Annotated in this window: 44 protein-coding genes, 1 tRNA gene and 1 pseudogene; 39 read left to right on the top strand and 7 right to left on the bottom strand. The window is 43.3% G+C overall.

What is annotated here, in order from left to right:
- Positions 1 to 27: 27 nt before the first annotated feature.
- The 3 genes from SSIN_RS01535 to SSIN_RS01525 all read right to left on the bottom strand — a co-directional run bounded on the left by SSIN_RS01535 (position 28) and on the right by SSIN_RS01525 (position 2,551).
- Positions 28 to 1,335 carry an aminotransferase-like domain-containing protein gene (locus SSIN_RS01535; RefSeq protein WP_037614962.1) on the bottom strand — a complete coding sequence of 436 codons (1,308 nt, stop codon included), beginning with the start codon at positions 1,333 to 1,335 and terminating at the stop codon, positions 28 to 30.
- Between the two features lie 140 nt (positions 1,336 to 1,475).
- The gene (locus SSIN_RS01530) at positions 1,476 to 1,988 is read right to left on the bottom strand and encodes a transcription repressor NadR (RefSeq protein ID WP_037614960.1); all 513 of its coding nucleotides are present in this window, start codon (positions 1,986 to 1,988) and stop codon (positions 1,476 to 1,478) included.
- A 38-nt stretch (positions 1,989 to 2,026) separates the two neighbouring features.
- Positions 2,027 to 2,551, bottom strand: a complete 525-nt coding sequence (locus SSIN_RS01525; protein ID WP_037614959.1) for an ECF transporter S component — start codon at positions 2,549 to 2,551, stop codon at positions 2,027 to 2,029.
- A gap of 209 nt (positions 2,552 to 2,760) precedes the next feature.
- Between SSIN_RS01525 and SSIN_RS01520 the strand changes: the two genes are divergently transcribed.
- From SSIN_RS01520 to carB, 8 genes are all read left to right on the top strand, one after another.
- A complete protein-coding gene (locus tag SSIN_RS01520; RefSeq protein ID WP_005590197.1) occupies positions 2,761 to 3,099 on the top strand; it encodes a zinc ribbon domain-containing protein YjdM in 339 nt (112 codons plus the stop codon).
- An 8-nt stretch (positions 3,100 to 3,107) separates the two neighbouring features.
- Positions 3,108 to 3,737 carry a Pr6Pr family membrane protein gene (locus SSIN_RS01515; RefSeq protein ID WP_037614957.1) on the top strand — a complete coding sequence of 210 codons (630 nt, stop codon included), beginning with the start codon at positions 3,108 to 3,110 and terminating at the stop codon, positions 3,735 to 3,737.
- A 134-nt stretch (positions 3,738 to 3,871) separates the two neighbouring features.
- The gene (locus SSIN_RS01510) at positions 3,872 to 6,475 is read left to right on the top strand and encodes a pneumococcal-type histidine triad protein (RefSeq protein ID WP_037614955.1); all 2,604 of its coding nucleotides are present in this window, start codon (positions 3,872 to 3,874) and stop codon (positions 6,473 to 6,475) included.
- A gap of 231 nt (positions 6,476 to 6,706) precedes the next feature.
- Positions 6,707 to 7,234, top strand: coding sequence for a bifunctional pyr operon transcriptional regulator/uracil phosphoribosyltransferase PyrR (gene pyrR, locus SSIN_RS01505; protein WP_037614953.1), 528 nt, complete (start codon positions 6,707 to 6,709; stop codon positions 7,232 to 7,234).
- Positions 7,231 to 8,511 (top strand): uracil-xanthine permease family protein, encoded by a 1,281-nt coding sequence (locus tag SSIN_RS01500; RefSeq protein WP_037614951.1) that lies wholly within the window; start codon positions 7,231 to 7,233, stop codon positions 8,509 to 8,511. The genes pyrR and SSIN_RS01500 overlap by 4 nt, the downstream gene beginning before the upstream one ends.
- 56 nt (positions 8,512 to 8,567) lie before the next feature.
- Positions 8,568 to 9,485: an aspartate carbamoyltransferase catalytic subunit gene (locus SSIN_RS01495; RefSeq protein WP_037614949.1), complete on the top strand. Its 918-nt coding sequence runs from the start codon at positions 8,568 to 8,570 to the stop codon at positions 9,483 to 9,485.
- A gap of 153 nt (positions 9,486 to 9,638) precedes the next feature.
- Positions 9,639 to 10,730, top strand: coding sequence for a carbamoyl phosphate synthase small subunit (locus tag SSIN_RS01490; protein WP_037614947.1), 1,092 nt, complete (start codon positions 9,639 to 9,641; stop codon positions 10,728 to 10,730).
- A gap of 88 nt (positions 10,731 to 10,818) precedes the next feature.
- A complete protein-coding gene (gene carB, locus SSIN_RS01485; RefSeq protein WP_037614945.1) occupies positions 10,819 to 13,998 on the top strand; it encodes a carbamoyl-phosphate synthase large subunit in 3,180 nt (1,059 codons plus the stop codon).
- 398 nt (positions 13,999 to 14,396) lie between these two features.
- Here carB and SSIN_RS01480 read toward each other — a convergent pair whose 3' ends face one another.
- The gene (locus SSIN_RS01480; protein WP_037614943.1) at positions 14,397 to 14,705 is read right to left on the bottom strand and encodes a hypothetical protein; all 309 of its coding nucleotides are present in this window, start codon (positions 14,703 to 14,705) and stop codon (positions 14,397 to 14,399) included.
- 122 nt (positions 14,706 to 14,827) lie between these two features.
- Here SSIN_RS01480 and ylqF point away from each other — a divergent pair, with 122 nt between their 5' ends.
- The 22 genes and pseudogenes from ylqF (at position 14,828) to SSIN_RS01370 (ending at position 37,765) form a co-directional block, all read left to right on the top strand.
- Positions 14,828 to 15,679 carry a ribosome biogenesis GTPase YlqF gene (gene ylqF / locus SSIN_RS01475; protein WP_037614941.1) on the top strand — a complete coding sequence of 284 codons (852 nt, stop codon included), beginning with the start codon at positions 14,828 to 14,830 and terminating at the stop codon, positions 15,677 to 15,679.
- Positions 15,666 to 16,433, top strand: a complete 768-nt coding sequence (locus SSIN_RS01470) for a ribonuclease HII (RefSeq protein WP_037614939.1) — start codon at positions 15,666 to 15,668, stop codon at positions 16,431 to 16,433. The genes ylqF and SSIN_RS01470 overlap by 14 nt, the downstream gene beginning before the upstream one ends.
- 23 nt (positions 16,434 to 16,456) lie before the next feature.
- Positions 16,457 to 17,272, top strand: coding sequence for a PRD domain-containing protein (locus tag SSIN_RS01465; protein WP_037614937.1), 816 nt, complete (start codon positions 16,457 to 16,459; stop codon positions 17,270 to 17,272).
- 2 nt (positions 17,273 to 17,274) lie between these two features.
- Entirely contained in the window at positions 17,275 to 17,847 is a 573-nt protein-coding gene (locus SSIN_RS01460) for a sugar O-acetyltransferase (RefSeq protein WP_037614935.1), read from the top strand.
- A gap of 234 nt (positions 17,848 to 18,081) precedes the next feature.
- Positions 18,082 to 18,924 carry a DNA-processing protein DprA gene (gene dprA / locus SSIN_RS01455; RefSeq protein WP_037614933.1) on the top strand — a complete coding sequence of 281 codons (843 nt, stop codon included), beginning with the start codon at positions 18,082 to 18,084 and terminating at the stop codon, positions 18,922 to 18,924.
- Between the two features lie 85 nt (positions 18,925 to 19,009).
- A complete protein-coding gene (topA, locus tag SSIN_RS01450; RefSeq protein WP_156956264.1) occupies positions 19,010 to 21,103 on the top strand; it encodes a type I DNA topoisomerase in 2,094 nt (697 codons plus the stop codon).
- 41 nt (positions 21,104 to 21,144) lie between these two features.
- Entirely contained in the window at positions 21,145 to 21,639 is a 495-nt protein-coding gene (locus SSIN_RS01445; protein WP_037614929.1) for a hypothetical protein, read from the top strand.
- Between the two features lie 93 nt (positions 21,640 to 21,732).
- Entirely contained in the window at positions 21,733 to 23,067 is a 1,335-nt protein-coding gene (trmFO, locus tag SSIN_RS01440) for a methylenetetrahydrofolate--tRNA-(uracil(54)-C(5))-methyltransferase (FADH(2)-oxidizing) TrmFO (RefSeq protein WP_037614926.1), read from the top strand.
- A 106-nt stretch (positions 23,068 to 23,173) separates the two neighbouring features.
- Complete coding sequence (locus SSIN_RS01435) at positions 23,174 to 23,998, top strand: alpha/beta hydrolase (RefSeq protein ID WP_037614924.1); 825 nt, start codon at positions 23,174 to 23,176, stop codon at positions 23,996 to 23,998.
- Positions 23,999 to 24,024: 26 nt separating this feature from the next.
- Entirely contained in the window at positions 24,025 to 24,765 is a 741-nt protein-coding gene (locus SSIN_RS01430) for an esterase family protein (protein ID WP_037614922.1), read from the top strand.
- Positions 24,766 to 24,792: 27 nt separating this feature from the next.
- Positions 24,793 to 25,971 (top strand): ATP-grasp domain-containing protein, encoded by a 1,179-nt coding sequence (locus tag SSIN_RS01425; protein ID WP_037614920.1) that lies wholly within the window; start codon positions 24,793 to 24,795, stop codon positions 25,969 to 25,971.
- A gap of 184 nt (positions 25,972 to 26,155) precedes the next feature.
- On the top strand, positions 26,156 to 26,560 hold the full coding sequence (locus SSIN_RS01420) for a Rho GTPase-activating protein (protein ID WP_037614917.1): 405 nt from the start codon (positions 26,156 to 26,158) through the stop codon (positions 26,558 to 26,560).
- A gap of 220 nt (positions 26,561 to 26,780) precedes the next feature.
- On the top strand, positions 26,781 to 27,749 hold the full coding sequence (locus SSIN_RS01415; RefSeq protein WP_037614915.1) for a thiamine pyrophosphate-dependent dehydrogenase E1 component subunit alpha: 969 nt from the start codon (positions 26,781 to 26,783) through the stop codon (positions 27,747 to 27,749).
- A gap of 18 nt (positions 27,750 to 27,767) precedes the next feature.
- A complete protein-coding gene (locus SSIN_RS01410) occupies positions 27,768 to 28,760 on the top strand; it encodes an alpha-ketoacid dehydrogenase subunit beta (protein WP_037614913.1) in 993 nt (330 codons plus the stop codon).
- Positions 28,761 to 28,887: 127 nt separating this feature from the next.
- A complete protein-coding gene (locus tag SSIN_RS01405) occupies positions 28,888 to 29,931 on the top strand; it encodes a dihydrolipoamide acetyltransferase (protein ID WP_037614910.1) in 1,044 nt (347 codons plus the stop codon).
- Positions 29,932 to 30,003: 72 nt separating this feature from the next.
- Entirely contained in the window at positions 30,004 to 31,707 is a 1,704-nt protein-coding gene (gene lpdA, locus SSIN_RS01400; RefSeq protein WP_037614908.1) for a dihydrolipoyl dehydrogenase, read from the top strand.
- A gap of 14 nt (positions 31,708 to 31,721) precedes the next feature.
- Positions 31,722 to 32,618: pseudogene (lplA, locus tag SSIN_RS01395) on the top strand (lipoate--protein ligase); the annotation flags it as partial.
- Positions 32,619 to 32,860: 242 nt separating this feature from the next.
- Positions 32,861 to 33,766 (top strand): UDP-N-acetylmuramate dehydrogenase, encoded by a 906-nt coding sequence (murB, locus tag SSIN_RS01390; RefSeq protein WP_037614903.1) that lies wholly within the window; start codon positions 32,861 to 32,863, stop codon positions 33,764 to 33,766.
- 217 nt (positions 33,767 to 33,983) lie between these two features.
- Positions 33,984 to 35,141: an ABC transporter ATP-binding protein gene (locus tag SSIN_RS01385; protein WP_037614900.1), complete on the top strand. Its 1,158-nt coding sequence runs from the start codon at positions 33,984 to 33,986 to the stop codon at positions 35,139 to 35,141.
- Complete coding sequence (locus SSIN_RS01380) at positions 35,122 to 35,928, top strand: ABC transporter permease (RefSeq protein ID WP_037614898.1); 807 nt, start codon at positions 35,122 to 35,124, stop codon at positions 35,926 to 35,928. The genes SSIN_RS01385 and SSIN_RS01380 overlap by 20 nt, the downstream gene beginning before the upstream one ends.
- Positions 35,925 to 36,698 (top strand): ABC transporter permease, encoded by a 774-nt coding sequence (locus SSIN_RS01375; protein WP_005590157.1) that lies wholly within the window; start codon positions 35,925 to 35,927, stop codon positions 36,696 to 36,698. The genes SSIN_RS01380 and SSIN_RS01375 overlap by 4 nt, the downstream gene beginning before the upstream one ends.
- Positions 36,695 to 37,765, top strand: coding sequence for an ABC transporter substrate-binding protein (locus SSIN_RS01370; protein ID WP_037614895.1), 1,071 nt, complete (start codon positions 36,695 to 36,697; stop codon positions 37,763 to 37,765). The genes SSIN_RS01375 and SSIN_RS01370 overlap by 4 nt, the downstream gene beginning before the upstream one ends.
- Positions 37,766 to 37,820: 55 nt before the next feature.
- Here SSIN_RS01370 and SSIN_RS01365 read toward each other — a convergent pair whose 3' ends face one another.
- The gene (locus SSIN_RS01365; protein WP_037614893.1) at positions 37,821 to 38,252 is read right to left on the bottom strand and encodes a DUF6556 family protein; all 432 of its coding nucleotides are present in this window, start codon (positions 38,250 to 38,252) and stop codon (positions 37,821 to 37,823) included.
- Between the two features lie 229 nt (positions 38,253 to 38,481).
- Positions 38,482 to 41,109, bottom strand: coding sequence for a pyruvate, phosphate dikinase (gene ppdK / locus SSIN_RS01360; protein WP_037614890.1), 2,628 nt, complete (start codon positions 41,107 to 41,109; stop codon positions 38,482 to 38,484).
- 246 nt (positions 41,110 to 41,355) lie between these two features.
- Here ppdK and SSIN_RS01355 point away from each other — a divergent pair, with 246 nt between their 5' ends.
- The 6 genes from SSIN_RS01355 to SSIN_RS01330 all read left to right on the top strand — a co-directional run bounded on the left by SSIN_RS01355 (position 41,356) and on the right by SSIN_RS01330 (position 46,457).
- A complete protein-coding gene (locus SSIN_RS01355) occupies positions 41,356 to 41,985 on the top strand; it encodes a CBS domain-containing protein (protein WP_037614888.1) in 630 nt (209 codons plus the stop codon).
- Between the two features lie 11 nt (positions 41,986 to 41,996).
- Positions 41,997 to 42,809, top strand: coding sequence for a pyruvate, water dikinase regulatory protein (locus SSIN_RS01350; protein ID WP_037614886.1), 813 nt, complete (start codon positions 41,997 to 41,999; stop codon positions 42,807 to 42,809).
- 314 nt (positions 42,810 to 43,123) lie between these two features.
- Positions 43,124 to 44,266 carry a cysteine desulfurase family protein gene (locus SSIN_RS01345; protein ID WP_037614882.1) on the top strand — a complete coding sequence of 381 codons (1,143 nt, stop codon included), beginning with the start codon at positions 43,124 to 43,126 and terminating at the stop codon, positions 44,264 to 44,266.
- 3 nt (positions 44,267 to 44,269) lie between these two features.
- Complete coding sequence (thiI, locus tag SSIN_RS01340; protein ID WP_037614880.1) at positions 44,270 to 45,484, top strand: tRNA uracil 4-sulfurtransferase ThiI; 1,215 nt, start codon at positions 44,270 to 44,272, stop codon at positions 45,482 to 45,484.
- A gap of 431 nt (positions 45,485 to 45,915) precedes the next feature.
- Positions 45,916 to 45,987 (top strand) — tRNA-Arg (locus tag SSIN_RS01335).
- Between the two features lie 53 nt (positions 45,988 to 46,040).
- Complete coding sequence (locus tag SSIN_RS01330; protein WP_037614878.1) at positions 46,041 to 46,457, top strand: NUDIX hydrolase; 417 nt, start codon at positions 46,041 to 46,043, stop codon at positions 46,455 to 46,457.
- Between the two features lie 68 nt (positions 46,458 to 46,525).
- On the opposite strand, the gene SSIN_RS01325 is transcribed toward SSIN_RS01330, so the two are convergent.
- Positions 46,526 to 47,512, bottom strand: a complete 987-nt coding sequence (locus tag SSIN_RS01325; protein ID WP_037614876.1) for an L-lactate dehydrogenase — start codon at positions 47,510 to 47,512, stop codon at positions 46,526 to 46,528.
- Positions 47,513 to 47,723: 211 nt separating this feature from the next.
- On the opposite strand from SSIN_RS01325, the gene gyrA reads away from it, so the two are divergent.
- The 3 genes from gyrA to SSIN_RS10025 form a co-directional block, all read left to right on the top strand.
- Positions 47,724 to 50,180 carry a DNA gyrase subunit A gene (gene gyrA / locus SSIN_RS01320; protein ID WP_037614873.1) on the top strand — a complete coding sequence of 819 codons (2,457 nt, stop codon included), beginning with the start codon at positions 47,724 to 47,726 and terminating at the stop codon, positions 50,178 to 50,180.
- Between the two features lie 7 nt (positions 50,181 to 50,187).
- The gene (locus tag SSIN_RS01315; protein WP_037614870.1) at positions 50,188 to 50,934 is read left to right on the top strand and encodes a class A sortase; all 747 of its coding nucleotides are present in this window, start codon (positions 50,188 to 50,190) and stop codon (positions 50,932 to 50,934) included.
- Positions 50,935 to 51,103: 169 nt separating this feature from the next.
- A partial coding sequence (locus tag SSIN_RS10025; RefSeq protein WP_244880069.1) for a hypothetical protein occupies positions 51,104 to 51,535 on the top strand: 432 nt, incomplete at its 3' end.

Genomic DNA, 51,535 nt, shown 5'->3' with positions numbered 1-51,535 from the left:
TTATTTTCGTGTTTCTGTGGGTGACGGCTATGTCGTCATGGCTGTCTGTCCCACTCTCTTTTTTAGATAGTCTTTTAATTTTTCCAGATTTTCTTTTAAATCATCAAACTGTAGCTTAGCGTAGTGGTAGGGGCAGGTCTGAATGTAGCTGCTTTCAAAAAAGTCCAGCGGCAGCTTGCTATGTTTGAGGGAGCTGACCGAGGGGAGGGATTTGAGGTCAAAAATCACGCCATCTGTTGTCAACTGGTGTGGCAGAGGGAAATTACTAGAGTCCAAGAGGAATTGTGCCTTATTTTTTTCAGTTTCTAGTCGTTTTAATAATGCCAGACGATTTTTTTCAAACATCAGATTGTCGATATAGAGGGAGAGAGACTTTTGCATGATGAGGTTGCTGTCGTAGTCAACCGCTCTTTTATAATCAAGAAATGTCTTCTGAATCTGTGGTGGCAGAGCCAAGGCTGTGATGCGCAGGGCAGGAAAGAGACTGGTAGAAAAAGACTTGATATAGAGGACATGCTGGCTGTCATCTAGATAGTGAAAAGGCAGTTCTCGCTTGCTATCAAAGTCGGCCAGATAGTCGTCTTCAACGATATAGACATCATAACGCTCAGCGAGGGCAAGAATTTCTTCCTTTTCTTGACGGCTGTAGGAATGTCCCAGAGGATAATGGAAACGGGGAATCGTATAGAAAAACTTAATCCGCCTTGTTTGAAAAATCGTCTCTAACTCTTTCAGGTCAATACCTGTCGGTTTACGTTCAATCGTCTCATAAGGCAGTTTCTGATTTAGCAGTAAATCATTGATCCGATGATAGGTTGGTTGCTCAACCAGAATGGTGTCTTTGCCATTTGGGAAGTCAATCTGAGAGAGAATGTAGAGGGCTTGTTGGGTGCCGGAAGTCAAAATCAGATTGTCTGCAGAAGTGTAGATTGCGGAGTCCAAGAGCAAGCGCTGGACTGACTGTCGCAGCTCCTCCAATCCTTCTTGTTGGGAATAGTAGTTGAAAAGATAGTTTTCTCGACCAATCAGTGTTTCATTAACACACAGGCGGAAGTCTTCGTAGGCTTGGTGGCGGTCATCTGTCACAGCCAGCTTGATATCTTCCTTTTCCTTCTGGTTATTTTCCAAGACATAGTAGCCACTCTTAGGCACGGCATAAATGTACTTCTGATAACGAAGCTCAATCAAGGCCTTCTGAGCAGTATCTTTACTGCAGTGGTAGCGGTCTGCCAGCTTGCGGACGGAGGGAATCTTTTGCCCTGTAGTAAGCCTTCCCTTCTCAATATCCCTGATAATTTTATCCATGATAATTTGGTATTTTGCTTTTGCTGCCATTCTGTCCCCCTACAGATTTCTTTTCTCTTATTCTACCTTATTTCTAGGAAGTTGACAAAGTTTCTTGGTCATTTCAAAATGGAAAAACCAGCTTTGACTTCCTTTCAAAACTGGTTCAATCTAGAATATTTGTGTCGCGTTTATTCTTGCAGAAAGCCCAGTGTAGCTAAGGCTTCCTCGATATAGTCTAAGTCCTGCGGAGAATCTGCCTCGATTAAATGGTAGTGAATTCCATTTGTTAGCTCGGATAAGGCACGAAAATCGCTCTCTGTGATCTGCTGCAAAAATTGTTGCACATCGCGGCGGCAGGTCAATTTCAGATAGGTCTGGATTTCCCCATAGACAGGATGTTCAATCATGATATTTTGCACTCGTCCGCCATTATCAACGATGGTCAAAAGTTCGGCTTCGATATCATCCGCCTTGTGTTTAAGCTTAAAAAGCCGATGAAAATGGGCAGGTACGTTGCTTTCTTTATAGACATAACCTCTATTGGTACTGATAATAGGAGCACCGTCGGCTCGCAGCAGGGCAATATCCTGAACGATAATCTGGCGAGTGACATGAAATTGTTCAGCTAAAAATTGACCGTTTAAAGGTTGACGAGCTTCTTTTAAAAGCTCTAATAAATCATTTCTTCGTTTTTTTGTCATATCTTCATTGTAAATCAAAACTTTAGAAGATTCAAGGTTTAACGAATCTTTTTTAGAGCCTGATAGACAAATTTTGCAATGATAAAGTCCACCATGCTATGAACGATTGTACCAAGTCCGACCAAACCGAATAAGATATAGAAGGCATTCGCCGGATAGGCTGTTGTCGTATAAAAGAGAATGCAGACCACTACCTCACCAAAGGCATGAATCAGGGCCAGCACAAAATTAAAGATCCAAGTCTTTTTCTGACTGTCCAGTGTTTCAGGATGCTTTTGCAGATAAAGAGCTCCGATAGTACCGAAGAGCAGGTGAGACAGGGCTCTCAGGGTGATGATGAAAGGGAGACCGGACATAAAAAATCCGATAGTAGAGCCTAGGACGACAATCACTGTCATGAGAGGTGAGATGAACATGGCCAGAAAGATTGCAACGTGACTGGCCAAGGTGAAGGAAGCAGGCGGAATGACAATCTTAATCGGCATGACCAGTGGGATAACGATGGCTAATGCTGTCAAAAAAGCAGTCAGTGTCATAAACTGATTTTTAGATTTTGGTTTCATAACAATCTCCTTTTTGTTAGGTGTATATACACTAGAATAGTACACTGTTTTGTCAGAAAAGTCAAGAAAATTTTTAAAAATAGGATGATTTTCCGGACTTATTTGTCAAATAAGATAAAATATCGTATAATAAGACGGTAAAATATGGATGTCATTCAGGTTCTGTTCTTTTTCTGAATGTATGTCCGCCGATAAGGAGAAATGATTTAATGAATAATTTGCCAAATTGCCCAAAATGTAACTCAGAATACGTTTATGAAGACGGTGTTCTCTTGGTTTGCCCAGAATGTGCCTATGAATGGGATCCAGCAGAAGTTGCAGCAGGAGAAGCTGGTCCAGTGGCTATTGATGCAAACGGAAATCAGTTGGCTGACGGCGATACGGTGACGCTGATTAAAGATTTGAAGGTTAAAGGTGCTCCTAAGGATCTCAAACAAGGAACTCGTGTGAAAAATATCCGTATTGTCGAAGGCGACCACAATATCGACTGTAAGATTGATGGATTTGGTGCGATGAAGCTCAAGTCAGAATTTGTCAAAAAAATCTGAGAAGCACTATGAATAAAAAAGTAATTTTTGCTTATCGCCTCCTTCTTCTGATTTTAGCTTTTGTCGGAGTCTATCTGGAAATCGCTAAATACGGCTGGGGGATGCTGATGTACTACACGGTCTTGTCCAATCTTCTGGTTCTTTTATTTATCGCCTACCTCATTTTTAGAATGTGGACGGACAATGACTGGGACAGCTCTAAGCTCTTGCGGGTAAAGGGCGGCGTGACCATGTGTATCATGATTACCTGCGTCGTTTATCACTTGCTCTTGGCACCGATTGCGACAGATTTTTATCGGCTGGAAAATTTCCTTTGTCATTACATTGTGCCGCTCATGTTTTTCTTTGACAGTCTTGTATTTGACAAAAGTCGGCAGTATCGCTGGTTTGATCCCATTTCTTGGACAAGCGTACCTTTAGTTTACATGGCTTTTGCCTTATTTAATGGCTTTGTAACGCAAATCCCTATTCCGAAATCAAAAGATAATCCCTTTCCTTACTTTTTTTTGAATGTTTTTAAATACAAATGGCCCTATGTCATCAAGATGTGCGTGATTATCTTTGTGGCTTATCTGGTCTTTGGCTTTGTCTTTTACGGAATCAAAACCCTTTCTTTTTCAAAGAAGCAAAAAGCTTAGATAGTTATAATAGGAGATGAAAAACAGATTTTTTCTGTTTTTTATTTTGTCTCTATTTTTTTCTTGCCAATATCTGCTTTGTGTGATATAGTTAACTAGTTAATAATTAACCGGTTAAACATCGAGGAGGAAATATGACATTCAATAAAAAATTGTTAAGTTTAGCAGGAATTGTTTTAGCTTGTAACCTTTGCTTGGCGGCTTGCCAGTCTCAGTCATCTCACCAGGAGAACAGCAAGGAAAAGGTAAAAGTTAAGCGAGAGGTGAAAAAAGAAAGCAAAGCTAGTAAAAATAGGGCAGTTCCTGGTGTTGATAAGCCGACGGATGATGGCTTTCTTTTTAAAAGCGAGTCTCAAATTAAGGCTAGAACTAGTGAAGGTCTGATTTTAGAGCATGATGGCCATACGCATTTTATTTTTTATTCTGATTTAAAAAATAGTAAATGGGCCTATCTGATACCAAAAGATGGGCAAGCGCCTGCGGGCTCTGGCTCTGCTCAGCTGACAAATCAAATGAACACTGCCGATGATGGCTATGTTTTTAATCCTAAAGACATCGTGTCAGAAGACCAATACGGCTACGTGGTGCGCCACGGTGATCATTACCATTACATTTTGAAGCAGTCTGTAGCTAATCTTGCACAAGTACCAACTTATCGTCCAAACCTCTCTGGCAATGCCACGGGACATATTTATCAGCCGAGTCCTGTACCATCTTCTCCACAGCAGCAAGGTACAAATAAGCGGCAGTTTGCTGGGATTGATTACCCTACAAGTGATGGATTCTTATTTAAGGGCACAGGTGTAACGGGCAAGCTGGCTACAGGCTTGTTGGCAGATCATAATGGCCATACTCATTTTATTCCTTATGAGCAGCTGATTGCTTCGCAGTGGGAGTCGTTGATTCCAGCAGAACATAAGAAAGCTGCTGAAGATGCTTATTATGGCCGACGAGGGCACGCACAGCCTTCACCAGAACCATCGCCGGCACCAGCACCGACTCCTACACCTGAGCCTGCGCCAAAACCATCAGACGAGGAAGAAGAAATTGCTAAGAAGAAAGCCTATTTGGCTCAGCAATTAGGAATCGATGAAAGCTTGATTCAAGTGAGTGATACGGATAAAGGAAAGGTATTCATCTACCCGCACGGCGATCATAGTCATTCGACCTTGATCAGCGAGATTGATACGACCAAGTCTTTTGACCCTCATGGAAATCCTCACGCTCATGACGCAGTCGGTATGGCAACCTTGAAAGCTCTAGGATTTGATGATGAAATCATTGAAGATATTTTACATGCTACGGCAGATACCCCATTCCCATCAGATGAGACGGATACGGAAAAGATGAAAGCTTGGCTGGCAACTGTAAAATACTTAAATATCGGCCAACGCAAAGATCCTTTGGAACGAAAAGGTTTAGATCTAATGCCGAATATTGAAGTTCTGGGAATTGGCTTTACTCCGATAAAGGACATCAGACCAGTCCTGCAATTTAAGCATTTAAAACAGCTGTGGATGACTAAGACGGGCGTTACCAACTATGATTTCTTAAAAGAAATTCCAAGCTTGGAAGGCTTAGACATTTCGCAGAATGGGATTACTGACTTGTCCTTCCTGAAGGATTATCCAAATTTGAAAACAGTCGCAGCAGCGGGAAATGAGATTACCGATATCTCGCCTTTGGCTAAGCTGAAAAATCTAGAGTCATTGAATCTTGACTACAATAATATTTCTGATATTTCTGCTTTGTCGAAACTTTCAAAATTAAAAGCAGTGAGTTTAGAGCACAATCAACTGCAAGATGTTTCTGCTCTGAGCCAAAAAGAAGATTTAACAAGGCTTTTCTTATCCAACAACCCAAACTTAAATCTCAATACACTCAAAGCTTCCCATCTTGAAGAACTTACAGCTGACAATTCCAATGTTGAGAGCTTGAACTTCCTGAAATCTAATCCAAATCTGACAACTCTAAGCCTAAATGGCAATCGCTTGACTTCACTAGCAGGAATTGAAGCTGCTAAGAACTTAGTTACCTTGTCCGCAACACAAAACAAGATTAAAACTTTAGACATTCCAGCCACTCAGTCTTCCTTGAAGAATTTAAACTTGGCTGAGAATGAGCTGAAAAACTTGGAAGGAATTAATCAGTTTAGGGCTTTAGACAATCTCGCTGTCAACAAGAATAAAATCACAACCTTGGCACTGCAGGAGCCAAATAAGACGGTGACCTACATCAATGTCAGCGACAATCATATTCCCAAAGCAGAGCTTGAATTGAATGAAAAGCAAATTCCAAAGGCTTTGGCACAGCATTTCCCAGATGTACAGGGAGGCAGTATTGAAAATAATCAGCCTGCGGATGCAAAAGCTGAAGAAATTACTGCTTTAAAAAATCAAGAAGCTACTCAAAACAAAACTGAAGAAAATAAGGAAGTGGCAAACGAAAGCGAAGCTGACGGAAGGGTTTCACAAGAGAAGGAAGCATCTGACAAGCAAGCTTCAGCTGAAGCAAGCAGCCAGCAAGCTCCAAAAGATGCCGAGCATCCAGCTGCATCTCCTGAAGCAGAACTTAGCGAGCGGGTTGTTGACGCAGAAGTTTCTTCAAAACCATCATCAGAAGAAGTGCCAGCTGCCGAAAAGCCTGCATTAGATGATGAGCCAGCTCAAGCAGCAGACAAAGAAAATCAAAAGGATCCAAAAGATAAGGAAAAAGCGGATAAAGAAGCTAATCACTGATGCTTATCTAAGATAATCATAAAAAACATAATTTTTTTCTTGAAATAGTTTTTAATTTGTGATATAGTATAAAAAATTAAATAATCCTTTAATTCTATCCAGAGAGATGGGCAAGGAGCAAAGTAAAAATGATGGGCGGAGTGTAAACAAGTGCGTCTTGTGCCAGCCTGTCTATATTTTCTGAAGTCTCCTTGTAAAGGGGACTTTTTCTTATGCTTTTAGGAGGTTTAGATGAAGACAAAAGAAGTTGTCGATGACATCACCATGAACCGTGCCATTACACGGATTACTTATGAAATCATCGAGCGCAACAAGGATTTAAGCCAGATTGTTTTGGCGGGCATTAAGACCAGAGGGGTTTTCATTGCCAAGCGCATCCAGCAGCGACTGGCTCAGTTGGAAAATATCGATATTCCAGTCGGTGAAGTGGATACCAAGCCTTTTCGGGATGATGTCAAGGTCGAGGAAGATACAACACTGATTCCATTTGATATTACTGACCGTGAAGTGATTCTGGTGGACGATGTTCTCTATACAGGGCGGACCATTCGCGCAGCTATTGACAATCTGGTCAGTCATGGCAGGCCATCTCGTGTCAGTTTGGCGGTTCTGGTTGACCGTGGTCATCGCGAATTGCCGATTCGAGCAGATTACGTTGGTAAAAATATTCCAACTAGCCGTCGAGAGGAAATCATTGTCGAAATGACAGAAAAAGATGGTCAGGACCGAGTCCTCATCGTAGAGGAGGATGCATCATGAGTCAAGAAGTTAAATACGATGTCCATGATATGCCAAAACCTGGTTTACTCTTAGGACTTTCATTCCAGCATTTGTTCGCCATGTTTGGTGCGACGGTCTTGGTTCCGATTCTGGTGGGAATTGACCCAGCGGTAGCCCTGTTTTCAAGTGGTTTAGGTACGCTGGCTCACTTGACAGTGACCAAGTACAAGATTCCTGCTTATATGGGTTCGAGTTTCGCTTATATCGCTGCCATGCAAATGCTGATGAAGACAGATGGGATTGCAGCAGTGGCGCAAGGTGCCATCACGGGCGGTCTGGTCTACTTTATCGTAGCCCTCATCGTGAAATTCGCAGGGAATGCTTGGATTGATAAGATTTTGCCGCCAGTAGTGGTAGGGCCTATCATCATGGTGATTGGCCTGAGTCTAGCGGGTACAGCTGTTGGCGATGTGATGTATAAGACTGTTGGAGACCAGAAGGTCTACGACATCACCTACTTTGCTATCGGCATGGTAACCCTTCTATGCGTCATTCTCTTTAACATCTACGGTAAGAAAATCGTTGGTATTATTCCGGTTCTGCTGGGCTTGATTGTTGGATATATCTTTGCTTTGATTGCCGGAGCAGTGACAGGTCAGGAGATTATCTCCTTCGCCAACGTGACAAAAGCTTCTTGGTTCCACGTTCCGCCAATGAATCTTCCGTTTTTAGATTATGATTTTAAATTGTATCCAAGTGCAATCTTAACAATGGCACCGATCGCCTTTGTAACGATGACAGAGCACTTTGGGCATGTTATGGTTCTGAATAGCTTGACAGGCAAGGATTTCTTTAAAGAGCCTGGTTTGGATAAGACCTTGGCTGGGGATGGTCTGGCTCAGGTCATCGCGGGTATCTTTGGTGCTCCGCCGGTGACCAGCTATGGTGAAAATATCGGGGTTATGGCGCTCAATAAAATCTACAGTGTTTATGTGATTGCTGGTGCTGCAGTACTGGCCATTGTCATGAGTTTCGTGGGCAAGGTTTCTGCCCTGCTCCAATCGATTCCAAGCCCAGTTTTGGGAGGCATTTCGATTGCTTTATTTGGGGTAATTGCTTCCAGTGGTCTTAAAATTCTGATTGAAGCGCAAACCAATCTTGACAACAAAAAGAACCTGCTGATTGCCAGTGTCATTTTGGTATCTGGTATCGGTGGTCTGACCCTGCAACTATCAGGTCTGCAAATTTCAGGAGTTGCTCTATCAACTGTTCTAGGAATTGCACTCTACCTCATCCTGCCAGAACCTAAAAATTAGGCTGACAAGCTTGCTACATTTGTTCAACGTTTTTAATATAAAAGGAGTATAACATCATGTCATCAAATCAAATCGCACTTAAAAACCTTGTATCTATGGAACACCTCACTAACGAAGAAGTGATGGCCCTGATTAAGCGCGGGATTGAATTCAAAAACGGCGCAAAGGTTCATTACGATGAGCAGCATATCGTTGCGAATCTCTTCTTTGAACCTTCGACTCGGACTCACAAGGCTTTTGAAGTAGCAGAATTGAAACTTGGATGTGACCTGCTTGACTTTGATGTCAAGACAAGCTCAGTCAATAAGGGAGAAACCTTATATGACACGATTTTGACTATGTCGGCTATCGGTGTAGACGTCTGTGTTATCCGTCACCCCGAGGTGGATTACTATAAAGAATTGGTCGAAAGTCCAACGATTACAACTTCCATCGTAAATGGCGGTGATGGTTCTGGTCAGCACCCAAGCCAAAGCCTACTTGACTTGATGACAATTTACCAAGAATTCGGCCATTTCGATGGTTTGAAAGTGGCTATTGCCGGTGACCTCGATCACTCTCGTGTAGCCAAGTCTAATATGCAAATCTTGAAACGTCTCGGTGCCGAGCTCTTCTTTGCTGGTCCAGATGAGTGGAGAAGCGCGGAGTTTGCTGATTATGGTAAATTCGTAACGATTGATGAAGTAATTGACCAGGTGGACGTGATGATGTTCCTGCGCGTGCAGCATGAGCGACATGACTACAACTCTATTTTCTCTAAGGAAAATTATCATAAACTTCATGGTTTGACGCAAGAGCGCTATGACCGTATGAAGGATACCGCTATCCTGATGCACCCAGCGCCTGTCAACCGCGATGTGGAAATTGCAGATCACTTGGTTGAGGCTCCAAAATCTCGTATCGTAGAACAAATGACCAATGGTGTTTTTGTCAGAATGGCCATCATTGAGGCAGTTCTCAAAGGACGTAAATAATCTCAGATATTTCGGTTGGGAGTGGGGTTGGACTCAAACAGGGTCATCCTGCTCCCTCTTATTATATAGATAGCAAGAATCTGTGACTGCAGTTAAGTGAATTGAATCCCTCAACTAATTCTTTGGGTTAGTTGGGTACAGAAGGAGGAGACAATGACAAAAAGACTTTTAGTATTGGAAAATGGCATGATTTTTGAAGGAGAGGCTTTTGGAGCTGACCTTAGTGTGACAGGAGAAATTGTCTTTAACACAGGTATGACGGGCTATCAAGAGTCGATTACAGACCAATCTTATAATGGTCAGATTTTAACCTTTACCTATCCGATTGTGGGAAATTATGGCATTAATCGCGATGATTATGAGTCTATCCGCCCGACCTGCAAGGGGGTGGTTGTTTATGAACATGCCCGCCGCGCAAGCAATTGGCGAAATCAAATGTCTTTGGATGAGTTTCTCAAAATGAAGGATATTCCAGGAATTTCAGGAATTGATACAAGGGCACTGACAAAGGTTATCCGCCAACACGGAACCATGAAGGCGACACTTGCCAATGCAGAGGATACGATTGAGCACATCCAGGATCAGCTGCAGGCAACAGTCCTACCAACGGATAATATCAAGCAGGTGTCTGCTAAGCAAGCCTACCCCGCTCCGGGAACTGGCCGCAGCGTGGTATTGGTGGACTTTGGTCTCAAACACTCTATTTTGCGAGAGCTAGCCAAGCGCAACTGCAGTGTGACAGTGGTACCTTATGATACCAGCGCCGAGGAAATTTTGCAGCTCAATCCCGACGGAGTCATGCTGTCTAATGGTCCAGGCAATCCAGAGGATGTGCCAGAGGCTCTGGAGATGATTCGGGGAGTTCAGGGCAAGATTCCGATTTTTGGTATCTGTATGGGGCATCAGCTCTTCTCAATGGCCAATGGTGCTAGGACGCATAAGATGAAGTTCGGTCATCGTGGCTTCAATCATGCGGTACGTGAGATTGCGACAGGCCGAGTTGACTTTACTAGTCAAAATCACGGTTATGCAGTTAGCCGTGAGGATTTACCGGCATGCTTAATTGTGACCCATGAAGAAATCAATGATAAATCCGTTGAAGGAGTGCGCCACAGATATTACCCGGCCTTCTCTGTTCAATTTCACCCTGATGCTGCACCTGGCCCTCATGATGCCAGCTATCTCTTTGATGAATTTATGGAGATGATGGATACTTTCCAAGAGATTCATTCAAAGGATTCCTAACCCAGCGCTAGGAGATTTATATTCAAATTTGCTTGCCAGTATATTTAAGTTTATGCAGGGACATAGACAATAGAAAACGAGGTAAAAGATGCCAAAACGTAAAGATATTCAGAAAATTATGGTCATTGGTTCTGGTCCGATTGTCATTGGTCAGGCTGCGGAGTTTGACTATGCAGGGACTCAGGCATGCCTGTCCTTGAAAGAAGAGGGCTACAGTGTCGTCTTGGTTAATTCCAACCCGGCGACCATCATGACGGACAAGGAAATTGCGGATCGGGTTTATATCGAGCCTATCACGCTGGAGTTTGTTGCGCGGATTCTGCGCAAGGAGCGGCCAGATGCTCTTCTGCCTACTCTGGGTGGTCAGACTGGACTCAATATGGCCATGGAATTATCCAAGTCAGGGCTCCTAGAAGAGTTGGGTGTGGAGCTCTTAGGGACCAAGTTATCGGCCATTGACCAAGCAGAAGACCGAGACCTTTTCAAGCAGCTGATGGAAGAGCTAGGTCAGCCCATCCCTGAGTCAGAAATTGTCAATACAGTTGATGAAGCGCTGGAATTTGCGGCTGATATCGGTTATCCAGTCATTGTCCGTCCGGCATTTACACTGGGAGGAACTGGCGGCGGTATCTGTAGCAATAAGGAAGAGCTGCAGGAAATCGCAGAAAATGGCCTCAAACTCTCTCCGGTTACTCAGTGTCTAATCGAGCGCTCTATAGCAGGGTTTAAGGAAATCGAATACGAAGTCATGCGGGATGGCGCCGACAATGCGCTGGTCGTATGTAATATGGAAAACTTTGACCCAGTCGGCATCCATACAGGGGATTCTATCGTCTTTGCACCTAGTCAGACTATCTCAGACTATGAATACCAGATGCTGCGGGATGCCAGTCTCAAGATTATTCGTGCGCTGAAGATTGAGGGCGGCTGTAATGTGCAGCTGGCTCTGGATCCGCATAGTTTCAAATACTATGTCATCGAGGTAAATCCGCGGGTTTCTCGCTCATCAGCTTTAGCCTCTAAGGCAACTGGCTATCCGATTGCCAAGCTGGCGGCTAAAATCGCAGTCGGGCTTACATTGGATGAAATCATCAATCCAGTGACAGGCTCTACCTATGCTATGTTTGAGCCGGCTCTGGACTATGTGGTCGCTAAAATTCCACGCTTTCCATTTGATAAATTTGAGCAGGGTGAGCGCCGTCTGGGAACCCAGATGAAGGCGACAGGCGAAGTCATGGCTATCGGCCGCAATATCGAGGAGAGTCTGCTCAAGGCCTGCCGTTCTCTTGAAGTTGGTGCGGACCACAATGAGCTGCCTGCTCTCAGACAAGTAAGCGATGATGAGCTGATGAGGAAGATTGTCAAGGCGCAAGACGACCGGATTTTCTACATCTCAGAGGCTATTCGCCGTGGTTACAGTCCAGATGAAATTGCCGAGCTGACCAAGATTGATGTCTTTTTCCTGGATAAGCTACTCCACATTTACGAAATCGAGCAGGAACTGCTTAGTCATATCGGAGATAGTTATGTGCTCAAGAAGGCCAAGCAAAATGGCTTTGCGGATACTAAGATTGCTGCCTTGTGGGACATGACAGCCGAGCAGGTGCGTCGCATCCGACAGGAGCAGAAGATTGTGCCGGTTTACAAGATGGTCGATACCTGTGCTGCTGAGTTCGAGTCTGCTACGCCTTATTTCTACTCTACCTATGGCTTTGAGAATGAATCTGTCAAATCCAGCAAGGAATCAGTTCTAGTGCTGGGCTCTGGTCCTATCCGAATCGGGCAGGGAGTCGAATTTGACTATGCGACTGTTCATTCTGTAAAGGCTATTCAGGCAGCTGGCTACGAAGCGATTATTATGAACAGCAATCCAGAGACTGTATCGACTGACTTTTCTGTCTCTGACAAGCTCTATTTTGAGCCGCTGACCTTCGAAGATGTTATGAATGTCATTGATCTGGAGCAACCTAAGGGGGTTATTGTTCAGTTTGGCGGTCAAACAGCCATCAATCTGGCAGAGCCTCTGTTTAAGGCTGGCGTTAGGATTCTGGGGACTCAGGTGGCGGACTTGGATCGGGCTGAGGATCGGGATCTCTTTGAGCAAGCTCTGAAGGAGCTGGATATTCCGCAGCCGCCGGGTCAGACGGCCACTAATGAAGAGGAAGCAGTAGAGGCTGCTCGTAAAATTGGATTCCCCGTTCTGGTGCGACCTTCCTATGTCTTGGGTGGCCGTGCCATGGAAATCGTAGAAAACGAAGCGGATCTACGCTCTTATATGCGGACAGCGGTTAAGGCCAGTCCAGACCATCCGGTTTTGGTGGATTCTTACATTGTCGGTGACGAGTGTGAAGTGGACGCCATTTCTGACGGCCGTCAGGTCTTGATTCCTGGGATTATGGAGCATATCGAGCGGGCTGGGGTTCATTCAGGGGATTCCATGGCTGCCTATCCTCCTCAAACCCTGTCACAGAAAGTCAAGGATACTATTGCAGACTACACCAAGCGTTTGGCTCTGGGACTGAACTGTATCGGCATGATGAATATTCAGTTCGTCATCAAAGATGAGCAGGTCTATGTCATTGAGGTCAATCCACGGGCCAGCCGGACTGTTCCTTTCTTGTCCAAGGTGACCGATATTCCGATGGCGCAAGTAGCGACTCGTTTGATCCTTGGGGAAACCTTGGCAGAGCTGGGCTATGAAGATGGCCTCCATCCAGAAAGTTCCATGATTCATATCAAGGCTCCGGTTTTCTCCTTTACCAAGCTGGCTAAGGTCGATAGTCTCTTGGGACCTGAAATGAAGTCTACTGGTGAAGTCATGGGCAGTGACCGCACCCTGGAAAAAGCTCTCTACAAGGCTTTTGAGGCTTCCTATCTTCATCTGCCAAACTTCGGCAATATTGTCTTTACTATCGCAGATGATAGTAAGGAAGAAGCCCTGCAGCTGGCTCAGCGCTTTGCCAATATCGGCTATAGTATCTGGGCAACCAAGGGAACAGCCTCTTATTTTGAAAATCATGCTCTACACGTCCGACTTGTAGAAAAAATCGGCAGTGATGATGACAAGGACATCCCAGCCTATATCCGCAAGGGCAAGGTTCAGGCTATTATTAATACGGTTGGGACCAAGCGCACAGCTGACAAGCATGGTCAAATTATCCGCCGCTCAGCTATTGAGCACGGAGTTCCACTCTTTACAGCCTTGGATACAGCTGATGCCATGCTGAAGGTACTGGAAAGCCGCAGTTTCACTACAGAGGCGATTTAGAGATAGATTTTAAGTCCAATATCGGCATTTGTCTGTGTACGAGTTGGGAAGGCGATCTTATACAGCTAATCTTGAGAGAAGCTGAATGCAAAGGAGAAATAATGTCACTCTATCATGTCACAGCTAGCAACTAAGAGGGGATCGATGACACAATCCATCTGTCCAACGGCACCAGCAATTATCCGCTTAATGGTCAATTTTACTTTAATCCAGAAGAGCTGATTGCACTGGACTGATCTGGTCTACCTGTCTCAAGGCGACTATTCAAGCGTTCTTGGGAAAGAGGGCATACAAGCGTTGCTCCAAAGCGGATGTTAGGGTGAATCTGGAAAGAGAGTCCCAGCAGGAAATGAGCTAATATTTTCAGTTGAGGACTATGCTTGGTTAAGTTTCTGATGCTATTGAGACTTTTTGGCAATTTGTACAGGTAAATTAAAGCGTTTATACAAAAATAACATGACTCCAACAATTATGGAATCATGTTGTTTTTTCTTATCAAAGAAATTATAGATGTATTCAAAGATGACGAGAGCTGAAAAAACAAAGCTGCAAAAGCTTAGGACACCAGCCTTCCGCTCAGAAAGCTTTAGGGTAATATCAATGGCTGTGCCATTATCAGGACTATGGTTATCCATAAATACGCAGCTAATATTTTCGGGCAGGGCTACGAAATACTTGAGCGCTTCTTTAATGGCGAAGCCTGTCAAAGTTTCTCATGATTTCAGCATTGCCTTGCGACATTTTTGGTCTTTTCTGCTATAATAAACGTAAACAGAGCCCTTTTAATGGCTTTTTTCAATGAGAAATTAGACTCAATAGGAGAAATATTATGGCAACGATTCAATGGTTTCCAGGCCACATGTCCAAGGCTCGGAGACAGGTTCAAGAAAATATTAAATTTGTAGATTTTGTGACGATTTTGGTGGATGCGAGGCTGCCTTTATCCAGTCAAAATCCTATGCTGACTAAAATTGTTGGGGACAAGCCCAAGTTATTGATTTTAAACAAGGCTGACCTGGCAGATCCGACCTTAACCAAGGAATGGCAGGCTTATTTTGAAGGTCAGGGAATCAAAACCTTGGCTATTAACTCTAAGGAGCAATCTGCAGTCAAAAAAGTAACCGAAGCAGCTAAGAAATTGATGGCTGATAAGCTAGTTCGCCAGCGGGAAAGAGGAATTCAAATTGAAACCCTGCGAACTATGATTATCGGGATTCCCAATGCTGGAAAGTCCACGCTGATGAACCGGCTAGCTGGTAAGAAAATTGCGATAGTCGGCAATAAACCAGGGGTCACCAAAGGTCAGCAGTGGCTCAAGTCCAATAAGGATTTGGAAATTCTAGACACACCGGGGATTCTTTGGCCAAAATTTGAAGATGAAATGGTGGCTTTGAAACTCGCTTTGACGGGTGCTATCAAGGACAATTTGCTACCAATGGATGAGGTCACGATTTTCGGACTCAATTATTTCAAAGAGCATTATCCTAAGGCACTGCAGGAGCGCTTTAAGCAGCTGGATTTAGAGCTGGAAGCGCCAGACATGATTATGGATATGACCCAGAAATTGGGCTTCAGAGAGGACTACGATCGCTTTTACAGCCTCTTTGTCAAGGAAGTGCGTGATGGGCGCTTAGGTCGTTATACACTGGATGGTCTGGAGGAATTGGATGCCCACGATTAAGGAAATCCAAGAGCAGCTAGCTCAAGTTTCTGACTTGCAGGATCCACTTTTTCAGGCTTTAAAGCAGGATGAGCGGAGCGGTGTTCAAAAACTGCTACTCAAGCGCCAAAAAGAAATCCAAGCAGAGCTAGATGAAGACCTGCGTCTGGAGTTTATGCTGCGTTATGAAAAAGAACTGTACAGTCAGGGATTTCAAGTCCTGGCTGGCATTGATGAAGTCGGACGAGGTCCTTTAGCGGGTCCAGTGGTTGCAGCAGCAGTCATTCTGCCTCCTGACTGTAAAATCAAAGGTCTGAATGACAGTAAGAAGATTCCCAAGAAAAGGCATCATGAAATTTATCAAGCGGTGCTAGATCAAGCCTTAGCCGTTGGCTTGGGGATTATGGACAATCAAACGATTGACCGAGTCAATATCTATGAAGCAACCAAGCTAGCCATGGTAGAAGCTGTAGCCCAGCTCAAGATAAAGCCGGATTGCCTTTTGATTGACGCGATGAAGTTAGACTTGCCCTTTCCTCAGCAGTCCATCATCAAGGGTGATGCTAATTCCTTGTCCATCGCTGCGGCTTCCATCGTGGCCAAGGTAACGAGGGACAAGATGATGACAGATTTTGATCAGGTTTATCCAGGCTATGACTTTGCCCAGAATGCTGGTTATGGCACCAAATTGCATCTGGAAGGACTGGAAAAATACGGTGTCACACCGATTCATCGCAGAAGTTTTGAACCGGTGAAATCCATGATAAGTCCATAATAAAAAGCCCTGAGAGGTAAAAGATGATTATTACTAAAATACTGAACAACAATGTCGTCCTTTCTGAAGCTGAAGGACAGGAAGTGATTTTAATGGGGTGCGGCTTGGCTTTTGGTCGCAAGGTAGGAGACGAGATTCCAACCGACCTAATCGAAAAACGCTATGTTTCTTCTGAGCAGGAAAGAGAACTCCTCATGGATCTGCCAGCTGAAATCATGGAAATGGCCGATCAGATTATCACTTTTGCCCATAATCATCTGGAGAGTAAGCTGAAGGACAGTGCTTTTTTAGCTGTGGCGGACCATATCTACGGTGTTACCCTGCGTCTGCAGGACGATCTTTACATGAAAAATTTTCTGCTCTGGGATATCAAGCGGTTCTTTCCAAAAGAATATGAGGTCGGAAAGTTTGCAAATCGGCTCTTGAGCGATTATCTGAGCAAGGACCTGCCGGATGATGAGGCGGCTTTTATAGCCCTGACCCTTGTTAATGCGGAGTTAGGGACTGGTACAGCTGCTGCGAGAGAATTGACTCAGCTCATGGAGGAAATCCTGACCATTGTCAAATACAGTCTGGAGACCTCTTTAGAAGATCATGATATTTACGTCGAACGCTTCATGACCCACCTCAAATTCTTCTGCCAGAGGGTTTTGGCCAATGAAGGCCATCGAGATTTGCCAGATAATGATATGTTTGATATGCTGAAAATCAAGTATCCTTTAGCGTTTGAAACAACCAAAAAGATTAGTGATTATCTGCGTCGAACGCGCAATTATCACACTTCAGATGATGAGCAGCTCTATCTGACCATCCATCTGTCACGCATGAAAAGGAGATAAGCATGAGCAGTGAATATGAGAAAATGATTGCAGGGGAGTATTACAGCCCTCAGGATGCTGAATTGAGAGAATTAGCTGCTCGGTCGAGAGATTTTCAGTATCGCTTTAATCAAGAACGAGATAGTGAGAAACGCAGCGCTATCATCAAGGAGTGGTTTGGTAGCACAGGGGAGAATCTAGCTATGAAGCCTGATTTGGTCTGTGATTATGGGGTTAACATCCACCTTGGAGAAAATTTTTATTCTAACTGGAACCTGACCATGCTAGATGTTTGTCCCATTACCATCGGAAAAAATGCCATGCTGGGTCCCAATTGCCAGCTGCTGACGCCATTGCATCCGCTCGATCCAGTAGAGAGAAATTCAGGTGTTGAATACGGAGCGCCCATTAAGATTGGTGACAACTTCTGGGCGGGCGGCGGTGTAACGATCTTGCCAGGAGTGACGCTGGGTGATAATGTCGTGGTCGGAGCAGGAGCTGTTGTGACCAAGTCTTTTGGTGATAATGTGGTCTTAGGTGGCAACCCAGCACGGATGATTAAGGAAATTCCTATTCATAAGGAAGAAAAGGCCTAAGAAGAGCGATTTTCTAGCTACGGACCTTGGTGGTATTTTTATCAAGTTGGTCTTGCACTCAAACAAAAGGGAAATCAACTCCGTCACCAAGACCTTTATGCCAGACAGTTGGGATCTATCAGGCATTGTTGAATCAGCTTGGGTAATCACAGACTATAATCTAAGATTTTCAAAATTGAGCTGTCTTTCAGCTCTTTTTTATTTCTTTTACGAATAATAAAGTGAGGTGAAAAAATGAATAATTTTGAAATTTATAAAATGAAAAAAGCTGGTTTGACCAATCATCAGGTCTTAAATGTTTTGAGATATGCCGAGACTAGAGAGAGTGAGCTTTCTTTGCGAGACAAGGCTGTCGTGTCTGAATGCCGCAATCCTGCTCTCTTTATGGAAAAGTACAAGCGGCTCGATCTGCAAGCTTTGAAGGAAGAGTTTGACCGATTTCCATCCTTTTCTATCTTGGACGATGTTTACCCTTGGGATTTATGCGAGATTTATGATGCTCCGACTCTTCTCTTTTATCAGGGAAATCTAGACCTGCTAGAGCTGCCTAAGGCTGCAGTCGTTGGCAGCCGAGATAGCAGTAAGCAAGGCAATGCTTCGGTTCAAAAGATTGTCAAAGAGCTTAATAACGAACTGGTCATCGTCAGCGGACTGGCTCGTGGGATTGATACCGTAGCTCACATGGCTGCCCTGCAAAACGGGGGGCAGACAATCGCTGTTATTGGGACGGGCTTGGATGTTTTTTATCCCAAGGCCAATAAAAAATTACAGGCTTATATTGGTAAGAATCATCTATTGCTGACGGAGTATGGTCCAGGTGAACAGCCTTTAAAATTTCATTTTCCAGAGCGGAATCGCATTATAGCCGGTCTCTGCCGAGGCGTCATTGTGGCGGAAGCCAAAATGCGGTCGGGCAGTCTCATTACCTGCGAGCGGGCAATGGAAGAAGGGCGGGATGTTTTTGCAATTCCGGGATCAATTTTGGATGGAAAATCTGACGGTTGCCATCATTTGATTCAAGAGGGCGCAAAGTGCATCACATCAGGCTCTGACGTCCTTTCTGAGTTTGATTTTTAAAACAAGTTTTCCTATAAGAAAAGTTAGTAGTTGACATCTATCAAAAAATAGTTTACACTCTATGAGATTTTATTTCTGATAGAAGGTGTCTAAATTGGTAACAAAAACAAAGAAAAAATCTACGACCAAGAAAAATCTTGTCATCGTAGAGTCGCCTGCTAAGGCAAAAACAATAGAAAAATATCTGGGACGAAACTATAAGGTTCTAGCCAGTGTGGGACATATTCGAGACCTGAAAAAGTCTACTATGTCCATTGATTTTGAGAATAACTATGAGCCGCAATACATCAATATCCGTGGCAAAGGTCCTTTGATTAATGACTTAAAAAAAGAAGCAAAGAAAGCTAAGCAAGTCTTTCTGGCAAGTGACCCGGACCGCGAAGGAGAAGCTATTTCTTGGCATTTGGCTCACATTCTTAATCTGGATGAGAAAGAGAAAAACCGCGTCGTCTTTAATGAAATCACCAAAGATGCAGTCAAGAACGCTTTTAAAGAGCCGCGCCAGATTGATATGGATTTGGTTGATGCGCAGCAGGCTCGCCAAGTTCTGGACCGTTTGGTTGGTTATTCCATTTCTCCCATTCTCTGGAAGAAGGTCAAAAAAGGCTTGTCGGCCGGGCGGGTGCAGTCTGTCGCTCTCAAGCTGATTATCGACCGGGAAAATGAAATCAACGCCTTCAAACCAGAAGAATACTGGACGATTGACGGAACCTTCAAGAAAGGAACTCGTCAATTTCAAGCCAGCTTTTACGGTATGAATGGTAAAAAGATGAAGCTGACTAATAACGATGAGGTCAAAGAAGTCCTATCTCATCTCAAAGGTGATGACTTTACAGTCGACAGTGTCGAAAAGAAAGAGCGTCGACGCAATGCTCCCCTGCCTTACACGACGTCCTCCATGCAGCAAGATGCTGCTAATAAGATTAATTTTCGGACTCGTAAGACCATGATGGTGGCCCAGCAGCTCTATAAGGGGATCAATATCGGTTCTGGCGTACAAGGTCTGATTACGTATATGCGTACCGACTCGACTCGTATTAGTCCAGTAGCGCAAAATGAAGCAGCAAGCTTTATAACGGATAAATTTGGCGCCAAATATTCCAAACATGGTAGCAAGGCCAAGAACGCTTCTGGCGCTCAAGATGCCCATGAGGCCATTCGTCCTTCCAGTGTTTTCAACACACCAGAAAGCATCGCAAAGTATCTGGATAAGGATCAGCTTAAGCTCTATACGCTGATTTGGAACCGCTTTGTTGCCAGCCAAATGACTGCAGCAGTCTTTGATACTATGAATGTCAAGCTGGGGCAAAATGGTGTCCAATTTGCAGCTAATGGCAGTCAGGTCAAGTTTGATGGTTATCTGGCTATTTACAACGACTCTGACAAAAATAAAATGCTGCCAGACATGGAAGAGGGGGACACAGTCAAACGTGTCAATACCAATCCAGAACAGCACTTTACTCAGCCGCCTGCTCGCTATTCAGAAGCAACTCTCATCAAGACCTTGGAAGAAAATGGCGTTGGTCGGCCGTCTACTTATGCACCGACCATTGAGACCATTCAGAAACGCTACTATGTTAAGCTGGTTTCCAAGCGCTTTGAGCCAACGGAATTAGGCGAAATAGTCAATTCACTGATTGTTGAATTCTTCCCAGGTATCGTGAATGTGCAATTTACAGCCAAAATGGAAGCAAAACTGGATGATGTAGAAGTCGGAAAAGAGCAGTGGCAAAAGGTTATTGATGAGTTTTACAAACCTTTTGAAAAGGAAGTAGCAAAAGCTGAATCCGAGATGGAGAAAATCCAAATCAAGGATGAACCAGCTGGTTTTGACTGTGAGGTCTGTGGTAGTCCGATGGTCATCAAGTTGGGGAGATTTGGCAAGTTCTATGCCTGCAGCAATTTCCCAGACTGTCGTCACACTCAGGCTATCGTCAAGGAAATCGGCGTGACCTGCCCGCAATGCCAGAAAGGTCAAGTTATTGAGCGTAAGACTAAGCGGAATCGCATTTTCTATGGCTGTGATCGTTATCCAGACTGTGATTTCACGTCTTGGGACAAGCCCGTTGGGCGCAACTGTCCAAAATGCGACCACTATCTAGTTGAAAAAAAAGTTCGTGGGGGCGGCAAGCAAGTGGTCTGCAGCAATGGCGACTATCAAGAAGAAAAAGTGAAATAAGTTGTATTGTTCAATCTATTTTTAAAAATAAGGAACAGGCTATGATGGATAAATTTGCAGAGTTTCTTAAAATCGCGTCTCAACTGAACAAGATGGGAATTATTCCATTGCTGATGGGATCTCTGGGACTGGAGCAGGTTTCTGGTCAGGACTGGAAGGCGCGTGATATCGACATTCACGTTCACGGTGATGAGCGTGGCTGGGAAGTACCAGACGAAGAACGTATTTACGATATGGACAGGATTGAGCCCATGATGGAGCGGCTAGGCTATCGTTTAGTTGACCTGCATGAGCATGAATTTCAAAAAGAAGACTTGTCTGTTGAATTTGGGGTCATGGAAACCTTGGAGGCATTTTCAGGTGTGCCAATAGCGGAGCTGACTAGAAGAGAAGTAGAAGGTGTTCTGTTTCTACTGCCAACTGCAGAGCAGTTTTTAGCTATCTACCGTGCCTCTTCTCAAGATTCTTACCGAAATGATAATAACAATCATAAGGATTTTGCTAAGATTGCTTACTTGGAAAAAATGGCAAAATGATGGACAGATGGGACTTCTCCTGTCTGTCTTTTTTACTAGCTTTTTGTTATAATGGTCAGAGTGAAAATCTAGAAATATCCAAGGGAGAGTATCATGTCATCATCCTATATCAATGTTATCGGAGCTGGTCTTGCTGGCAGTGAAGCAGCTTACCAGATTGCCAAGCGCGGAATCCCAGTCAAACTCTATGAAATGCGGGGTGTCAAGTCGACTCCTCAGCACAAAACTGCAGACTTTGCCGAACTGGTCTGCTCTAACTCCCTGCGAGGAGATGCGCTGACCAATGCAGTTGGACTGCTCAAGGAAGAAATGCGGCGGTTGGACTCGGTCATTTTAAGAGCTGCAGAAGCGACTCGAGTGCTAGCAGGTGGTGCTCTAGCGGTTGATAGAGAAGGTTTTTCTCAGATGGTAACGGAGCAAGTGACCAATCATCCATTGATTGAAGTCATTCGTGAGGAAATCACTGAAATTCCAGAAGATGCCATCACAGTCATTGCGACAGGGCCCTTGACTAGCGATGCTTTAGCAGAAAAAATACACGCGCTCAATGGGGGCGACGGCTTTTATTTCTACGATGCGGCAGCACCAATCATTGATGTCAATACCATTGATATGACCAAGGTCTATCTCAAATCCCGCTATGACAAGGGGGAAGCAGCCTATCTAAACGCGCCCATGACCAAGCAAGAATTTATGGATTTCCATGATGCTTTGGTCAATGCGGAGGAAGCACCGCTCAATTCCTTTGAAAAAGAAAAATACTTTGAAGGCTGTATGCCTATTGAAGTTATGGCTAAGCGGGGCATTAAAACCATGCTTTATGGACCGATGAAGCCGGTTGGTTTAGAATATCCAGATGACTACCAAGGGCCTCGTGACGGAGACTTTAAGACCCCATACGCTGTGGTGCAGCTTCGTCAGGATAATGCCGCAGGCAGTCTTTACAACATTGTCGGATTCCAAACTCATCTCAAGTGGGGTGAGCAAAAGCGTGTCTTTCAGATGATTCCTGGTCTTGAGAATGCAGAATTTGTTCGCTACGGTGTTATGCATCGAAACTCCTACATGGACTCTCCAAATCTGCTGGAGCAGACTTTCCGCTTAAAGAAACAGCCCAATCTTTTCTTTGCTGGTCAGATGACGGGCGTTGAAGGCTATGTTGAGTCTGCGGCTTCCGGTTTGGTCGCTGGGATCAATGCGGCTCGACTCTTCAAGGGAGAAGAAGCGCTTATCTTTCCAGAAACGACAGCCATCGGTAGTTTGCCGCATTATATCACTCATGCTGATAGCAAGCATTTTCAGCCGATGAATGTCAATTTTGGCATTATCAAAGAGCTAGATGGTCCTCGGATTCGTGATAAGAAAGAGCGTTATGAGAAGATTGCTGAGCGGGCATTGGCAGATTTAGAGGCCTATTTAGATAAATAGAGCAGAATTTTACCGAAAATCTCAAAAAAGTTAGGAAACGCCTAACTTTTTTACTAATTTTATGATATAATAAATAAAATTTTTGAAAATAGAAAGTTTTCTGAAAATGAATAAATCCTATTTCTACCTTGATATGAAAACCCATGAGTTGGTGGTTCCTTACACCAAACAAAAGCGGCGCGTGCGAGTGCTGCTTCCGAAAAACTATGAACAAGATACTGAAAAGACCTATCCTGTCGTTTATTTTCACGATGGCCAAAATGTCCTTTATAGCAAGGAGTCTTTCAGTGGCCATTCTTGGAAAGTGATTCCGACAATCAAGCGCAATCCCGATATTGAAAAAATGATAGTCGTAGCCATTGATAACGACGGTCCGAGACGAATGAATGAATACTCAGCCTGGAAGTTTCAAGAGTCCAATATTCCTGGTATTCAGTTCGGCGGCAAGGGAACAGAGTATGCAGAGTTCGTTATGGATGTCGTCAAACCTTTTATTGACGAAAACTATCGGACGAAGGCTGATCGCCAGCATACAGCTATGATTGGTTCCTCATTGGGGGGCAATATCACTCAGTTTATAGGCATTGAGTATCAAGACCAAGTCGGCTGTCTGGGTGTTTTTTCATCAGCTAACTGGCTCCATCAGGAAGCCTTTGACCGTTATATAGAGCGTCAGAAGCTACAACCTGACCAGCGGATTTTCATCTATGTTGGAACGGAGGAAGCTGATGATACGGACAAGACCCTCATGGCAGGTAATATCAAACAAGCCTATATCGATTCTTCGCTCAGTTATTATCGTCAGCTGATTGCTGCTGGTGTGGAGCTGGATAATCTGCACATCAAAATCCAGTCCGGAGCGATTCACAATGAAGTAGACTGGGCAGAGAATCTACCCGACTGTTTCCGCTTTATCAGTGAAAAGTGGTAGGAAAAGAAGCTAAAAGGAGAAAACAAATGCATGTAGAATTTTTAAGTCATTGGAGTGGAAATCTAGGCCGAGAAATGTATATCAATCGTTATGGTCATGCTGGTATTCCAGTAGTGGTCTTTGCTTCGTCAGGTGGCACTCACAATGAATATGCTGATTTTGGCATGATTGAAGCCTGCTCTTGGTTCATCGAGACAGGGAAGGTTCAGTTTTTCACTTTGAGCAGCGTGGATAGCGAAAGCTGGCTGGCGGACTGGAAGCATCCCCACGATCGTGCTGAGATGCACCGTGCTTATGAGCGTTATGTCATTGAAGAGGCTATTCCATTTATCAAGCACAAGACTGGCTGGTTTGACCCGATGATGACGACCGGCTGTTCTATGGGAGCTTATCACGCTGTTAATTTCTTCCTCCAGCATCCGGATGTTTTCAATAAAGTGATTGCCCTTAGCGGAGTTTACGACGCTCGCTTTTTTGTCGGTGACAATTTGAACGACGAAGCCATTTATCAAAACTCGCCAGCTGACTATATCTGGAACCAAAACGACGGTTGGTTCATCGACCGTTACCGTCAAGCAGATATCATTATTTGTACTGGCCTGGGTGATTGGGAACAAGATGGCCTGCCATCCTTCTATACCCTAAAAGAAGCTTTTGAGCACAAAAATATTCCAGCTTGGTTCTCTGAGTGGGGGCATGATGTGGCCCATGATTGGATTTGGTGGCGCAAGCAGATGCCTTATTTCCTAAGTCAGTTAAGTCTTTAAAATGTCAAGTAGAAAGGAAGTCTTACTATGAATTATATCGTTATCTCCCCTTACTATCCGCAAAATTTTCAGCAGTTTACAATTGAGCTGGCCAACAAGGGCATTACAGTACTTGGTATCGGTCAGGAGCCTTATGACCAACTAGATCAGCCGTTGAAAGATGCTTTAACTGAGTATTTCCGTGTTGAAAATTTAGAAAATCTGGATGAAGTCAAACGTGCAGTTGCCTTCCTTTTCTACAAACATGGTCCGATTGACCGCATCGAGTCCCACAATGAATACTGGCTGGAGCAGGATGCCCAGTTGCGAGAGCAATTTAATATTTTCGGAGCCAAACCAAAAGATCTGAAAAAGACCAAGTTTAAGTCTGAAATGAAGAAATTCTTCAAAAAGGCTGGTGTGCCAGTTGTTCCAGGTCAGGTTGTTAAAACTCTGTCCGGTGTGGATTTGGCTGTCAATAAAATCGGTCTTCCCCTGATTGCCAAGCCAGACAATGGTGTTGGAGCAGCAGCCACTTTCAAGCTTGAAACAGGAGCAGATGTTGATCGTTTCAAGGCAGAATGGGATCAGGAAACAGTTTATTTCTTTGAAAAATTTGTGACTTCAAGTGAGATCTGTACTTTTGATGGACTGATTGATTCTAATGGAAATATTGTCTTTTCGACAACCTTTGACTATGCGCACACACCGCTTGATTTGATGCTCTATAAAGCAGATAATTCCTATTACATCCTCAAGGATATGGATCCAAAACTTCGTGAATATGGGGAAGCGATTGTCAAAACGTTTGGCATGAAAGAGCGCTTTTTCCACATAGAATTTTTCCGTCAAGATGGTGATTATATCGCCCTAGAATACAATAATCGACCGGCCGGTGGTTTTACAATCGATGTTTATAATTACGCTCATTCAATCGATCTTTATAAGGGTTATGCTGCTATTGTGGCAGGTGAGCCATTTCCTGAGTCACACATGGAGCCATTATTCTGCTTGGCAACCGCTCGCCGTTCGACCTCACATTATGCTTATTCAGAGGCAGACTTGCTTGAAAAATATCGGGATAACTTTAAAGTCAAAAAAGATATGCCAGCAGCTTTCGCAGAGCTTCAGGGCGATGTTCTCTATATGCTGACGACTCCAAGCCGCGAGGAGCTTGATCAAATGGTGGTAGATTTTGGGAAGAAAGTGGACGATGCCGCACAATAGTTTTCGACACCATGCAAAACGTCAGGCACAGCAATCATTTGTTTAGCATATACATATAGTGTCTAATAGAGTTAGAATACGAGAGATACTTTGAAATCTATTGCATTATTTTAGAGTAAGATTCATGAATGTATGGAGGTGGCGGTCAGCCACCTCTTTTTGTCTGCTAGAAAAGAGGGAAATTATGAAGCAAATTTTTCTTGTTTTTTCCAATGTTATGCTGTTGATTTTCTTTTTGTGGGTGTTTTCAATTACAAACCAATGTTTAACTTATGATTTATATTCTTCAGTCTTTGTCTTTTCTGCCAGCGAAACTTTCAAATATGAAAATGTCAAAACTGAATTGGATAAACTCCCAGAGGTAAACACGACCCTCATCGGTCGTATGGTGCAGGTTTCTGATGAGAATAGCGATAAAAATATTCGATATGAGTTATATGGTCAGGGGAGATTGCCTCAAGGACTGAATAAAGCAAAAGATTCAACAAGTCGCTCTTCGAGTTTGGTCGTTAATTATTACAATTTTAATGGTTCTTTAAAAAGCGAGGAGCGAGTGATTATCATAGCAACTCACAATCCGATAATTTAGGAAATGGCAGACGAAGTCATTGAAATAGAAAAATGATAGGGCTATTGTAAGTAATCAATGCAGCCTAAAGTTTGTGAAAATATTATTTTTTTCGCCGAAACTGGTGTATCTATGCGATATACCAGTTTTTCTTTGTGAAATTTTCTAAGCATAAATTTTGACAGGGCTTACAGCTTTGGATAAAATGTGTCTATAGAATGATGCTTAGAAAGGCAAAAATATGTCAACTTTAGATAAAAATCTTTTGCTAGAGATGTTCCGTAAGATGGAAAAAATCCGTCGCATGGACTTAAAAATTGCTCAGTTAGTGAAAAAGGGGAAAGTTCCTGGTATGACTCACTTTTCTGTTGGAGAGGAAGCTGCTAACGTCGGAGCTATGCTGGCTCTCAACCCAGATGATCTGATTACTTCAAACCACCGTGGTCATGGACAAGCTATCGCCAAAGGAATTGACCTCAACGGAATGATGGCTGAAATCCTTGGTAAGTACACTGGTACTTGTAAAGGAAAAGGTGGTTCGATGCACATTGCAGACCTTGATGCTGGTAACCTTGGTGCCAATGGTATCGTAGGTGGTGGTATGGGAATCGCTGTTGGTGCAGCCCTCAGTCAACAAATGCAAGATACTGGAAAAATTGTCGTTTGCTTCTTTGGGGATGGCGCGACTAACGAAGGTGTCTTCCACGAAGCAGTGAACATGGCTTCTATCTGGAACCTTCCAGTGATTTTCTACTGCATTAACAACGGTTATGGAATCTCTGCGGACATCAAGAAAATGACCAATGTAGAGCACATCCACGAGCGCAGCGCAGCTTATGGCATTCCAGGTATGTTCATTGAAGATGGCAATAATGTTCTGGATGTCTATGAAGGCTTTCAAAAGGCTGTGGAGCATGTTCGCAGTGGTAAAGGACCTGTCTTAATCGAGAGTGTGACCTATCGTTGGTTGGGACATTCATCTTCTGACCCTGGTAAATACCGTACTCGTGAAGAAGTAGACGAATGGAAAAAGAAAGATCCAATCGAACATCTTCGTAAATACTTGCTGGAAAACAAGATTGCAAGCGAGGAAGAGCTAGAAGCTATCCAAGCTGGAGTAAAAGAAGCAGTAGAAGCGTCTGTGAAGTTTGCAGAAGAAAGCCCGTTCCCGCCGCTTGAATCTGCCTTTGAAGATATTTACGCAGACTAAAGAGAGGAGAAAAAGAAAATGGAAACTAAAACTATGTCTTTTCGTGACACCATTATCCTCGCTATGTCTGAGGAAATGCGTCGCGATGAAAATGTACTCTTGATGGGAGAGGATGTCGGAATCTTTGGTGGAGATTTCGGAACATCTGTTGGTATGCTGGAAGAGTTCGGGCCAGAGCGTGTCCGTGACTGTCCGATTTCTGAAGCTGCTATCTCTGGAGCGGCAGCAGGAGCAGCTATGACAGGTCTTCGCCCAATTGTTGATATGACCTTCATGGACTTCGCCGTGATTGCCATGGATAATATCGTCAACCAAGCCGCTAAAACTCGTTATATGTTTGGAGGAAAAGGGCAAGTTCCTATGACCATTCGTTGTGCGGCTGGTAATGGAGTTGGCTCTGCGGCTCAGCACTCTCAGTCTTTGGAATCTTGGTTTACCCACATTCCAGGATTGAAGGTTGTAGCCCCAGGTACGCCTGCCGATATGAAAGGCCTTCTCAAAGCTTCTATCCGAGACAACAACCCAGTGATTATCTTGGAATATAAGTCTGAATTTAACCAAAAAGGGGAAGTGCCAGTCGATCCAGACTACACAATCCCACTTGGAGTTGGGGAAATCAAACGCGAAGGAACGGATGTAACAGTTGTTACTTATGGAAAAATGCTTCGCCGTGTGGTTCAAGCTGCGGAAGAATTAGCAGAAGAAGGCATCTCTGTCGAAGTGGTTGACCCACGTACACTCGTGCCGCTTGATAAAGACATTATCATTAACTCAGTTAAGAAGACTGGTAAGGTCGTGCTGGTCAATGATGCTCACAAAACTAGCGGTTTCATTGGTGAAATTTCAGCGATTATTTCTGAATCTGAAGCATTCGACTATCTGGATGCACCAATCCGTCGCTGCGCTGGTGAAGATGTGCCAATGCCGTATGCACAAAACTTGGAAAATGCCATGATTCCGACTGTAGAATCTATCAAAGAGGCTATCCGTAAGACTTATCATAAAGAATAAGATATAATAAAAAACAATGGAAATATTCAGTTCATATAAGTTTTTTATGTAAACTGAACTCGTATAAAAAAAGAAAACTTCAATGCAGAAGCTGCATTGGATAAACTCACTTAGAATAGGAGAGGTCATGACTGACGAAAAGCTTAGAGCGACTCCTGCTGCCAGAAAACTTGCAGATGAATTAGGGATTAACCTTTACGATGTAACTGGTACAGGCTCAAACGGTCGTGTCCACAAAGAAGACGTGGAAACTTACCAAAATACCCATGCGGTCCGTATTTCACCGCTTGCAAAACGAATTGCCAAGGAACATAATATTGCTTGGCAAGAAATTCAAGGAACTGGCCATCGTGGCAAGATTATGAAAAAGGACGTCCTTGCCTTTCTGCCTGAAAATATTGAGTCGGATACGATTAAGTCTCCTGCTCAAATCGAGAAAGTGGAAGAAGTTCCTGATAACATCACTCCTTACGGTGAAATTGAGCGGATTCCGATGACACCGATGCGGAAGGTCATCGCTCAACGGATGGTAGAATCTTACCTGACGGCACCAACCTTCACTCTCAACTACGATGTCGATATGACAGAAATGCTGGCCTTGCGTAAAAAAGTGCTAGAGCCAATCATGGAAGCTACTGGAAAAAAAGTAACGGTCACAGACCTGCTTTCTCTTGCTGTTGTCAAGACATTGATGAAGCATCCTTACCTCAATTCGACCTTGACAGAGGATGGCAAGACCATTATCACACACAACTATGTCAACCTTTCAATGGCGGTCGGTATGGAGAATGGTCTGATGACGCCAGTCGTCTACAACGCAGAAAAAATGAGCTTGTCAGAGTTGGTTGTGGCCTTTAAAGACGTTATCGGACGTACGTTGGATGGTAAGTTGGCACCGAGCGAACTGCAAAACTCAACCTTCACGATTAGTAACTTGGGAATGTTTGGTGTACAGTCTTTTGGACCAATCATCAACCAACCAAACTCTGCTATTTTGGGTGTCAGCTCAACGGTTGAAAAACCTGTCGTTGTTAATGGCGAAATTGTTATCCGTCCAATTATGAGCTTGGGCTTGACCATTGACCACCGTGTAGTTGATGGAATGGCTGGAGCTAAGTTCATGAAGGACTTGAAAGCTCTGATTGAAGACCCAATTTCAATGTTGGTATAAGATTTTCTTTGCTAGTCTGAAAAGCAAAGAAGCGCTCAGCAAATGAAGAATTAATTAGAAAAGGAAAGAAAAATGGCTTTAGAAGTAATTATGCCAAAAGCCGGCGTGGATATGACCGAAGGACAAATTGTCCAATGGAATAAAAAAGTCGGTGAATTTGTCAAAGAAGGGGAAATCCTTCTTGAAATCATGACTGACAAGGTCAGCATGGAATTAGAAGCAGAAGAAGATGGCTATCTGATTGCTATTCTAAAAGGTGACGGAGAAACTGTTCCTGTAACGGAAGTTATCGGTTACCTCGGAGAAGAAGGAGAAAACATCCCAACAGCTGGCACAGCAGCGCCAGCAGCTAGCCCTGCACCTGCAGCAAGTGCCTCAAATGATGATGGTAAGAGCGATGACGCTTACGATATTGTTGTCATCGGTGGAGGTCCTGCTGGTTATGTGGCAGCGATTAAAGCAGCCCAACTTGGTGGTAAGGTTGCTCTTGTTGAGAAATCAGAACTCGGTGGAACGTGCTTGAACCGCGGATGTATTCCAACTAAGACATACCTTCATAACGCTGAAATCATTGAAAGCATCGGTCATGCAGCAAATCGCGGTATCGTCATCGAAAATCCTAACTTTACTGTTGATATGGACAAGCTTCTGGCAACCAAGTCTAAAGTTGTTAATACTTTGGTTGGAGGTGTTGCTGGTCTTCTCCGCAGCTATGGCGTAGATGTTCATAAGGGTGTTGGTACCATTACTAAAGACAAGAATGTTCTTGTAAACGGCAGCGAGCTGCTAGAGACGAAGAAGATTATCTTGGCTGGTGGTTCAAAAGTCAGCAAGATCAATGTTCCTGGCATGGAATCACCTCTGGTTATGACCAGCGATGATATCCTAGAAATGAATGAAGTTCCAGAAAGCCTTGTTATCATCGGTGGCGGAGTGGTCGGTATTGAGCTTGGTCAAGCCTTCATGACCTTCGGTTCAAAAGTAACGGTTGTCGAAATGATGGATCGTATCGTACCAGCTATGGATGCGGAAGTTTCTAAGAACCTTCGCCTCATCTTGGAACGCAAGGGGATGACAATCTTGACTGGTACAAAACTGCAAGAAATCATCGAAGAGAACAGTCAGCTTCGAATCAAGGTTGAAGGAAAAGAGGACATTGTCGCAAGTAAGGCTCTTCTTTCAATCGGACGTGTGCCAGACCTAGAAGGGATTGGCGATGTTGAGTTCGAATTGGATCGTGGCCGTATCAAAGTCAACGAGTACATGGAAACTTCTGTACCAGGTATTTACGCACCGGGCGATATCAACGGTACCAAGATGTTGGCCCACGCAGCTTTCCGTATGGGTGAAGTTGCGGCTGAGAATGCCCTTAAAGGTAACCACGTTGTTGCGAAACTCAACTTGACTCCAGCCGCTATCTACACACTTCCAGAAGTTGCGGCTGTTGGTTTGACAGAAGAACAAGCTCGTGAGAAATACGATGTTGCCATCGGTAAATTCAACTTCGCAGCGAATGGCCGTGCCATCGCATCTGACGCGGCTCAAGGCTTTGTTAAAGTTATCGCTGATAAGAAATACGGAGAAATCCTTGGAGTTCACATCATTGGTCCTGCAGCTGCAGAATTGATCAACGAAGCGTCAAGCATCATCGAAATGGAAATCACTGTTGAAGAAATGCTCAAGACCATCCACGGACACCCAACTTATTCAGAAGTGATGTACGAAGCGTTTGCGGATGTTTTGGGAATGGCTATCCACTCACCTAAGAAAAAATAAAGGATGTCTCGTCAATGAAATATATCATTAACAACAGCAATGATACTGCCTTTAATATCGCTCTCGAGGAGTATGCTTTTAAGCATCTCCTTGACGAGGATCAAATTTTCCTGCTCTGGATCAATAAGCCATCGATTATTGTCGGGCGCCATCAAAACACCATCCAAGAAATCAACCGCGACTATGTGCGGGAACACGGTATTGAAGTGGTACGCCGTATCAGTGGTGGCGGAGCCGTTTACCACGATCTTAACAACCTCAACTACACGATTATTTCCAAAGAAGATGAGAATAAAGCCTTTGATTTCAAATCTTTCTCAACGCCTGTAATCAATACCTTGGCAGAGCTTGGTGTAAAGGCTGAATTCACTGGCCGCAATGACTTGGAAATTGATGGCAAGAAATTCTGTGGCAATGCCCAAGCCTACATCAATGGCCGTATCATGCATCATGGCTGTCTGCTCTTTGATGTGGATTTGTCTGTCCTGGCCAATGCTCTTAAGGTTTCTAAGGATAAGTTTGAATCCAAAGGAGTTCAATCTGTCCGCGCTCGTGTGACCAATATTGTGGACGAGCTTCCAGAGAAAATCACTGTTGAAGAATTTAAGGATCTTCTCCTGGCTTATATGAAAAAAGAGTACCCAGAGATGACTGAATACGTCTTCTCAGAAGAGGAATTGGCGGAAATCAATCGTATCAAGGATACTAAATTTGGTACTTGGGACTGGAATTACGGTAAATCACCTGAGTTTAACGTCCGTCGTGGAACAAAATTCCCTAGCGGAAAGGTCGAAGTTTTTGCCAATGTTATCGAGTCTAAAATCCAAGATATCAAGATTTATGGGGATTTCTTTGGTATCGAAGATGTCGCAGCTGTAGAAGATGTCCTTCGTGGAGTAANCTTTGTTCGCTTTTTGCATTTAATTATAGATTTGAAGGGCTTAATAATTAAGATTTTTAAAAATTGAAATCTTTTTGTCCCAGACTCTTCTATTTGCTGTCTCTATAGCCTCTCAGCCTTAGAATTACTTTGATGCGGAGTAAGATTAGCAATCATCTAGCGGGATATTTATCAGCTTTTTTATTCAAATTATCGTAAATATCATATAATTTTGATATAATAGAGTGTATTTTGTAAAAAAGAGAGTAAATCATGCAAAACTTAGAAAAATTTAATGCTGAATTAGAAGGAATTGACATCCGCTTCAATGAACCTTTGAGTCAATATACCTACACAAAGGTAGGAGGAGCGGCTGATTTCTTAGTTTTTCCGCGCAATCGGTATGAGCTGGCTAGAATTGTCAAATTCGCCAATCGTGAAAACATCCCTTGGCTGGTGTTAGGGAATGCCAGCAATATTATTGTACGGGATGGCGGTATTCGGGGCTTTGTCATCATGTTTGACAAATTAAACAATGTGGCAGTGGATGGTTACACAATTGAGGCTGAAGCAGGGGCAAATCTGATTCAGACAACGCGTATTGCTCTGCATCATAGCTTAACAGGCTTTGAATTTGCCTGTGGTATTCCAGGTAGTGTCGGTGGCGCTGTCTTTATGAATGCTGGCGCTTATGGTGGTGAAATCGGTCATGTGCTAGTTTCTTGTAAGGTCTTGACTCCGGAGGGGGAAATTAAGACCCTAGATGCTCGTGATATGCGATTCGGCTATCGTCATTCACTTGTTCAGGAAACAGGTGACGTTGTGATTTCAGCTAAGTTTGCCTTGGCTCCTGGTGTCCATCGAAATATTCGTCATGAAATGGAACGCTTGACCCATCTGCGTGAGCTCAAGCAACCTTTGGAATACCCATCTTGCGGTTCGGTCTTCAAGCGTCCGCTAGGGCATTTTGCCGGTCAGTTAATTAGTGAGGCTGGTTTAAAAGGCTGTCGAATCGGTGGGGTGGAGGTTTCAGAAAAACATGCTGGTTTTATGATTAATGTCGATCATGGTACGGCTAGCGATTATGAAAATCTGATTGCCCACGTTATTAAAACAGTAAAAGAGCATTCTGGGGTCACTCTGGAACGTGAAGTTAGAATCATTGGAGAAGCCTTATAGTCCGACAAGCAATTTGTCAGACTAGTTCTTTCTGATTTCTAGTTCCTAGGTTTGTCCAAGTATTTGGAATAGCGAATATCCATGTGTATCTTAGTAAAGGGGGTGAAAGCCTATCGATATCGCAAGTATGCAGGGCCATAGTAGCCCTCGAGAGGTCTTTGTGGTCTGACAGAACCGGAAATCTGTTAATACATGGAAAAGAAGGAATTTATGTCAATTGAAAAAACCAATCATTGAGTTCAAAAACGTTTCAAAAGTTTTTGAAGACAATAATACCATCGTTCTCAAAGATATCAACTTTGAATTAGAAGAAGGGAAATTTTACACGCTTTTAGGGGCTTCTGGCTCGGGGAAATCAACCATCCTCAATATAATTGCAGGACTACTGGATGCGACTACAGGAGACATCTTTTTGGATGGTGTCCGCATTAATGATATTCCCACGAATAAACGTGATGTTCACACCGTTTTTCAGTCCTATGCCCTTTTCCCGCATATGAATGTCTTTGAGAATGTGGCCTTTCCTTTGCGTCTGCGGAAGGTGGATAAAAAAGAAATTGAAGAGCGGGTTGCTGAAGTGCTGAAAATGGTTCAGCTGGAAGGCTTCGAGCGCCGCTCTATTCGAAAACTTTCAGGTGGGCAACGCCAGCGGGTAGCCATTGCCCGTGCCATCATTAATCAGCCGCGGGTCGTTCTATTGGATGAGCCCCTCTCTGCTCTGGATTTGAAGCTTCGTACGGACATGCAATATGAGCTCCGGGAACTGCAGCAGCGCCTGGGCATTACTTTTGTCTTTGTGACCCACGATCAGGAAGAAGCACTCGCTATGAGTGACTGGATTTTTGTCATGAATGAAGGCGAAATTGTCCAGTCAGGAACGCCGGTAGATATCTATGATGAACCGATTAACCACTTTGTTGCAACTTTTATCGGAGAATCTAATATCCTGCCTGGTAAGATGATCGAAGACTACTTGGTCGAGTTCAATGGCAAGCGCTTTGAAGCAGTTGACGGAGGGATGAGGCCTAATGAAGCGGTGGAAGTGGTGATTCGTCCGGAGGATTTAAGAATTACCCTGCCCGAAGAAGGAAAACTGCAGGTTAAAGTAGATACTCAGCTCTTCCGCGGGGTTCATTATGAAATTATTGCCTACGATGAGCTTGGCAATGAGTGGATGATACACTCGACTCGCAAGGCCATCGTCGGAGAAGAAATCGGTCTGGACTTTGAGCCAGAGGATATCCATATCATGCGCCTCAATGAAACCGAAGAAGAATTCGATGCTCGGATTGAAGAATACGTAGAAATCGAAGAGCAAGAAGCAGGGCTGATCAATGCCATTGAGGAGGAAAGAGATGAAGAAAACAACCTCTAACCTTTTTCTGGTTCCTTATTTTCTTTGGATTCTGCTCTTTGTCCTAGCTCCAGTGATGATGATTGTCTGGAAATCATTCTTTAATATCGAAGGTCAGTTTACGCTGGAAAACTATCGTATTTATTTCACATCGCAGAATTTGACCTATCTGAAAATGAGCTTTAACTCGGTGTTTTACGCAGGTATTATTACCTTGGTCACCTTGCTCATTTCTTATCCGACCGCATATTTTTTGACCCAGCTCAAGCATCGCCAGCTCTGGCTCATGCTGATTGTCCTGCCGACTTGGATCAATCTTTTGCTTAAGGCCTATGCCTTTATCGGTATTTTTGGACAAAATGGCTCGGTAAATGAATTTCTGACCTTTATCGGTATCGGTCCAAAGCAGATTCTTTTCACTGACTTTTCTTTTATCTTTGTTGCCAGCTATATTGAGTTGCCCTTTATGATTTTGCCAATCTTCAATGTCTTGGATGATTTGGATCAAAATCTGATTCATGCCAGCTATGACTTGGGGGCCAATCGATGGCAGACCTTCCGCAATGTTGTCTTTCCTCTTTCGATGAATGGCGTGAGAAGTGGTGTACAGTCAGTCTTTATTCCTAGTCTCAGTCTCTTCATGCTGACGCGTTTGATCGGTGGAAACCGTGTTATTACGCTGGGAACAGCCATTGAACAGCATTTCTTGACAACGCAGAACTGGGGAATGGGGTCAACAATCGGAGTAGTTCTGATTATTGCCATGCTCTTCACCATGTGGGCAACCAAGGAAAGGAGAGAACGATGAAAAAATTTGCTAATCTCTATTTAGCGATTGTGTTTCTAATCCTCTATCTTCCGATTTTTTACTTAATTGCCTATGCTTTCAATGCTGGCGATGATATGAACAAATTTACTGGCTTTGATCTGGTTCATTTTCAAAAGTTGTTTGAAGATTCACGCTTGATTTTGATTTTGGCGCAGACATTCTTCCTAGCCTTTCTTTCTTCCCTCATCGCTACGATTATCGGAACTTTTGGTGCTATTTATATTTACCAAGCCCGCAAAAAATATCAGGATGCCTTCTTATCCATCAATAATATTCTGATGGTTGCGCCAGACGTTATGATAGGGGCTAGCTTCCTGATTCTCTTTACCACGGCTAAATTCCAATTGGGCTTTGTATCTGTTTTGGCCAGCCACGTTGCCTTTTCAATTCCCATTGTTGTGCTGATGATTTTGCCAAGGCTGAAAGAAATGAATGATGACATGATTAAAGCCGCTTATGATTTGGGAGCGAGTCAAGTCCAGATGCTCAAGGAAATCATGCTTCCTTATCTGACACCAGCTATTATTGCCGGCTACTTTATGGCTTTCACCTACTCACTCGATGATTTTGCTGTGACCTTCTTTGTGACAGGAAATGGCTTCTCGACTCTTTCAGTAGAAATTTATTCCCGTGCACGGCAAGGAATTTCCTTGGAAATCAATGCCCTGTCTGCTCTGGTCTTTCTCTTTAGTATCGTTTTAGTCATCGGCTATTACTTTATCACGCGTGAGAAGGAGGAAGCAGCATGAAAAAACTCTATTCGTTTTTAGCAGGGATTCTTGCGATTATCCTGATCTTGTGGGGAATTAGCTATCGGATTGAAAGCAGAACCAATAGCAAGGGCAGTGATAAATTGGTTGTCTACAACTGGGGTGATTACATCGATCCAGACTTGCTGACTGAGTTTACCAAGGAAACAGGTGTTCAGGTTCAGTACGAAACCTTTGATTCCAATGAAGCCATGTACACAAAAATCAAGCAAGGTGGAACAACCTACGATATTGCCATCCCGAGTGAGTACATGATTGCCAAGATGATGAAGGAAAACTTGGTGGAAAAATTGGATCATAGCCAGATCAAAGGCTTGGAAAATATTGGGTCAGATTTTTTGGATCAGCCATTTGATCCAGGAAATCAGTATTCCATTCCTTATTTCTGGGGGACGCTGGGAATTGTTTACAATACTAAAATGGTCGAACATGCGCCTGAGCATTGGAACGATCTCTGGAAACCAGAATATAGAAATTCTATCATGATGATTGACGGAGCCCGCGAAGTCATGGGGATTGGTCTGAACTCAAATGGTCATAGTCTCAACTCCAAAGATGCAGACCAGCTGCAGGAAGCTGTCGATAAGCTTTATACTCTGACGCCTAACATCAAAGCCATCGTTGCTGATGAGATGAAGGGCTACATGATTCAGAATAACGCGGCCATAGGCGTAACCTTCTCTGGTGAAGCCCGTCAAATGCTGGAAGCCAACGAGGATCTGCGCTATGTCGTTCCGACAGAAGCCAGCAACCTTTGGTTTGACAATATCGTCATTCCAAAGACGGTCAAAAATAAAAAAGCCGCCTATCAGTTTATCAATTTCATGCTGAGACCGGAAAATGCTTATAAGAATGCGCTTTATGTTGGCTATTCAACGCCAAACCTTCCTGCCAAGGCCCTGTTGCCAGAAGACATACAGGAAGACGAGGCTTTCTATCCGACAGAAGAAACTATGAAGCATCTAGAAGTCTATCAGCAGTTAGGACCAAAATGGCTTGGGACTTATAACGACCTCTATCTTCAAGTCAAAATGTATCGCAAATAAAAAAATGAAGCCAGACTGTGTGTCTCGGCTTTATTTTTAGCTTTTTAAAAGAAGGTTAGTTTGATGACTCAGTGTGAGCATCAGTTGTCGTGTCTGTTGCTGTGCTTGAGCTGGCAGTCGTACCGTTGTTACTATCGGTAGCAGTAGTAGAGGCTGTATCGACCGTAGAAGAGCCAGTTTCGATTGCTGTATCACTAGCAGCACTAGATTGGTTATCTGCTGAACTAGAAGTGACAGTCTCTTTTTCGATTTCCTTAACGATGGTTGTTGTCGTTGTAGAATTGCTGGTATCTGACTTAGATTTGCTGTCATTGTTGTTCAAAAGATTCATAATGGTCAGACTAGCAATGATAATCGACAAAATACTGGCGATAGTTGCGATTGTTTTTTGAAGGGCAGAAAACCCTTTTTTTATATGATGGCTAGTTGTTTTTCTGCTTGGCTTTTGTTCATTTTGATGTTTATTTTTACGTGAATAGTTTTCCATTGAAAGGGAGTCTCCTTTATTTTCGATGTATGAATGGCTGAACTGTGCTAAAGTTACATTTATATCAATCCAGCAATCATCCCTTACTTTTTATTATACGTCTTTTAGCTGAAAATGTCTCTAAAAAATTTCTTATTTTATAATGAAAACGTACACAAGAAAAGAAGCCAGCCCAAAAAGTACACTGGGCGTACTTCAAGGACTGCTTCTTAGAAATAGTTAAAGAAAATTACTTTGTCTCTTCTTGCTTCAGAAGATTGGCTTGTGCTACTGCAAGTCGGGCAGCTGGTACTCGATAAGGAGAGCAGGAAACGTAGTTGACGCCTATTTCTTGGAAGAATGGAATAGAATCTGGGTCACCGCCGACCTCTCCACAAATGCCAATCGTAAGGTCTGGCTTGATTTGTCTGGCTTTTTGAACAGCCAAGCTCATCAAGATTCCAACTCCTTGTCTGTCAACGCTTTGGAAAGGATCAACCGCCAAGATATTTTTATCTGTGTAAGATGGAATAAACTTACCGATGTCATCACGGGAGAAACCATAAGTCATCTGTGTCAAATCATTGGTACCAAAGCTAAAGAAATCAGCATCTTGCGCCAACTGATCAGCAATCAGACAAGCACGTGGAAGCTCAATCATAGTGCCAATATCATAAGGAAAAGGCTGAATCTGATATTTAGTAAACAGCTGGTCAATAAAATTGACAAGATAATCCTTAATATAAGTCAGCTCTGCTTTTTCAGCAATCAAAGGAATCATAATCTCCGGCCGGATTGTCAGGCCTTCTTGTTGTAGGCGAATTGCGCTGCTGAAGATGGCCTCTACCTGCATTTTGTAGACATCAGGCTGTGTAATGCCAAGGCGGCAGCCTCGATGACCCAGCATAGGATTACTTTCCTGAAGCTGTTTGATTTGATGAGTTAGCTTAACTGGATTCTTTTGCAGAGTTTGAGCTAAGAATTGAATTTCTTGTTCTTCTTTTGGCAAGAATTCGTGCATCGGTGGATCGAGTAGCCGAATAATCATAGGTAGCTGGCCAACAGTTTGAAACATTTGGTAGAAGTCCTGTGATTGGAACTCCAGTAGTTTCTTCAGAGCAGCCTTGACTTCTAGAGGATTTTCTGCCAGTATCAGTCGCCGCATTTCAATAATTCTTTCCTGACCAAAGAACATGTGTTCCGTCCGTGCCAATCCGATACCTTGAACACCAAATTGAATGGCCGTTTGGAGATCAGAAATGGTCTCTGCATTGGCTCGGACTTTGAGCTGGGCCGCTTGATCTGCCCAAGTAAGTAGCTGCTCTAGTTCTTGATCATTTTCCACCAGAACAGTGGAAAGTTGACCGAGATAGATTAGACCGGTGCTGCCGTCAACAGACAGGATATCACCTTGCCCCAAGATAATCTCTCCGCATTGCAAGGTCTTAGCTTCCTCATCAATACGAAGCGCCTCGCAGCCTGCGACACAGCAGGTACCCATTCCTCGGGCTACAACAGCAGCGTGAGAAGTCATTCCGCCGTGGCTGGTTACGATAGCTTGACTGACTATCATGCCCTCTATGTCTTCAGGAGATGTCTCGTGGCGAACAAGGATCACTTTAATTCCTGCTTCATGCAGGCGCTTAGCTTCCTTAGCAGAAAAGACGATTTGTCCAGTAGCAGCTCCAGGGCTGGCTGGAAGGCCTTGAGCTAGAACAGAGGCTGTTTGCAGTTGCTCCTCGTCAAAAACAGGATGAATTAGCTGATTGATAGCTGCAGGCTGAATCCGTAGAAGAGCTGTGTTTTGACTAATAATTCCTTCTTCAACCAAATCTAGAGCGATTTTAAGAGCCGCTTTAGCTGTCCGCTTGCCATTTCGTGTCTGCAGAATATAAAGCTTTCCTTTTTCAATAGTGAATTCGATATCCTGCATATCTTTATAATGTTCTTCCAGCTTCTGGGCATAGGATAAAAAGTCTGCATAGGCTTGTGGCATTTTCTCTTCTAGCGCTTGAATGGGTTCAGGAGTCCGAATGCCTGCCACTACATCCTCACCCTGGGCTTGAAGGAGAAATTCTCCAAAAAGACCTTTCTGACCGTTGGCTGGATTTCGGGTAAAAACGACACCTGTACCGCTTTGTTGGTCGCTATTCCCAAATACCATGGCTTGAACATTGACAGCTGTGCCTAAATCATCGGGTATTTGATTTAGCTCCCTGTAGACCTGAGCTCGTGGATTATTCCAGGAGCGAAAAACGGCTTTGATAGCAGTAAAGAGCTGCTCTTTAGGGCTTTGAGGAAAGGTTTGATGGTGTTCATAGTAGAGCTGCTTGTATTGATCAATCAAAGCCTGATGCTCTTCTAAGGTGAAGTCTTTCACCGACTTGCCAGCATTCTTTTCAAAAAAGAGCAGGAGCTGGTCAAAATCTTCCTTGGGGATACCATAGACTACATCAGCAAACATCTGCATCAAGCGACGGTAGCAGTTGTAGGCAAAGTCTAGATTTGTAGCCTGGGCCAGAGTTTGGGTCCGCAGGTCGTTAAGGCCTAGGTTTAGTATGGTATCCATCATACCTGGCATGGAAAATTTTGCACCGCTGCGGACCGAGACCAGTAGTAAGGCCTGGTCATTGCCGCTAAAGTATTTTTGGGTTTTCTTTTCTAGTTGATCAACCGCTTCCAAGATCCCTGTTTTTAAATGAGACTCAAAAAAATATGGCTCATTCAAAAAGCGGATGCAGCTTTCGGTGGTAATAGTAAAGCCAGGTGGGACAGGCAGTCCAAGGTTCGTCATTTCGGCAAGATTGGCTCCCTTACCACCCAAGAGAGCATTCTGATCAGCATTTCCTTCTTCGAAGGAGTAAATGAATTGAGTCATATATTACCTCCAATTTATTAAATGTGAGACATATTTATTCTTCTTTACATTTTAATATACATCACATATCCTTGTCAAGGAAAAATCAACTGAAATTTAAGTTGACATCTGGGAGTATTCTGCTAAAATATTGTTTAAAGTGATGATTAATTGTGTTTGAATCTTCTCATTATGAGGAATATTATTTCTTTACACTAACAATAGGAGTAACAACTATTACCAGATTTCATTAAGAAGGAGCTGTATGTGAAATTAAGTAAACGTCAAAAGCAAATTGTTGAGATTGTTAAGAAAGAGCAGCCAGTCAGTGGAGAAAAAGTCTCTGAAATCATGGGAATATCCAGAGCTACTTTACGTTCTGACCTGTCTTTTCTGACCTTAGTTGGGATATTAAAAGCTACACCCAAGATTGGTTATACTTATTCGGGTTCGGACTTGGAGACCTTATTTTTCTTTGATACTTTCCAAAAGAAAGTTCAGGATATTATGATTTCTCCAGTCTTAGTTTCCCAGGATACCTTTATCCAAGATGCAGTCATCACCCTTTTTATGTATGATGCAGATGTTCTCTATGTGATTGATGAAAAGAAGCTGTTACAGGGAATTGTCTCACGTAAAGACTTGCTAAGAGCAGCTCTGTCCAGCAGTATTGCGAGCACTCCTGTAGCTGTCTGCATGACCCGTATGCCCCATATCAAAACCTGCTACAAGGATATGGACATTCTGGAGGCAGCGGCAATCTTGCAGGATTTTGCGATTGACTCCCTACCAGTAGTGGCAGAGGAAAATGACCGCAAGATATTGGGAACAGTGACCAAGTCGGCCCTGTTCGACTATATCATCCAAGAAGCGCGTCAAGCAGCAGTAAATAGATAGGAGCAGTAAACATGAAAAAAGAGATTATTGTCTATAGCGTTTCAGATTCTTTGGGCGGCACTTCGCAGAGACTATTGTCAGCGGTCACTGCTCAATATCCGGATTTGATCTTTAACAACAGCTATCGCTTCCCTTTTGTTAGTCAAGAAGAGGAGTTGCTGGATATTCTCAAAGATGCAGTCAAGGATGATGCTCTGGTCATCAGCACTCTAGTCAATGGAAAGCTGGCAGCATTAGCAAGAGACTTCAGTCAGACCCATCACTTAGCCTATCTGGATCTTATGTATCCATTCTTTCAGTTGATTGAGCAAAAAACAGGGACTAGCCCGATTGAGGTGCCGGGCACCTTGCACCGGCTAGACAGTGAGTATTTTAATAAAATATCGGCGATTGAGTTTGCAGTCAAATACGATGACGGCAAGGCTCCTCAAGGCTTTTTAGAAGCTGATTTAATCCTTTTGGGAGTGTCCCGTACGTCAAAAACTCCTCTTAGTATTTTTTTGGCTAACAAAGGCTATCGAGTGGCCAATCTGCCTCTAATTCCCCAAGTTCCCTTGCCTCAGACGCTAGATAAAGTGGGCAAAAAACGAATAATTGGTTTGATTTGTGAGCCTGAAAAACTAGCAAAAATCCGTAGTAATCGTCTTCATTCCCTTGGCTTGACCAATTCGACCAGTTATACCGATTTGGAAAAGATTTATCAGGAATTGGATTACTCGAAAGAAGTTTTTAAAAAGTATCAGGCTCATGTCATCAATATTACCGATAAATCAATCGAAGAAACAGCTTTCTTGATTGAGGATTATATGAAAAAGTTGAAATGAATCACATTTTTAACTAGCCTAGTTGATGAAGGAAAATAATTATGAGAATAACTATGTTGCTTTTGAGGTCGTATTTAAGCAATTTTAGATATAAAGACCTTCAAATGCTTGCTATAGCTTTCTAAAATTCGACCATAAAAATCGCTTTATCTAAATTTTAGCGGGGGTTATCTATATTTCAGTATTTAATCCTATAGTTTATACAAAAAATAGAAATATTTGTTTGTTGCCTTTGTTGTATAAACTGTATCCTTTCCTTGTTCCGACTGACCTTTCGTGTTACAATAGGAGTATTGAAATTTAGAGGAAAAAAGATGATTTATTTTGACAATTCAGCAACGACCAAGCCTTATCCAGAGGTTTTGGCTACTTATACGGAGGTTGCTTCCAAAATATGGGGCAATCCTTCGAGCCTTCATAGTTTGGGCGGTCAGGCGACACGTCTCTTAGATGCGTCTCGCCGGCAAATTGCAGCGCTTTTAGGCAAGTCTTCGTCGGAGATTTTTTTTACGTCCGGAGGAACCGAAGGAGACAACTGGGTCATTAAGGGCGTTGCTTTTGAAAAAGCAGCTTACGGACGCCACATCATCGTATCCAACATTGAACATCCCGCAGTCAAGGAATCAGCCCTCTGGCTGCGGAGTCAAGGATTTGAAGTTGATTTTGCACCGGTTGACAAGGCGGGCTTTGTCGACGTAGATAAGTTAGCAGAGCTGATTCGGCCGGATACGACTCTTGTCTCGGTCATGGCTGTCAATAATGAAATCGGTAGCATCCAGCCTATTCAGAAAATATCCGAACTGCTAGCAGACAAACCGACTATTTCTTTTCACGTGGACGCTGTGCAGGCTGTTTCGAAGATTCCGACAGCTGATTATCTGACGGATCGCGTGGATTTCGCGACTTTTTCTAGTCATAAATTTCACGGCCTTCGGGGTGTGGGATTTGTCTATATCAAGTCTGGTAAGAAAATCAGTCCCCTCTTGAATGGTGGCGGTCAAGAGTCGGATAAGCGTTCAACGACGGAAAATCTTGCAGGAATTGCGGCTACGGCCAAAGCTCTGCGCATGACGATGGAAAATCTTAAAAACTTTGAAAGTCGAACTTCAAAAATGAAGGCCATTATCCTAGAGGAAATGTCTCAATATCCTGATGTCACGGTCTTCTCGGGGACAAAGGATTTCGCCCCTCATATCCTGACCTTTGGCATCAAGGGGGTGCGAGGAGAAGTGATTGTCCACGCTTTTGAAGAGTACGAGATTTATATCTCGACCACTAGTGCTTGCTCTTCCAAGGCCGGTAAGCCAGCAGGTACGCTGATTGCTATGGGAGTGCCGTCAAAGCTAGCAACCACAGCCGTCCGACTCAGCCTGGACGCAGACAACGATATGAGTCAGGTAGAACAATTTCTGACCACTTTTAAGATTATTTACGAAAAAACGAGAAAAGTAAGGTAAACAATGCAATATTCAGAAATTATGGTGCGCTACGGTGAGCTGTCCACCAAGGGCAAGAACCGCATGCGCTTTATCAACAAACTCAAACGCAATATTCAGGCTGTCTTATCTGTCTATCCGCAGGTTCATGTCAAAGCCGACCGTGATCGGACCCATGTCTATCTGCACGGGACAGACTATCAGCCAGTAGCTGAATCGCTCAAGCAGATTTTTGGGATTCAGAATTTCTCGCCGTCTTACAAAATTGAAAAATCTGTGCCAGCTCTAATCGAAGCTGTCCAAACCATCATGAAGGAAGTCTATCAAGAGGGCATGACCTTTAAGATTACCAGCAAGCGCAGTGACCACAGCTTTGAATTGGATAGCCGCGAGCTTAACCAGACACTTGGTGATGCTGTTTTTGAGGCTATTCCCAATGTTCAGGTTAAGATGAAAGCGCCGGATATTGAGCTACGTGTCGAGATCCGAGAAGAAGCGGCTTATATCTCTTATGAGACGATTCGTGGTGCTGGGGGATTGCCAGTCGGCACTTCAGGCAAGGGCATGCTCATGCTGTCTGGTGGGATTGACTCGCCGGTAGCAGGCTATTTGGCTCTCAAGCGTGGGGTGGATATCGAGGCGGTTCACTTTGCAAGTCCGCCTTACACTAGTCCAGGTGCGTTGAAGAAAGCTCAAGATTTGACACGAAAACTGACTAAGTTTGGCGGCAATATCCAGTTTATCGAAGTACCTTTTACAGAAATTCAAGAGGAAATCAAAGCTAAGGCTCCAGAAGCTTACCTGATGACACTGACCCGTCGCTTTATGATGCGGATTACGGACCGGATTCGAGAAGAGCGGGGCGCTCAAGTCATCATCAACGGAGAAAGTCTAGGTCAGGTGGCAAGTCAAACGATTGAGAGTATGCAGGCTATCAACGCCGTGACCAATACACCGGTTATCCGTCCAGTCGTGACGATGGATAAACTAGAAATCATTGAGATTGCTGAAAAAATCGATACTTTCCAAATCTCCATCCAGCCATTTGAAGACTGCTGTACGATTTTTGCGCCGGACCGGCCTAAAACCAATCCGAAAATCAAGAATGCCGAGAAGTACGAAGCTTACCTAGATGTTGAAGGTTTGGTTGAGCGCGCAGTCGCAGGCATCATGATTACAGAAATCACACCACAAGCTGAGGCGGATGAAGTGGATGAGCTGATTGAGGGATTATTGTAGAATATTCTAGCTGTCTTAGGGCAGCTTTTTATAATTTTCATAAATAATCAATTTCATGTCTCTTTCTCACAATTAGATTGACCAATCACTTAAGGTTTATAAAACATATGGTAGACTGGTTTTGTGACGGATAGAATAAGGCTAGATGTTTTTTGTATGGAAACGAAAATTACGAAAAGACGAATATTTCAGTCCTAAAAAGCAAGTTACTAAAAAAGTCCCTTGCAATATTGAAAGTCTATGAAGCGGAATCTCCAAATGCTTTTCTTAGAGAATCGCCGAACATTTCCATTCTAGTATTCTTTGTGTTTGGACTGCTTTAAAACAAGCCAGTCTTACTTCGAGAAAACTTTTAAAAACGTAAATTTTATGCTAGAATTGTCTATTTTGACTTGTATTTTCTCTAGAAATTAGTTATAATAATTGAGTTACCACCCTTAGTGTAATGGATATCACGCAAGATTCCGGTTCTTGAGATGGGAGTTCGATTCTCTCAGGGTGGATAGATTATTTTACGCAAGGCTCCAGTTGATTGGAGCCTTTTTTGGAGGTCAGTATGCCAGTTAAACTAATTGCCCATAGTTTGATTCGCAAAAACGGAACATTTCTTTTGATTAAAAGAAGCAAGATTAAAAGTGGGAGACCAAATGTTTTTCCGAATTATTGGGATATTCCTGGTGGTGGGGTGGAAAACGGAGAGCTACCTAGAGATGGAGCTATTCGTGAAGCCTTGGAAGAAGTGAATCAAGGGATTGAAATTTTGAAAGTGATTCATGAAGATAGTCATTATGATGAGGAGAAGGAGACAGTCTACACACGAATCGTGTATGAGTCTGAAATCATGGACGAGAGAGAAATTATCCTAGATCCAGAAGAACATGTAGATTATCGCTGGATAACGTCACTTTCTGAAATGGAGGGACAGTTAGTAGTCCCTTATTTGCAATCTATTTTTGAAGAATATAAAATTTAATACCTTGAATATACAATTCAAGACACAAAAAAACAGCTCTCCTAGTTGAGGGAGAGCTGTTTTTAGGATTAGTTTTTAGATGCTGCTTGGAATTCTGGATTCTTCCATGCTTCGTCAATGATTGCTTGCAATTCTTTAGCAGATGCTTGCATTTTTTGAGTTTCTGCATCGTTCAATGGAATGTTTACTGGACGTACGATACCGTTGGCACCAACAATAGCTGGTTGACCGATAAAGACATTATCAACACCATATTGGCCTTCTTGGAAGACAGAAAGTGGAAGAACTGCATTTTCATCGTCAAGGATAGCTCTAGTGATACGAGCAAGAGCTACAGCGATACCGTAGTAAGTTGCACCTTTTTTGTTGATGATAGAGTATGCAGCATCACGAACGGAGATGAAAAGTTCTACAAGGTCAGCCTCGTCTAAATCACGATTGGCTTGCAGCCAGTGTTCCAATTTAACACCGGCAACGTTAGCGTGTGACCATACAGCAAACTCAGAGTCACCGTGCTCACCCATGATATAGGCATGGACTGAACGCGCATCAACACCGATTTTAGCAGCCAAAGCTTGACGGAAACGAGCTGAGTCAAGTGAAGTACCTGAACCGATGACACGTTCTTTAGGGAAACCTGAGAATTTCCATGTAGAGTATGTCAAGACGTCAACTGGGTTAGCTGCCACAAGGAAGATACCGTCGAAACCTGAAGCAACAACTTGCTCAACGATTGATTTGTTGATGGCAAGGTTCTTACCTACAAGGTCAAGACGTGTTTCACCTGGTTTTTGAGGGGCACCTGCAGTGATGACTACAAGATCAGCATCCGCACAGTCTTCGTATTTAGCTGCATAGATTTTTTTAGGTGAAGTGAAAGCAAGCGCGTGGCTAAGGTCTTCTGCGTCACCAACAGCTTTTTCAAACAATTGAGGGATTTCGATAATACCCAATTCTTGAGCGATACCTTGGTTAACGAGAGCAAATGCGTAAGATGAACCTACGGCACCGTCACCAACAAGGATGACTTTTTTATGTTGTTTAGTAGCAGTCATTTCTAAACATCTCCTTATTTTTTTTTTAGGGATTTTCTCCCAGTACATTTACATTCTATCACTTTTGACACATTTTGTCACGGAGAATAATCAGGTTTAGCCCTTAATTGGTTGATGTAAACGTTTTTATCTTTGGTTTAAAATGCTGAAAATACGGCGAAAATGTGGTATAATGAGATAGTGATTTAATATTGAAATGAGGCATTTTTTAATGCAAGACAGAAACTTAGTAGATGTCAATTTGACCAGTGAAATGAAGACCAGTTTCATCGATTACGCAATGAGTGTTATCGTGGCTCGGGCTCTTCCAGATGTTCGTGATGGTCTTAAGCCGGTTCACCGTCGGATTCTCTATGGTATGAATGAGCTGGGTGTGTCGCCTGACAAGCCCCATAAGAAATCAGCTCGTATCACAGGGGATGTTATGGGTAAGTATCACCCGCATGGAGACTCCTCTATTTATGAAGCTATGGTGCGGATGGCCCAGTGGTGGAGCTATCGTTATATGCTGGTAGATGGCCATGGAAACTTCGGTTCTATGGATGGGGACGGAGCCGCTGCCCAGCGTTATACAGAAGCACGTATGAGCAAGATTGCTCTGGAAATGCTTCGTGATATCAACAAAAACACTGTTGATTATATCGAAAACTATGATGCTAGCGAGAGAGAGCCTGTCGTTCTTCCTGCTCGCTTCCCTAACTTGCTTGTAAATGGAGCGACAGGGATTGCAGTTGGGATGGCGACCAATATTCCACCTCATAATCTTGGTGAGTCTATTGATGCGGTTAAGCTGGTTATGGACAATCCGGAAGCAACAACCCGCGACATCATGGAAGTTCTTCCTGGTCCAGATTTTCCAACAGGAGCACTGGTGATGGGCAAGTCTGGTATTCACCGTGCCTATGAAACAGGTAAGGGTTCGATTGTTCTTCGTTCTCGAACCGAAATTGAAGAGACGAAAAACGGCCGTGAACGAATTGTCGTAACCGAGTTTCCGTACATGGTTAATAAGACTAAGGTCCATGAGCATATTGTTCGTTTGGTGCAAGAAAAACGCATTGACGGTATCACAGCTGTTCGTGATGAGTCCAATCGTGAAGGAGTGCGTTTTGTCATTGAAGTCCGACGCGATGCCTCTGCTCATGTCATTCTAAATAACCTTTTCAAGCTGACTCAGATGCAGACCAATTTCAGCTTCAATATGCTAGCTATTCAAAATGGTGTGCCGAAAATTCTCTCTCTGCGTGAGATTTTGTTGGCCTACATTGAGCACCAAAAAGAAGTGGTGACTCGACGGACGGCTTTTGATAAAGAAAAGGCGGAAGCTCGAGCTCATATCTTAGCTGGTTTGCTGATTGCACTGGACCACATTGATGAAGTCATTCGGATCATCCGTAATAGCGAGACAGACGCAGAAGCACAGGCTGAATTGATGGCTAAGTTTGAGCTGTCTGAGCGCCAGAGTCAGGCTATCCTTGATATGCGTCTACGTCGTCTGACTGGTTTGGAACGTGATAAGATTCAGTCAGAATACGACGAGCTGATTGCTTTGATTGCAGACTTGGCTGATATCTTGGCTAAGCCAGAGCGAGTTGTCGTGATTATCAAGGAAGAGTTAGACGAGGTTAAGCGTAAATTTGCGGATGCCCGCCGCACTGAGCTCATGGTGGGAGAAGTTCTTTCTCTTGAAGATGAAGATTTGATTGAGGAAGCAGATGTTTTGATTACTTTGTCTAATAAAGGCTATATCAAACGTCTAAATCAGGCTGAATTCACTGCTCAGAAACGCGGCGGCCGCGGTGTTCAAGGAACTGGCGTTAAAGACGATGACTTCGTTAAAGAACTGGTTTCAACAAGTACCCACGATAGACTGCTCTTCTTTACCAATAAAGGCCGAGTTTATCGTCTCAAAGGATATGAAATTCCTGAGTATGGCCGGACAGCTAAAGGCTTGCCAGTAGTCAATCTCTTGAAGCTTGATGAAGGAGAAACCATTCAGACCATTATTAATGTCCAGCAGGACCGCAGTGATGATTCCTATCTCTTCTTTACAACCCGTCTTGGTGTGGTTAAACGGACCAGCGTAACGGAATTTGCTAATATCCGTCAGAACGGTCTAAAGGCTCTGAACTTGAAGGATGAAGATGAACTCATCAACGTCTTTCTGACGGACGGTGCAGCAGATGTTATTATCGGTACCAAATTTGGTTATTCTATCCGCTTCAATGAGACAGCTGTTCGGAGCATGAGCCGTATAGCGACTGGTGTTCGCGGAGTCAATCTTCGAGATGGCGACCAGGTTGTTGGGGCGAGTGTAATTGCTGAGGGAGATGAAGTGCTTGTCATTACTGAAAAAGGGTATGGGAAGCGAACTCTTGCCAGCGAATATCCTACCAAGGGCCGGGGTGGTAAAGGGATTAAGACAGCTAATATCACGGATAAAAACGGACCGTTGGCGGGTCTGATGACCGTTACTGGCGAAGAAGATTTGATGATTATCACTAATACTGGTGTCATTATCCGGACCAGTGTTGCTAATATTTCTCAGACGGGCCGCGCGACGATGGGAGTCAAGGTTATGCGTCTGGATCAAAATGCACAAATTGTGACATTTACAACAGTTGCTCCAGACGAAAAAGATGAGATTGAAGAAAGTAAAGAAGATTAGAAAGAGAATGAAGTTGCCTAAAGAAAAAAAGAAATTCAGTATTAGGAATTTCATTATCAATATTATTTCCGCCCTTCTGATTCTTATCGCATTGGCCCTTATCTTTAATTCGTCTATTCGGAATATGATTATGGTTTGGCACACCAATCAATATCAGATCAGCAAGGTATCACAAAAATCAATCGAAAAGAATAAAAATGCCAAAACGAGTTTTGATTTCAAAGGGGTTGAATCTTTATCGACTGAGGCAGTTATCAATGCCCAATGGCAAGCGCAGCAATTGCCAGTCATTGGGGGGATTGCTATCCCAGAAATATCCATGAATTTGCCAATTTTCAAAGGATTAGACAATGTTGGTCTCTACTACGGAGCAGGCACCATGAAAGCAGAGCAACAGATGGGCGAAGGAAACTATGCTTTGGCTAGTCATCATGTTTTTGGTATTACTGGTGCCAGTGATATGCTCTTTTCACCGCTTGATCGTGCTAAAGAAGGAATGAAGATTTACATTACAGATAAAGAAAAAATCTATACTTATATCATTTCCAGTATCGAAAATGTCACCCCTGATCGTGTTGATGTAATTAATGATACAGAAGGACTAGCAGAAATCACCTTAGTCACATGTGAAGATGCAGCTGCAACCAGTCGAACTATTGTCAAAGGAAGCCTCGAAAGTACGATTGATTATGACAAAGCGCCTAAGGACATTTTAGATGCTTTCAGTAAGTCGTACAATCAAATGCAGATATAATATAAAATGTCGAAACGAAGTAATCTAAGGTTGCTTCGTTTTTGATTATAATAGTTATAAAAATATTCGAAACAACTATGAGAAGGCTTCCAAATATTCTTCCCTCTTTATTAGACTGTGCTATACTTATGTTAGTATGATACTCTTTTAGTCAGGAAAGGAAATTATCATGAAAATATATAAATCACTTTTAATATTTTTGATAGGATTCATATGTTTAGGAAGTATCACTGCCTGTAGCCAGTTCAAAACAGCAGAAAAGAAGTTTGAATTCATAATGACAGCAGAAGATAAAAAGAGACTTCGTAAAGAAGAAGAGCAAATTGCTTTGTATCTGGTAAATCATTATCAAGATGTGAAAAAAATTAAGTTTGATAAATTTCACAGGGGAGGATTTGGGATAGCAGATTCAATAAGCGTTATTGTCAATAATGATAGTTACATAAAACCAATCATATTTAACGACGATAGTGAAAGATATTCTGTTGATTATGATCCGAGTGATTTTCATCTAATAAAAAAGAAAAATTCTACGGAATTTGTACTGACCCCAAAAAGTTGGACAAAAAATATTAGTGAAAGGATTTGGTTCTGTACTGAA

It is taken from the genome of Streptococcus sinensis, assembly GCF_000767835.1.
Classification (GTDB): domain Bacteria; phylum Bacillota; class Bacilli; order Lactobacillales; family Streptococcaceae; genus Streptococcus; species Streptococcus sinensis.
Note: the sequence above shows the minus strand (reverse complement) of the source record. Positions and strands in the feature narration are given on the sequence as shown.

Excerpts from the sequence above, each read along its gene's own strand:
- SSIN_RS01420 (WP_037614917.1), top strand. The coding sequence starts at position 26,156 with ATGAAGCAAATTTTTCTTGTTTTTTCCAATGTTATGCTGTTGATTTTC.
- SSIN_RS01445 (WP_037614929.1), top strand. The coding sequence starts at position 21,145 with ATGATGGATAAATTTGCAGAGTTTCTTAAAATCGCGTCTCAACTGAAC.
- SSIN_RS01500 (WP_037614951.1), top strand. The coding sequence starts at position 7,231 with ATGAGTCAAGAAGTTAAATACGATGTCCATGATATGCCAAAACCTGGT.
- SSIN_RS01515 (WP_037614957.1), top strand. The coding sequence starts at position 3,108 with ATGAATAAAAAAGTAATTTTTGCTTATCGCCTCCTTCTTCTGATTTTA.
- SSIN_RS01465 (WP_037614937.1), top strand. The coding sequence starts at position 16,457 with ATGATTATTACTAAAATACTGAACAACAATGTCGTCCTTTCTGAAGCT.
- SSIN_RS01350 (WP_037614886.1), top strand. The coding sequence starts at position 41,997 with ATGAAAAAAGAGATTATTGTCTATAGCGTTTCAGATTCTTTGGGCGGC.
- SSIN_RS01460 (WP_037614935.1), top strand. The coding sequence starts at position 17,275 with ATGAGCAGTGAATATGAGAAAATGATTGCAGGGGAGTATTACAGCCCT.
- SSIN_RS01380 (WP_037614898.1), top strand. The coding sequence starts at position 35,122 with ATGAAGAAAACAACCTCTAACCTTTTTCTGGTTCCTTATTTTCTTTGG.
- ppdK (WP_037614890.1), bottom strand. The coding sequence starts at position 41,109 with ATGACTCAATTCATTTACTCCTTCGAAGAAGGAAATGCTGATCAGAAT.
- SSIN_RS01315 (WP_037614870.1), top strand. The coding sequence starts at position 50,188 with ATGAAGTTGCCTAAAGAAAAAAAGAAATTCAGTATTAGGAATTTCATT.
- SSIN_RS01510 (WP_037614955.1), top strand. The coding sequence starts at position 3,872 with ATGACATTCAATAAAAAATTGTTAAGTTTAGCAGGAATTGTTTTAGCT.
- SSIN_RS01370 (WP_037614895.1), top strand. The coding sequence starts at position 36,695 with ATGAAAAAACTCTATTCGTTTTTAGCAGGGATTCTTGCGATTATCCTG.
- dprA (WP_037614933.1), top strand. The coding sequence starts at position 18,082 with ATGAATAATTTTGAAATTTATAAAATGAAAAAAGCTGGTTTGACCAAT.
- SSIN_RS01490 (WP_037614947.1), top strand. The coding sequence starts at position 9,639 with ATGACAAAAAGACTTTTAGTATTGGAAAATGGCATGATTTTTGAAGGA.
- SSIN_RS01425 (WP_037614920.1), top strand. The coding sequence starts at position 24,793 with ATGAATTATATCGTTATCTCCCCTTACTATCCGCAAAATTTTCAGCAG.
- trmFO (WP_037614926.1), top strand. The coding sequence starts at position 21,733 with ATGTCATCATCCTATATCAATGTTATCGGAGCTGGTCTTGCTGGCAGT.
- murB (WP_037614903.1), top strand. The coding sequence starts at position 32,861 with ATGCAAAACTTAGAAAAATTTAATGCTGAATTAGAAGGAATTGACATC.
- SSIN_RS01525 (WP_037614959.1), bottom strand. The coding sequence starts at position 2,551 with ATGAAACCAAAATCTAAAAATCAGTTTATGACACTGACTGCTTTTTTG.
- SSIN_RS01520 (WP_005590197.1), top strand. The coding sequence starts at position 2,761 with ATGAATAATTTGCCAAATTGCCCAAAATGTAACTCAGAATACGTTTAT.
- SSIN_RS01495 (WP_037614949.1), top strand. The coding sequence starts at position 8,568 with ATGTCATCAAATCAAATCGCACTTAAAAACCTTGTATCTATGGAACAC.
- SSIN_RS01405 (WP_037614910.1), top strand. The coding sequence starts at position 28,888 with ATGACTGACGAAAAGCTTAGAGCGACTCCTGCTGCCAGAAAACTTGCA.
- SSIN_RS01435 (WP_037614924.1), top strand. The coding sequence starts at position 23,174 with ATGAATAAATCCTATTTCTACCTTGATATGAAAACCCATGAGTTGGTG.
- pyrR (WP_037614953.1), top strand. The coding sequence starts at position 6,707 with ATGAAGACAAAAGAAGTTGTCGATGACATCACCATGAACCGTGCCATT.
- gyrA (WP_037614873.1), top strand. The coding sequence starts at position 47,724 with ATGCAAGACAGAAACTTAGTAGATGTCAATTTGACCAGTGAAATGAAG.
- thiI (WP_037614880.1), top strand. The coding sequence starts at position 44,270 with ATGCAATATTCAGAAATTATGGTGCGCTACGGTGAGCTGTCCACCAAG.
- SSIN_RS01330 (WP_037614878.1), top strand. The coding sequence starts at position 46,041 with ATGCCAGTTAAACTAATTGCCCATAGTTTGATTCGCAAAAACGGAACA.
- SSIN_RS01375 (WP_005590157.1), top strand. The coding sequence starts at position 35,925 with ATGAAAAAATTTGCTAATCTCTATTTAGCGATTGTGTTTCTAATCCTC.
- SSIN_RS01325 (WP_037614876.1), bottom strand. The coding sequence starts at position 47,512 with ATGACTGCTACTAAACAACATAAAAAAGTCATCCTTGTTGGTGACGGT.
- SSIN_RS01470 (WP_037614939.1), top strand. The coding sequence starts at position 15,666 with ATGCCCACGATTAAGGAAATCCAAGAGCAGCTAGCTCAAGTTTCTGAC.
- SSIN_RS01535 (WP_037614962.1), bottom strand. The coding sequence starts at position 1,335 with ATGGCAGCAAAAGCAAAATACCAAATTATCATGGATAAAATTATCAGG.
- SSIN_RS01430 (WP_037614922.1), top strand. The coding sequence starts at position 24,025 with ATGCATGTAGAATTTTTAAGTCATTGGAGTGGAAATCTAGGCCGAGAA.
- lpdA (WP_037614908.1), top strand. The coding sequence starts at position 30,004 with ATGGCTTTAGAAGTAATTATGCCAAAAGCCGGCGTGGATATGACCGAA.
- ylqF (WP_037614941.1), top strand. The coding sequence starts at position 14,828 with ATGGCAACGATTCAATGGTTTCCAGGCCACATGTCCAAGGCTCGGAGA.
- SSIN_RS01410 (WP_037614913.1), top strand. The coding sequence starts at position 27,768 with ATGGAAACTAAAACTATGTCTTTTCGTGACACCATTATCCTCGCTATG.
- carB (WP_037614945.1), top strand. The coding sequence starts at position 10,819 with ATGCCAAAACGTAAAGATATTCAGAAAATTATGGTCATTGGTTCTGGT.
- SSIN_RS01365 (WP_037614893.1), bottom strand. The coding sequence starts at position 38,252 with ATGGAAAACTATTCACGTAAAAATAAACATCAAAATGAACAAAAGCCA.
- SSIN_RS01415 (WP_037614915.1), top strand. The coding sequence starts at position 26,781 with ATGTCAACTTTAGATAAAAATCTTTTGCTAGAGATGTTCCGTAAGATG.
- SSIN_RS01530 (WP_037614960.1), bottom strand. The coding sequence starts at position 1,988 with ATGACAAAAAAACGAAGAAATGATTTATTAGAGCTTTTAAAAGAAGCT.
- SSIN_RS01345 (WP_037614882.1), top strand. The coding sequence starts at position 43,124 with ATGATTTATTTTGACAATTCAGCAACGACCAAGCCTTATCCAGAGGTT.